General features: G+C 72.2%; 51 protein-coding genes, 1 tRNA gene and 1 rRNA gene (1 of these 53 running past the window's edge). 39 read left to right on the forward strand and 14 right to left on the reverse strand.

Annotated elements, in window-relative coordinates; translation table 11 throughout:
• Positions 1-82, forward strand: a 5S ribosomal RNA gene (gene rrf, locus J3P38_RS10985); the annotation flags it as partial.
• Between the two features lie 185 nt (positions 83-267).
• Positions 268-678, forward strand: a complete 411-nt coding sequence (locus tag J3P38_RS10990) for a single-stranded DNA-binding protein (protein WP_210503688.1) — start codon at positions 268-270, stop codon at positions 676-678.
• Here the strand turns inward: J3P38_RS10990 and J3P38_RS10995 are convergent.
• Entirely contained in the window at positions 650-1,765 is a 1,116-nt protein-coding gene (locus tag J3P38_RS10995; protein ID WP_210503689.1) for a DUF1015 family protein, read from the reverse strand. The genes J3P38_RS10990 and J3P38_RS10995 overlap by 29 nt on opposite strands.
• A 48-nt stretch (positions 1,766-1,813) precedes the next feature.
• Here J3P38_RS10995 and J3P38_RS11000 point away from each other — a divergent pair, with 48 nt between their 5' ends.
• The 8 genes from J3P38_RS11000 to J3P38_RS11035 are packed head-to-tail and all read left to right on the forward strand — an operon-like array spanning position 1,814 to position 10,515.
• Positions 1,814-2,833, forward strand: a complete 1,020-nt coding sequence (locus J3P38_RS11000) for an HAD-IIA family hydrolase (RefSeq protein WP_246856044.1) — start codon at positions 1,814-1,816, stop codon at positions 2,831-2,833.
• A 10-nt stretch (positions 2,834-2,843) separates the two neighbouring features.
• Entirely contained in the window at positions 2,844-3,146 is a 303-nt protein-coding gene (locus J3P38_RS11005; protein ID WP_210503690.1) for a hypothetical protein, read from the forward strand.
• Between the two features lie 6 nt (positions 3,147-3,152).
• Positions 3,153-3,992, forward strand: a complete 840-nt coding sequence (locus J3P38_RS11010; RefSeq protein ID WP_210503691.1) for a TlyA family RNA methyltransferase — start codon at positions 3,153-3,155, stop codon at positions 3,990-3,992.
• Complete coding sequence (locus tag J3P38_RS11015) at positions 3,989-4,939, forward strand: NAD kinase (RefSeq protein WP_210503692.1); 951 nt, start codon at positions 3,989-3,991, stop codon at positions 4,937-4,939. Before J3P38_RS11010 ends, J3P38_RS11015 begins: the two co-directional genes overlap by 4 nt.
• Entirely contained in the window at positions 4,932-6,704 is a 1,773-nt protein-coding gene (recN, locus tag J3P38_RS11020; protein WP_210503693.1) for a DNA repair protein RecN, read from the forward strand. Before J3P38_RS11015 ends, recN begins: the two co-directional genes overlap by 8 nt.
• Before the next feature lie 15 nt (positions 6,705-6,719).
• A complete protein-coding gene (gene steA / locus J3P38_RS11025; protein ID WP_210503694.1) occupies positions 6,720-7,919 on the forward strand; it encodes a putative cytokinetic ring protein SteA in 1,200 nt (399 codons plus the stop codon).
• Positions 7,916-8,809, forward strand: coding sequence for a copper transporter (locus tag J3P38_RS11030; RefSeq protein WP_210503695.1), 894 nt, complete (start codon positions 7,916-7,918; stop codon positions 8,807-8,809). Before steA ends, J3P38_RS11030 begins: the two co-directional genes overlap by 4 nt.
• Positions 8,810-8,820: 11 nt before the next feature.
• The gene (locus J3P38_RS11035) at positions 8,821-10,515 is read left to right on the forward strand and encodes a CTP synthase (RefSeq protein WP_210440851.1); all 1,695 of its coding nucleotides are present in this window, start codon (positions 8,821-8,823) and stop codon (positions 10,513-10,515) included.
• 33 nt (positions 10,516-10,548) lie between these two features.
• Here the strand turns inward: J3P38_RS11035 and pepN (J3P38_RS11040) are convergent, their stop codons facing one another.
• Positions 10,549-12,996 (reverse strand): aminopeptidase N, encoded by a 2,448-nt coding sequence (pepN, locus tag J3P38_RS11040; RefSeq protein WP_210503696.1) that lies wholly within the window; start codon positions 12,994-12,996, stop codon positions 10,549-10,551.
• Between the two features lie 44 nt (positions 12,997-13,040).
• Here pepN (J3P38_RS11040) and J3P38_RS11045 point away from each other — a divergent pair, with 44 nt between their 5' ends.
• The 15 genes from J3P38_RS11045 to der all read left to right on the forward strand — a co-directional run bounded on the left by J3P38_RS11045 (position 13,041) and on the right by der (position 28,033).
• Positions 13,041-13,661, forward strand: coding sequence for an NUDIX domain-containing protein (locus J3P38_RS11045; RefSeq protein ID WP_210503697.1), 621 nt, complete (start codon positions 13,041-13,043; stop codon positions 13,659-13,661).
• 78 nt (positions 13,662-13,739) lie between these two features.
• Complete coding sequence (gene ald / locus J3P38_RS11050; protein ID WP_210503698.1) at positions 13,740-14,855, forward strand: alanine dehydrogenase; 1,116 nt, start codon at positions 13,740-13,742, stop codon at positions 14,853-14,855.
• A gap of 7 nt (positions 14,856-14,862) precedes the next feature.
• Entirely contained in the window at positions 14,863-15,795 is a 933-nt protein-coding gene (xerD, locus tag J3P38_RS11055; RefSeq protein WP_210503699.1) for a site-specific tyrosine recombinase XerD, read from the forward strand.
• Between the two features lie 88 nt (positions 15,796-15,883).
• Positions 15,884-18,484, forward strand: a complete 2,601-nt coding sequence (locus J3P38_RS11060; RefSeq protein WP_210503700.1) for a DEAD/DEAH box helicase — start codon at positions 15,884-15,886, stop codon at positions 18,482-18,484.
• A 133-nt stretch (positions 18,485-18,617) separates the two neighbouring features.
• Complete coding sequence (locus J3P38_RS11065; protein ID WP_210503701.1) at positions 18,618-19,502, forward strand: hypothetical protein; 885 nt, start codon at positions 18,618-18,620, stop codon at positions 19,500-19,502.
• 339 nt (positions 19,503-19,841) lie between these two features.
• On the forward strand, positions 19,842-20,822 hold the full coding sequence (locus J3P38_RS11070; protein ID WP_210504018.1) for a ParA family protein: 981 nt from the start codon (positions 19,842-19,844) through the stop codon (positions 20,820-20,822).
• A complete protein-coding gene (locus J3P38_RS11075) occupies positions 20,807-21,223 on the forward strand; it encodes a hypothetical protein (RefSeq protein WP_210440858.1) in 417 nt (138 codons plus the stop codon). The genes J3P38_RS11070 and J3P38_RS11075 overlap by 16 nt, the downstream gene beginning before the upstream one ends.
• Entirely contained in the window at positions 21,220-22,128 is a 909-nt protein-coding gene (locus J3P38_RS11080; RefSeq protein WP_210503702.1) for a segregation/condensation protein A, read from the forward strand. The genes J3P38_RS11075 and J3P38_RS11080 overlap by 4 nt, the downstream gene beginning before the upstream one ends.
• The gene (gene scpB / locus J3P38_RS11085; protein WP_307807861.1) at positions 22,125-22,922 is read left to right on the forward strand and encodes an SMC-Scp complex subunit ScpB; all 798 of its coding nucleotides are present in this window, start codon (positions 22,125-22,127) and stop codon (positions 22,920-22,922) included. The genes J3P38_RS11080 and scpB overlap by 4 nt, the downstream gene beginning before the upstream one ends.
• Entirely contained in the window at positions 22,919-23,722 is an 804-nt protein-coding gene (locus J3P38_RS11090; RefSeq protein WP_210503703.1) for a pseudouridine synthase, read from the forward strand. The genes scpB and J3P38_RS11090 overlap by 4 nt, the downstream gene beginning before the upstream one ends.
• A gap of 26 nt (positions 23,723-23,748) precedes the next feature.
• Complete coding sequence (gene aroH, locus J3P38_RS11095; protein WP_210440861.1) at positions 23,749-24,126, forward strand: chorismate mutase; 378 nt, start codon at positions 23,749-23,751, stop codon at positions 24,124-24,126.
• Entirely contained in the window at positions 24,119-25,204 is a 1,086-nt protein-coding gene (locus tag J3P38_RS11100; RefSeq protein WP_210503704.1) for a prephenate dehydrogenase, read from the forward strand. The genes aroH and J3P38_RS11100 overlap by 8 nt, the downstream gene beginning before the upstream one ends.
• An 11-nt stretch (positions 25,205-25,215) precedes the next feature.
• On the forward strand, positions 25,216-25,893 hold the full coding sequence (gene cmk, locus J3P38_RS11105; protein ID WP_210503705.1) for a (d)CMP kinase: 678 nt from the start codon (positions 25,216-25,218) through the stop codon (positions 25,891-25,893).
• Positions 25,890-26,639 carry a lysophospholipid acyltransferase family protein gene (locus J3P38_RS11110; protein ID WP_210503706.1) on the forward strand — a complete coding sequence of 250 codons (750 nt, stop codon included), beginning with the start codon at positions 25,890-25,892 and terminating at the stop codon, positions 26,637-26,639. Before cmk ends, J3P38_RS11110 begins: the two co-directional genes overlap by 4 nt.
• 5 nt (positions 26,640-26,644) lie before the next feature.
• Positions 26,645-28,033: a ribosome biogenesis GTPase Der gene (gene der / locus J3P38_RS11115; RefSeq protein ID WP_210503707.1), complete on the forward strand. Its 1,389-nt coding sequence runs from the start codon at positions 26,645-26,647 to the stop codon at positions 28,031-28,033.
• An 18-nt stretch (positions 28,034-28,051) separates the two neighbouring features.
• Here der and J3P38_RS11120 read toward each other — a convergent pair whose 3' ends face one another.
• Positions 28,052-28,714, reverse strand: a complete 663-nt coding sequence (locus tag J3P38_RS11120) for a M23 family metallopeptidase (RefSeq protein ID WP_210503708.1) — start codon at positions 28,712-28,714, stop codon at positions 28,052-28,054.
• A gap of 219 nt (positions 28,715-28,933) precedes the next feature.
• Here J3P38_RS11120 and J3P38_RS11125 point away from each other — a divergent pair.
• Positions 28,934-29,007 (forward strand) — tRNA-Pro (locus J3P38_RS11125).
• A 125-nt stretch (positions 29,008-29,132) separates the two neighbouring features.
• Here the strand turns inward: J3P38_RS11125 and J3P38_RS11130 are convergent.
• Together J3P38_RS11130 and J3P38_RS11135 are read right to left on the reverse strand one after the other, a co-directional pair.
• The gene (locus J3P38_RS11130; RefSeq protein WP_210440867.1) at positions 29,133-30,026 is read right to left on the reverse strand and encodes a sulfotransferase family protein; all 894 of its coding nucleotides are present in this window, start codon (positions 30,024-30,026) and stop codon (positions 29,133-29,135) included.
• A 1-nt stretch (position 30,027) separates the two neighbouring features.
• Positions 30,028-31,302, reverse strand: coding sequence for a glycosyltransferase family 4 protein (locus J3P38_RS11135; RefSeq protein WP_210503709.1), 1,275 nt, complete (start codon positions 31,300-31,302; stop codon positions 30,028-30,030).
• 121 nt (positions 31,303-31,423) lie between these two features.
• Between J3P38_RS11135 and J3P38_RS11140 the strand changes: the two genes are divergently transcribed.
• The 3 genes from J3P38_RS11140 to J3P38_RS11150 are packed head-to-tail and all read left to right on the forward strand — an operon-like array spanning position 31,424 to position 35,370.
• A complete protein-coding gene (locus J3P38_RS11140) occupies positions 31,424-32,803 on the forward strand; it encodes a YveK family protein (RefSeq protein ID WP_210440869.1) in 1,380 nt (459 codons plus the stop codon).
• Positions 32,800-34,224 (forward strand): O-antigen ligase family protein, encoded by a 1,425-nt coding sequence (locus J3P38_RS18395; RefSeq protein WP_210440870.1) that lies wholly within the window; start codon positions 32,800-32,802, stop codon positions 34,222-34,224. The genes J3P38_RS11140 and J3P38_RS18395 overlap by 4 nt, the downstream gene beginning before the upstream one ends.
• Before the next feature lie 57 nt (positions 34,225-34,281).
• Positions 34,282-35,370 carry a glycoside hydrolase 5 family protein gene (locus J3P38_RS11150; RefSeq protein WP_210440871.1) on the forward strand — a complete coding sequence of 363 codons (1,089 nt, stop codon included), beginning with the start codon at positions 34,282-34,284 and terminating at the stop codon, positions 35,368-35,370.
• Positions 35,371-35,402: 32 nt separating this feature from the next.
• On the opposite strand, the gene J3P38_RS11155 is transcribed toward J3P38_RS11150, so the two are convergent.
• Positions 35,403-36,035: a hypothetical protein gene (locus J3P38_RS11155; RefSeq protein WP_210440872.1), complete on the reverse strand. Its 633-nt coding sequence runs from the start codon at positions 36,033-36,035 to the stop codon at positions 35,403-35,405.
• A 159-nt stretch (positions 36,036-36,194) separates the two neighbouring features.
• Here J3P38_RS11155 and J3P38_RS11160 point away from each other — a divergent pair, with 159 nt between their 5' ends.
• From J3P38_RS11160 to J3P38_RS11170, 3 genes are read left to right on the forward strand one after another with little or no spacing between them, the layout of a single operon-like run.
• Positions 36,195-37,715: a flippase gene (locus J3P38_RS11160; protein WP_210440873.1), complete on the forward strand. Its 1,521-nt coding sequence runs from the start codon at positions 36,195-36,197 to the stop codon at positions 37,713-37,715.
• The gene (locus J3P38_RS11165) at positions 37,712-38,638 is read left to right on the forward strand and encodes a polysaccharide deacetylase family protein (RefSeq protein WP_210503710.1); all 927 of its coding nucleotides are present in this window, start codon (positions 37,712-37,714) and stop codon (positions 38,636-38,638) included. The genes J3P38_RS11160 and J3P38_RS11165 overlap by 4 nt, the downstream gene beginning before the upstream one ends.
• A complete protein-coding gene (locus J3P38_RS11170; RefSeq protein WP_210503711.1) occupies positions 38,620-39,834 on the forward strand; it encodes a glycosyltransferase family 4 protein in 1,215 nt (404 codons plus the stop codon). The genes J3P38_RS11165 and J3P38_RS11170 overlap by 19 nt, the downstream gene beginning before the upstream one ends.
• On the opposite strand, the gene J3P38_RS11175 is transcribed toward J3P38_RS11170, so the two are convergent.
• The 3 genes from J3P38_RS11175 to J3P38_RS11185 are packed head-to-tail and all read right to left on the reverse strand — an operon-like array spanning position 39,816 to position 42,870.
• Positions 39,816-41,120 (reverse strand): carboxylate--amine ligase, encoded by a 1,305-nt coding sequence (locus J3P38_RS11175; RefSeq protein WP_210503712.1) that lies wholly within the window; start codon positions 41,118-41,120, stop codon positions 39,816-39,818. The two genes, J3P38_RS11170 and J3P38_RS11175, sit on opposite strands and share 19 nt — an antisense overlap.
• Positions 41,120-42,010 (reverse strand): sulfotransferase family protein, encoded by an 891-nt coding sequence (locus J3P38_RS11180; protein ID WP_210440877.1) that lies wholly within the window; start codon positions 42,008-42,010, stop codon positions 41,120-41,122. The genes J3P38_RS11175 and J3P38_RS11180 overlap by 1 nt, the downstream gene beginning before the upstream one ends.
• The gene (locus J3P38_RS11185; RefSeq protein WP_210440878.1) at positions 42,007-42,870 is read right to left on the reverse strand and encodes a sulfotransferase; all 864 of its coding nucleotides are present in this window, start codon (positions 42,868-42,870) and stop codon (positions 42,007-42,009) included. Before J3P38_RS11185 ends, J3P38_RS11180 begins: the two co-directional genes overlap by 4 nt.
• Before the next feature lie 191 nt (positions 42,871-43,061).
• On the opposite strand from J3P38_RS11185, the gene J3P38_RS11190 reads away from it, so the two are divergent.
• On the forward strand, positions 43,062-43,832 hold the full coding sequence (locus J3P38_RS11190; protein WP_210503713.1) for a sulfotransferase family protein: 771 nt from the start codon (positions 43,062-43,064) through the stop codon (positions 43,830-43,832).
• 108 nt (positions 43,833-43,940) lie between these two features.
• Complete coding sequence (locus J3P38_RS11195) at positions 43,941-44,888, forward strand: sulfotransferase (RefSeq protein ID WP_210503714.1); 948 nt, start codon at positions 43,941-43,943, stop codon at positions 44,886-44,888.
• A 16-nt stretch (positions 44,889-44,904) separates the two neighbouring features.
• On the opposite strand, the gene J3P38_RS11200 is transcribed toward J3P38_RS11195, so the two are convergent.
• On the reverse strand, positions 44,905-45,480 hold the full coding sequence (locus tag J3P38_RS11200) for an RNA polymerase sigma factor (protein WP_210503715.1): 576 nt from the start codon (positions 45,478-45,480) through the stop codon (positions 44,905-44,907).
• Between the two features lie 8 nt (positions 45,481-45,488).
• The gene (locus tag J3P38_RS11205; RefSeq protein WP_210503716.1) at positions 45,489-46,790 is read right to left on the reverse strand and encodes an FAD-dependent oxidoreductase; all 1,302 of its coding nucleotides are present in this window, start codon (positions 46,788-46,790) and stop codon (positions 45,489-45,491) included.
• Positions 46,791-47,481: 691 nt separating this feature from the next.
• On the opposite strand from J3P38_RS11205, the gene J3P38_RS11210 reads away from it, so the two are divergent.
• Entirely contained in the window at positions 47,482-47,874 is a 393-nt protein-coding gene (locus J3P38_RS11210; protein WP_210440883.1) for a DUF1622 domain-containing protein, read from the forward strand.
• A gap of 93 nt (positions 47,875-47,967) precedes the next feature.
• Here J3P38_RS11210 and J3P38_RS11215 read toward each other — a convergent pair whose 3' ends face one another.
• Positions 47,968-48,192: a hypothetical protein gene (locus J3P38_RS11215; protein ID WP_210503717.1), complete on the reverse strand. Its 225-nt coding sequence runs from the start codon at positions 48,190-48,192 to the stop codon at positions 47,968-47,970.
• Between the two features lie 279 nt (positions 48,193-48,471).
• On the opposite strand from J3P38_RS11215, the gene J3P38_RS11220 reads away from it, so the two are divergent.
• Together J3P38_RS11220 and pepN (J3P38_RS11225) are read left to right on the forward strand one after the other, a co-directional pair.
• Positions 48,472-50,025: a M20/M25/M40 family metallo-hydrolase gene (locus tag J3P38_RS11220; protein ID WP_246856045.1), complete on the forward strand. Its 1,554-nt coding sequence runs from the start codon at positions 48,472-48,474 to the stop codon at positions 50,023-50,025.
• 201 nt (positions 50,026-50,226) lie between these two features.
• Complete coding sequence (gene pepN / locus J3P38_RS11225; RefSeq protein ID WP_210503718.1) at positions 50,227-52,665, forward strand: aminopeptidase N; 2,439 nt, start codon at positions 50,227-50,229, stop codon at positions 52,663-52,665.
• A gap of 290 nt (positions 52,666-52,955) precedes the next feature.
• On the opposite strand, the gene J3P38_RS11230 is transcribed toward pepN (J3P38_RS11225), so the two are convergent.
• Positions 52,956-53,882, reverse strand: a complete 927-nt coding sequence (locus J3P38_RS11230; RefSeq protein ID WP_210503719.1) for a threonine/serine dehydratase — start codon at positions 53,880-53,882, stop codon at positions 52,956-52,958.
• Between the two features lie 46 nt (positions 53,883-53,928).
• A complete protein-coding gene (locus J3P38_RS11235) occupies positions 53,929-55,464 on the reverse strand; it encodes a sulfatase-like hydrolase/transferase (protein ID WP_210503720.1) in 1,536 nt (511 codons plus the stop codon).
• A gap of 246 nt (positions 55,465-55,710) precedes the next feature.
• On the opposite strand from J3P38_RS11235, the gene J3P38_RS11240 reads away from it, so the two are divergent.
• On the forward strand, positions 55,711-57,123 hold the full coding sequence (locus J3P38_RS11240) for a hemolysin family protein (RefSeq protein WP_210503721.1): 1,413 nt from the start codon (positions 55,711-55,713) through the stop codon (positions 57,121-57,123).
• A protein-coding gene (locus tag J3P38_RS11245; RefSeq protein ID WP_210440893.1) for a hemolysin family protein crosses the window boundary here: on the forward strand, positions 57,120-57,671 show its 5' portion. Its footprint extends 510 nt past the window's final position; the window shows 552 of its 1,062 coding nt (coding positions 1-552); its start codon is at positions 57,120-57,122; the stop codon falls past the right edge of the window. Before J3P38_RS11240 ends, J3P38_RS11245 begins: the two co-directional genes overlap by 4 nt.

Consider the following 57,671-nt stretch of genomic DNA (forward strand, 5'->3'; position numbering starts at 1 on the left):
CATACCGAACCCGGAAGTTAAGCCTTTCAGCGCCGATGGTACTGCAACCGAGAGGTTGTGGGAGAGTAGGACGCCGCCGGACATACATTGTGGAAGTGGGGTCACCTTCGGGTGGCCCCACTTCTGCGTTTCCCGCGACCAGCCGCTGGTGGCCCATGGCCATCAGCCGTCCACAGGGCACCGTCTGCCGGCGTCCTCCCCAGGCGCCGGGCCGTCGCGGGCGCGGCTGTCGCACCCGACGACGAGGGTCGTCGCAGGAGGTGCACTGTGACGAAGACACAGGACAGCAGAGACGACGATGCCGACGTCGTCGCCAACGAGGTACGACTGGTGGGCCGGATCAGCGGCGAGCCGACGACGGTCGAGCTGCCGAGCGGCGACACGCTCGTGACGTTCCGGATCTCGGTGCCGCGTGGCGCCGCGGCGAAGGGATCGGCGGACCCGCGCGCAAGCGGGCCGGCCAGTGGTTCCGCGGCACGCAGGGTGGACTCGGTGCCTTGCACCGCCTGGGCCGCCCGGCTGCGTCGCAGCATCGCCACCTGGCGCGCGGGGGACCTGGTGGAGGTGACCGGCGCCGTGCGCTGTCGCTTCTACCAGGCGGCCGGAGCGACTCGCTCCCGCGTCGAGGTCGAGGCGACCGCCGCGAGGATCATGCGTCGTTCATCGGCCGCATCATGACGCCCAGGCTGGGCTTGGGCTGGAAGGACGTGGCCTTCTCTGGCAGCAGCCCGCCGGACTCGACGAGTGCGCGCACCTGCTCGAAGTCGGGGCTGGGCAGGAGCACCGCCGGCGCGGTGGGCGACGCAGCCTCGAGCGCCTCCTCGACGCTGTGGTGGTGCTGGATGCGGGTGACCGGCACGGCGAGACCGGCCAGGACCCGGTGATGGAGCCAGGACACGGCGGCCTCGCGCTCCAGCTCGAGCGGTTCCACCGTGCGCCAGGTGTCGCCGTCGGTGATCACCAGGTGCGTGCTGTCGAGCGCGTTCAACGCCTCGTGGCGGTCCTGCGCCGCCACGACCGCGCCAGCCCCCTCCGCCGCCGACGTCAGCTCGTCGACGGAGGTGCCGGGCAGCGTGCGGTGGATCGCGCCGAGGAAGAGCGGTGTGTCGCGCTGGTCGACCAGCATGGCGAGACCGGCGTCCCAGGCGGTGCCCGGGTGCTGCTGCTGCAGGCGCAGGTAGGCGGCGTAGCGGTGGTGCCCGTCGGCGAGCAGGCAGCGGGTCTGGGCCAGCAGGTCGCAGACCGTGGCGATCAGCGCGTCGTCGCGGATCGCCCAGATGCGCTGCCGCTGACCGGTGCGGTCGAGGAAGCGCCAGTCCGGCGCCGTGCGAGCCACCTGCGCGACGATGTCGCGGAGGCCCTGCGGTCCGTCGTGCACGAGCAGGATCGGCGCCGGGTTCAGCTCCATCTGGAGCATGCGGTCGGCGAGCTCGCCGGCCTGCTCCGGGTGGATCGCCTCGTGCGGCCACACCGCTCGGTCAGCGAGGGTCTCCGCGCGCGCCGACACCCGCAGCGCGCCGACGAGACCACGCACCGTCAGCCCGCCGGACGTGTACTCGTGCAGGTAGAGGGCAGGCGCGCTGTCCGCGCTCGCGAGGCCGCGCTCGATCCACTGCGTCAGCCGCGCGGCGACGTCGCGGTAGGGTCGCGCAAGGGCCCGGGCGGAAGCCGGGTCACCCACGCGCGCCGGAGCGAGCATCAGCGCGCGGAACGGGAGGAGCTCCAGCGGCTTCGCCACGTAGGGCGGCACGACGGTGGAGTCCATCGGAGCATCGTAGGGGGACGCTCGTCACGGTCCGGGAAGGGGTGGAGCATGCTCGAGGAGTCCACGACCCCTCTCGTGCAGGCGCACGACCTGGTCATGTTCGACCTCGACGGGGTCGTCTACGTCGGCGGTCACGCCGTCGACGGCGTGGGTGAGCGCATCGACCGCATCCGGCGCACCGGCCGGCACGTCGCGTTCGTGACCAACAACGCCTCGCGCACCCCTGCCCAGGTGGCGCGAAAGCTCCGCGGCGTGGGCGTCGAGGCGACGGCGAGCGACGTGGTGACGTCGGCGCAGGCCGCCGCCCGTCTGCTCGCCGAGCAGCACGGCGCAGGCGCGAGGGTGCTCGTGCTCGGCGGCGAAGGGCTGCGCGTCGCGCTAGTCGACGCGGGCCTCGAACCGGTCACGGACGCCGACGGTGCTGTCGCGGTGGCGAGCGGCTACGGCCCCGACGTCCGGTGGCGCGACATCATGCGGGTGGCGACGCTCGTGCGCAACGGGTTGCCCTACGTGGCCAGCAACGCAGACTTCACGGTTCCGACGCCCGACGGCCTCGCGCCGGGCCACGGTGTGCTCGTCCGGGCGATCACCGGCTTCGCCGGCGTCGCGGCCACGGTCGCCGGCAAGCCGGAGCGGCCCCTCATGGAGGAGACGGTCCGGCGCGTCGGCGGCGAGCGGCCGATCATGGTCGGCGACCGCCTCGACACCGACATCCAGGGCGCGCACGCGGTCGGGATCCCGTCGCTGCTCGTGCTCACCGGAGTGACGTGGCTGGAGGAGCTCGCCGCGGCCGCTCCCGGGCTGAGGCCGACCCACCTGTCGCCGACGCTCGAGGGGCTCTTCGAGCCGCACCCGGTCCCCACGGTCGTCGACCGCGACGTCCGGCTCGGTGGGTGGAACGGAAGGGTCGAGACGGGCCGCCTCCACGTCACCGGTGACGGCGACGACGCCGACTGGTGGCGGGTCGCGGTGACCGCGTGCTGGCTGCACCTCGACGCCACCGGGACGCCGGCCGACGTCTCCGACACGACTCCGCCCGCACCGGTGCGGACGCTGGGCGCCGAGTAGGCTCGCCGCCATGGACGACCGCGACGAGTCGACGTACGCCGAGGGGGCGGGCCCTGTCGGTTCCGGGGGCGCTGCCGCCGCCGGTGCGGGCGCGGCCGACACCGTGGGCGGCTCCGGTCCCCGTCCGGTCGACCACGAGCCCACGGGCGTCGAGGCGGTGGACCGGGTGCTCGCCGAGGTCTCGTCCGTCGTGGACGCGCCGGTCGGCGACCACGTCGCGGTGTTCGAGCGGGCCCACGAGGAGCTGCGGCGCGCGCTCGACGCCCGCCCCGACGCGGCGCGCCCGGGGTCGGGCGCCGACCAGGACGCCTGAGCCGTCGTGCCGCCGAGACGACTGCGCCTGGACCAGGAGCTCGTCCGTCGTGGCCTCGCGCGCTCGCGCGAGCACGCCAGCGAGCTGGTGGCGGCCGGCAGGGTGAGCGTCTCGGGCGCACCGGCGACCAAGCCGGCGACCGGGGTCACGACCGATGTGGCCATCGTGGTGCGCGAGGACCCGACGACGGTGGACTACGTGTCGCGCGGCGGGCACAAGCTCGCCGGCGCCCTCGAGGCCTTCGCCGCCCACGGCCTGCGCGTCGAGGGCAAGCGCTGCCTCGATGCCGGCGCGTCGACGGGCGGGTTCACCGATGTGCTGCTGCGGGCCGGTGCGCGCGAGGTCGTCGCCGTCGACGTCGGCTACGGACAGCTCGCATGGTCGCTGCAGAGCGACGACCGGGTGCAGGTGCACGACCGGACCAACATCCGCGAGCTCACCCTCGACGTCGTGGGGGAGCCCGTGGACCTGGTGGTCGGCGACCTCTCGTTCATCTCCCTTGCCCTGGTGCTCGACCCCCTGCTGTCCTTGACCCGTCCCGACGGCGAGCTGGCGCTGATGGTGAAGCCGCAGTTCGAGGTCGGCAAGGACCGGGTCGGGAAGGGCGGTGTCGTGCGCGACCTGGGCCTGCGCGCCGAGGCCGTCACGACGGTGGCCGAGCTCGCCGCCCAGCGCGGGTGGGGCGCGGTGGCGGTGACGGTGAGCCCGCTCCCGGGACCCTCCGGCAACGTGGAGTTCTTCCTGCTGCTGCGCCGCGGCCCGGCGCACATCGGGGCGGCAGACGTGCGCGCCGAGGTCGAGCGCGCCGCCTCGCTGGGGGTGGCGGGTGAGAGGGTGGAGCAGTGACCACCCAGAGCCCCCCGCGGCGCGTCCTCGTGCTCGCGCACACCGGTCGGACGGACGCACGTGACGTCGCGCGGGCCTGCGTGCAGGCACTCACCACCCAAGGCATCGCCGTCCGGCTGCTCGAGGACGAGGCGGCCGACCTCGGCCTCGAGCCGTGCGACGGGCTCCTGGAGGTCACGCGGCACGACGACGCCCCCGGGGAGGGTTGCGAGCTGGTGCTGGTCATCGGCGGCGACGGGTCGATCCTGCGGGCCGCGGAGCTGACGCGCGAGACCAGCACCCCGTTGCTGGGCGTGAACCTGGGCCACGTCGGGTTCCTGGCCGAGGCCGAGCAGGACCACGTGGACTCCACGATCAGCTCGATCGTCGACCGCGACTACACCGCCGAGGACCGGCTGACCCTGGACGTGCGGGTGCTGGTCGGCAACGACGAGAAGTTCGCGACCTTCGCGCTCAACGAGGCGAGCGTGGAGAAGGCCGCCCGCGAGCGGATGCTCGAGGTGGTCGTGGAGGTCGACGGCCGTCCGCTCTCGAGGTGGGGCTGCGACGGCGTCGTGTGCGCGACCCCGACGGGCTCGACCGCCTACAACTTCAGTGCCGGCGGACCGGTCGTGTGGCCCGAGGTCGAGGCGCTGCTGATGGTGCCGCTGAGTGCGCACGCGCTGTTCGCGCGGCCGATGGTGGTGGCCCCGACCTCGGTGCTCGCCGTCGAGGTGCTGTCCAACACCGAGGGGTCCGGCGTGCTCTGGTGCGACGGCCGCCGTACGGTCGACCTCCCGCCCGGCGCGCGCATCGAGGTGCGCCGCGGGGCCCGTCCGGTGCGGCTCGCGCGCCTGCAGCAGGCGCCGTTCACCGACCGCCTGGTCGCGAAGTTCGACCTGCCGGTCGAGGGCTGGCGGGGCGCCGCCGAGCGCCGGCGCCGCGACGGAGGGGAGAGCGATGCTTGAGGAGCTGCGCATCAGCCAGCTCGGCGTCATCGAGTCGTCCACGCTGGAGCTCGGGCCCGGTCTCACGGTCATCACCGGCGAGACCGGCGCGGGCAAGACGATGGTCGTCACCGCGTTGGGCCTGTTGCTCGGCGGCCGGGCCGACTCGGGTGCCGTGCGCTCGGGCGCCCGGCAGGCGCGGGTCGAGGGCGTGGTGGCGACCGGCTCCCTCACCGGGTTCCGGGAGGCGGTCGAGCAGGTTGGGGGCGAGGTCGAGGACGGCGGCGTCGTGCTGGCGCGCAACGTGGCGGCGCAGGGCCGCTCGCGCGCGTGGGTCGGTGGGGCGTCGGTGCCGGTGACCACGCTGGCCGAGGTGGCCGAGCCGCTGGTGGCGGTGCACGGCCAGTCGGACCAGCACCGGCTGCTCAGGCCCGGGGCGCAGCGCGCCGCCCTGGACCGCTTCGGTGGCGCGGCGCTCGCCGAGACGGCGGCGGCCTACGGCCACCGGTGGGCCGAGCTGGCCGCGACCGAGCGCACGCTCGCCGAGGTCGTGGGCTCGGCGCGCGAGCGGGCGCGCGAGGCCGACCAGCTCAGGTTCGGGCTCGGCGAGGTCGAGGCGGTCGACCCGCGACCGGGCGAGGACGCCGAGCTCGCCGCGGAGGAGACCCGGCTCGGGTTCGCCGACACGCTCCGCACCGCCGCCGAGACCGCGCGCGAGGCCCTGTCGAGCGAGGACGGCTCGACCGACGCGCTGGGCACCACCAGTGCCGCCCGCCAGGCCCTCGACGGCGTGCGCGAGCACGACGCCGCGGCCGGCGAGCTCGCCGACCGGCTCGCCGAGCTCGGCCACCTGCTGGTCGACGTGGCCGGCGACGTGGCCTCCTACGCCGCCTCGCTGGAGACCGACCCGGCCCGCCTGGCGGCCGTGTCGGAGCGGCGGGCGGCGCTCACCGCGCTGACCCGGAAGTACGGCGAGACGATCGACGAGGTGCTGGCCTGGGCCGAGGAGGGCGCCAAGCGTCTGCTCGACCTCGAGGACACCGACGGCCGGATCAGCGAGCTCCAGGCGCGGCGCGACCGGCTGCGGGCCGAGCTGGGTGACCTGGCGTCGACCTTGTCGCGGCAGCGCGCCGCAGCCGCGGAGCGGCTCGGCGCAGCCGTCAGCGACGAGCTCACCTCGCTCGCGATGCCCCATGCCGTCGTCACGGTCGCGGTGACCCAGCAGGAGACCCCCGCCCCGGAGGTGCCGGCGGGTCCGCAGCTGCTCGTCGACGGCCGCTGGGTCCGGGCCAGCGCGCACGGCGTCGACGACGTGGAGCTCCTCCTCGCCGCCAACACGGGCGCCGACCCGCGGCCGCTGCACAAGGGCGCGTCGGGCGGCGAGCTCTCGCGGGTGATGCTCGCGCTCGAGGTGTCGCTGGCCGAGACCGGGTCGGTGCCGACGTTCGTGTTCGACGAGGTCGACGCCGGTGTCGGCGGCAGGGCGGCGATCGAGGTCGGCCGGCGGCTGGCCGCGCTGGCCCGTACCTCCCAGGTCCTGGTCGTGACCCATCTGCCGCAGGTCGCGGCGTACGCCGACCGCCACGTCGTGGTCCACAAGGCGAGCGACGGTTCGGTGACCACCTCCGGGCTGGTCGCCCTGTCCGAGGAGGACCGCGAGCGCGAGCTGTCGCGGATGCTCGCCGGCGTCGAGGACTCCGACAGCGCCCGGGCGCACGCCCGGGAGCTGCTCGACGCCGCCGCGCCCGAGCGGGCGTGCCTCCCCGAGGGGCGGGGTCGCGGCTGAGACCATGGCGCGGTCATGAAGTTCGCAGTCCGCTCCCGCCCAGCCCCCGGCCGCCCCGGCGTCCAGGGCCCCGCCCGGATCCACCGCCGCACGGCCAGCGTCCTCGGTCGTGTGCGCGCCGGTGACGTCGCGGTCCTCGACCACCTCGACATGGACCGCGACACCGCCCAGGCGCTCGTCGACGCCGGCGTCGTCGCGGTGGTCAACGCCGGCCCGATGATCTCGGGCCGGTACCCCAACCTGGGGCCACGACTCCTCGTCGACGCGGGTGTCGTCGTCGTCGACAGCGCCGGCCCCGAGATCTTCGACCGGGTCAAGGACGGCACCCGCCTCCGCATCGACGGGGGAGTGGTGCACGCGGGGGACACGCTGGTCGCGCCAGCCCGCGAGCTCACACCCGACCTGGTCCGCTCCGAGATGGACAAGGCGCGCTCCGGCCTCGCCGCCCAGCTCGAGAGCTTCACCCACAACAGCACCGAGTTCCTCCGGCGCGAGCAGGACCTGCTGCTGCACGGGCACGGGGTGCCGCAGACCGCCACCGAGATGGCCGGGCGACCGGTCGTCGTGGCGGTGCGCTCCCACGGCTGGGAGCAGGAGCTGCGCGGCATCAAGGCGTTCGTCCGCGAGCAGCGTCCGGTGCTCGTCGGCGTCGACCGGGGAGCCGACGCCCTCGCCGGCGCCGGGCACCGGCCCGACGTGGTCGTCGTGACCGGGGGCACCGACGACCTGCCGGCCGCGTCGGTGCTGCGCAAGGCACGCGACGTGGTCGTCCTCGTCGAGCGCGGCGCCCCCCGCAGCGCCACCGAGCAGTTCGAGCGGCTCGGCATCCGTCCCCTGCGCTTCGAGACCACCGCGACCACCGAGGACGCCGCCCTGCTGCTCGCCTCGGCGCGCGAGGCGTCCCTGATCGTCGGCGTCGGGATGCACGCGACCCTCCACGAGTTCCTCGACCGACGCCGCGCCGGCCTCGCCAGCACGTTCCTGACCCGCCTCAAGCTCGGCCCCGACCTCGTCGACGCCGCCGCCGTGCCGCGCCTGTACGACGGCGCGGTGCGCCCGCGCCACCTGGCCGGCGCGCTCGCGGCGGGCGTGCTCACCCTTGCGGCGGCCGTCAGCGTGACCCCGGCCGGCCAGCAGTGGGTCGACGAGGCCTCGCCGGCCGTCACCCGCACCACGTCCGACCTGATCGACAACGTCCGAGGAATCCTCCCGTGATCACCCTGCGCCACCACGTCCTGACCATCGTCGCCGTCTTCCTCGCGCTGGCCGCCGGGATCGTGCTCGGCGGCGGTCCGCTCTCCGACGTCGGAGCGACGGTCGCGACCTCCCGGAGCGACACCGACGCTCCGCCCGCCGAGGACCGCTCGGGCACCGACTACACCGAGAGCTTCGTCTCCACCCTCGGCCCGTCGGTCGTCGCGGACCGGCTCGCCGAGCGCTCCGTCGCCCTCGTGACGGTCCCCGGCGCCGACGAGCAGGTCGTCACGGCGCTCGCCGGGCAGGTCGAGGCCGCAGGCGGGACCGTCAGCGCTCGCTACGACCTCACCGAGGACATCGTGGACCCCGGCCAGAAGTCGCTGGTCGACACGCTCGGCAGCCAGCTGCTCACCCAGCAGGCCGACGGCGACGTCGCCCCCGACGCGTCGACGTACGACCGGGTCGGGCAGCTGCTCGGCCTCGCGATCGCCACGAAGGAGCCCGAGGGCCAGGAGGTCAACGGCAAGGCCCGCGCCGTGCTCGACGCGGTCACCGGCGCCGGCCTGGTCGAGGGGCCCGACGAGGTCCCGCAGCGCTCGCCGCTCGTGCTGGTGGTCCTCGGGACGGACGCCGGTGACGAGGGGTCCGACGCGATCCTCGCCGGACTCGCCCAGGGTCTGGGCGCCCAGGCCCTCGGGGTGGTCGTCGCCGGGACGACCCAGGACGGCCGGTCCGGGCAGCTGACCCGCTTCCGGGCCGACCCGGCCACCGCGGGGGTGGCCACCCTCGACGGCGTCGACACCGTGGCCGGCCGGATCGCCACGACGCTCCTCCTGCAGCGCTCGCTCAGCACCCAGGGCGGCGCCTTCGGTGCGGCGGGTGCCGACGGACCCGTCCCCCTCGGGTAGGATCGAAGTCCGTGAAGAGCCGTACGCCGACCAAGCACGTATTCGTGACCGGGGGCGTCGCCTCCTCCCTCGGCAAGGGGCTCACCGCCTCCAGCCTGGGCAACCTGCTGAAGGCGCGCGGACTGCGCGTGACCATGCAGAAGCTGGATCCCTACCTCAACGTGGATCCCGGCACGATGAACCCGTTCCAGCACGGCGAGGTCTTCGTGACCAACGACGGCGCGGAGACCGACCTCGACATCGGTCACTACGAGCGGTTCCTCGACACCGACCTCAACCAGGTCGCCAACGTCACCACCGGTCAGGTGTACTCCCGGGTGATCGCCAAGGAGCGGCGGGGCGACTACCTCGGGGACACCGTGCAGGTGATCCCGCACATCACCAACGAGATCAAGGACCGCATCCTCGCGATGGGCGGGCCCGACATCGACGTGGTGATCACCGAGGTCGGCGGGACGGTCGGCGACATCGAGTCGCTGCCGTTCCTCGAGGCGGCGCGGCAGACCCGCCACGAGATCGGCCGGGACAACTGCTTCTTCATCCACGTCTCGCTGGTGCCCTACATCGGCCCGTCCGGTGAGCTGAAGACCAAGCCCACGCAGCACTCCGTCGCCGCGCTCCGCTCGATCGGCATCCAGCCCGACGCGATCGTGTGCCGTGCGGACCGCGAGCTGCCCGAGGGCATCAAGCGCAAGATCGCGCTGATGTGCGACGTCGACGACGAGGCGGTCGTCACCGCCGCGGACGCCCCGTCGATCTACGACATCCCCAAGGTGCTGCACCGCGAGGGCCTCGACGCCTACGTGGTGCGCCGCCTCGACCTGCCGTTCCGCGACGTCGACTGGACCGACTGGGACGACCTGCTCCGCCGCGTGCACCACCCCACCGAGGACGTCACGGTCGCGCTGGTCGGCAAGTACATCGACCTGCCCGACGCCTACCTCTCCGTCAGCGAGGCGCTGCGCGCGGGCGGCTTCGCCCACGACGCCAAGGTCCACATCCGCTGGGTCGCCTCCGACGAGTGCCAGACCGAGGCGGGCGCGGCCAGGCACCTCTCGGACGTCGACGCGGTGCTGGTGCCCGGCGGCTTCGGGGTGCGCGGCATCGAGGGCAAGCTCGGCGCCCTGCACTACACCCGCACGCACGGCATCCCGACGCTCGGGCTGTGCCTGGGGCTGCAGTGCATGGTGATCGAGTACGCCCGCAACGTCGCCGGGCTGACGAAGGCGGGGTCGACCGAGTTCGACCCCGACACCGTCGAGCCGGTCATCGCCACGATCGAGGAGCAGAAGAAGTACGTCGAGGGCGCGGGCGACCTGGGCGGCACGATGCGGCTGGGCCTGCAGAAGGCCGACCTCGCCGAGGGCAGCGTGGTGCGGGCGACGTACGGCGCGGCCACCATCGAGGAACGGCACCGCCACCGCTACGAGTTCAACGACGCCTACCGCGAGACGCTCGCCCGGGCGGGCCTGGTGTTCTCCGGCGTCAACCCCGAGCTGGGGCTGGTGGAGTTCGTCGAGCTGCCGGCCGACGTGCACCCCTACTACGTCGCCACGCAGGCCCACCCCGAGCTCCGCTCGCGCCCGACCCGACCGCACCCGCTGTTCGCCGGTCTCGTCGGTGCCGCCATCGAGCGGCAGCGCTCCGAGCGCTTCCCTCTCGACGAGTCGGGGCTGCGCCGCCGCGACGACGCCGCCGAGGACTGACGTCCCCGGCTTAGGACCTGGGTCGGAGCCGGGTCAGAGCCGGCGCGCCCTGAGGATGCGGCCGAGCACGAACGAGTTCGACCGCAGCTGGTTGCGCGCGTAGGCCATGAGCCGGGTGTCCTCGGCGGCTGCCTCGGCGGCGGCGAGGAAGTCCTCGTCGCCGGCACCGAGCGGGTACATCGCCCGGATGGTCAGGCCCTGGTTGAGCAGGCCGCCCTTGAGCGTGTGCAGCTCCTCGAGGTAGCGGTGCGCGAACGGCGCGAGCAGCTCGGCCTGGCGCGGGCGCCAGAACGTCGAGCCGAGCACGAGCGTCTCGCGGCTGGCGGGCACGGCGTAGTCGACGAAGAACGCCCGCCACACCTCCTCCTTGGCCTCCACGCTCGGGTGCGCCGCGAGGACCGCCAGGCGGCGCATGCCGGCGTCGGGATCGGGGTCGGACTCGAGCAGCCGAGCCACCGCGTCCTCGTCGTAGTCACCGAGCTCGGAGCGCCGCACGGCCATCCGCCACGCGAGGTCGAGGTCGGTCGCCTGCTCCGCAGCGGCCTCGAGCACCGACCAGTGCGCCTCGGTGGACGCCGACGCGGCGAGCGTGCGCAGCGCGGCCTGCTTGGCGTCGGTCAGCTCCACGAGCCCGACGACGGCGTCAGCCAGGGTGCTGAGCAGGCCGGGGGACTCCGGGGCGGGCGCCCAGCGGTCCGCGACCTGCAGGGCCTGCGCGAGGAACGGCTCGACGAGCGCGGGGCTGGTCTCGGTGGACAGCGCACGGGTGAGCGAGGCGGCGACGTCGCGCGGCGCCACGTCGCCGAGCAGCAGGAGCTGCCCCGCCGTGGCCGCGACGAGCGCCCGGTCGAGCGGGTCCGCCAGCTGCTGCACCCGCTCGAGCATCGCGGTCAGCGACGCGGGATCGGGCTTCACCGCGGCGAAGGTGTGGTCGCCGGCGTTCACCAGGCGAAGCCCCCCGGCGGGCAGGTCGACCGGGGTCCGCCGGCCCGCGACCTCGTGCGACGTGCGGCCCACGGGGACGAGGTCCTCGCCGGAGGTGTCGAACACGGCGACGTCGAGCCGGTGCGGGCGCGGCTCCTGGTCGTCGGCGGGCTCCACCACGAGCTCGTCGCCCACCAGCGAGATGACGTCGGTGCCCGCCTCGTCGAGCCACGCCCTCGTCCACGCGGACAGGTCGCGGCCGGCCGCGCGGGAGTAGCAGTCCATGAGGTCGTCGAGCCGGGTGTTGGCGTAGGCGTAGCGGCTGAAGTAGTCACGCAGGCCCTCCACGAAGGCCTCCTCGCCGATGTAGGCGACGAGCTGGTGCAGGACGCTCTGGCCCTTGACGTAGGTGATCGCGTCGAAGTTGGACATCGCGGCCGACACGTCCGGGACGTCGCTGCGGATGGGGTGCCGCGCCGGGCTCATGTCCATCTCGTACGCGGTGCGCTTGGACGCGGCGAGGAACGTCGCCCACTGCTCGGTGAACTCGGTCGCGCGGGCCATGCCCCAGTTGGCCGCCCACGACGCGAAGGCCTCGTTGAGCCAGAGGTCGTCCCACCACTGCATCGTCACCAGGTCGCCGAACCACATGTGGGCCATCTCGTGCAGGACGAACTCGGCGCGCACCGCACGCTGGGCGTGCGTCGGGGGAGTGCGGAACAGCTGGCCGTCGCCGTAGGTCACGCACCCCCAGTTCTCCATCGCACCGCCGAGGTTGGGCACGAAGACCTGGTCGTAGCGCTCCTGGGGGAACGGGAAGCCGAAGCGCTCCCCGAAGAAGGCCAGGCCCTGCCGGGTCAGCGTCACGAGCTCGTCGACGTCGCGTTCCAGCACGGGCGCGAGCGACTGGCGGCAGTAGAACCCGAGGTCGTGGCCGTCGTGCCGTCGGCGCACCTCGTGGAAGGGACCGGCGTTGACCACGACGACGTACGTCGACAGGCGGGGGGTGTCGGGGAAGGTCCACACCCGCGCGTCGGCCGCGTCGGCGTCCTCGACCGACTCCGGCGCGCCGTTGGAGGTCACCAGCCACGACGAGGGGGCGGTGACGACGAAGCGGTGCGGCGCCTTGAGGTCGGGCTGGTCGAAGCACGCCCACACGCGCCGTGCCTCGTCGGGCTCGAGGCTGGTCCACACGTAGACCAGCTTGTCGGTGGGGTCGACCGTGCGGAGGATGCCCTCACCGGTGCCGGTGTTGGTGGTGCTGGCCTCGACGACCAGGACGTTGTCGGCCGACAGCGGGGGCAGCGGCAGGCGGCCGTCGGCGGCCGCGGAGACGTCGACCGGCTGACCATTGAGCGTCGCGCTCCTGACGTCCATGGCGACGTCGACGAAGGTCGTGGCGCCGGGCTCGGAGCAGGTGAAGGCGATCGTGCTCACCGACGACCACACCTCGTCCTCGAGCAGGCCGGTCATGTCGACGGCGATGTCGTAGCGCTGGACCTCGAGGAGCGAGGACCGCGCGGCGGCTTCGGACTTGGTGAGGGTCGACAACGTCATAGGGGCGACCGTACTCATCGTGTCCATTCGCTAGCGTTCGAGGCATGCCCGATGCGCACGAGGACCGCCCCGCCGCACCGATCGCCGACCGGCCGATGTCGTGGCCGGTCGTGTCCAGCCGCGACCTGCACCGCGACGACTGGGTCGTCGCCCTCCGGGAGGACCGGATCACCCGCCCCGGGCACTCCGAGCAGTTCACCCGGCTCAGCCTCGAGCACCCCGGCGCCGTCGTCGTCCTGGCGGTCGACGAGGAGGAGCGGGTGGTCTGCCTGCGGCAGTACCGCCACACCACCCAGCACGAGTTCGTCGAGCTCCCCGCCGGGCTGCGCGACGCCGGGGACGAGCCGGCCGTGGAGACGGCGAAGCGCGAGCTGCGCGAGGAGGTCGAGCTCGAGGCCGCGCACTGGCGGCCGCTGCTGAGCACGTACGCCAGTGCCGGGATCACCGACGAGGTCCACGAGATCTTCCTCGCCCGTGGCCTCACCCACGCGCCGCGCGGGGACTTCGAGATGCGCCACGAGGAGGCCGAGATGGAGCACTTCTGGGTGCCCATGGCCGACCTGCTCGACGCCGTGCTGGAGGGCCGGGTGCGGCAGGGTCCGCTGGTGCAGGCGGTGCTCGCCTACGAGGTGCACCGGCAGCGCGGCACCCTGGAGGCGGGGTAGGCGCCGCCGGGAGTAGTCTCGCTCCCGCTGTGAGGCGAGCCACACCGTGGTGGCCCCCTGACCCCTGAGGAGCAAGGCATGAAGGTCGGCGTACCCAAGGAAGTCAAGAACCGCGAGTACCGCGTGGCCCTGACCCCCATCGGCGTGCACGAGCTGGTCCAGCACGGTCACGAGGTGTTCGTGCAGGCGACGGCGGGCGCCGGCTCGCTCATCCCCGACGAGGAGTACGTCGCCGCGGGCGCCACGATGCTCGACACGGCCGACGACGTGTGGGGCACCGCCGACATGGTGCTGAAGGTCAAGGAGCCGATCGCCGAGGAGTACGACCGGATGCGGGAGGGCCAGACCCTCTTCACCTACCTCCACCTCGCCGCCGACAAGCCGCTGACCGAGGAGCTGATGGCGCGCAAGGTCACCGCCATCGCGTACGAGACCGTGCAGCTGCCCTCGGGCGGGCTGCCGCTGCTCTACCCGATGTCGGAGGTCGCCGGCTGCCTCGCGCCCCAGGTCGGCGCCCACGCCCTGCTCAAGGCCAACGGCGGCCGCGGCGTGCTGATGGGCGGCGTCGGCGGGGTCGCCAACGCCAAGGTCGTCATCATCGGAGCCGGTGTGTCGGGCCAGAACGCCGCCAACATCGCCCTCGGCATGGGCGCCGACGTGACCCTGCTCGACACCGACCTCGACAAGCTGCGCATGTCGTTCTGGCGCTACAACAACCGGGTGCACGGCCTGGCGTCGTCGAAGCTCGCCATCGAGCAGCAGGTCATGGAGGCCGACATGGTGATCGGCGCGGTGCTGATCCCGGGCGCGGCCGCGCCGAAGCTGGTCAGCAACGACCTCGTGTCGCGGATGAAGCCGGGCTCGGTGCTCGTCGACATCGCGATCGACCAGGGCGGCTGCTTCGAGGACTCCCACGCCACCACCCACGACGACCCGACCTACGAGGTCCACGACTCGGTGTTCTACTGCGTGGCCAACATGCCCGGGGCGGTGCCCAACACCTCGACGTACGCGCTCACGAACGCGACGCTGCCCTATGCCGTGGCGCTGGCCGACAAGGGCTGGGAGCAGGCGCTGCGCGACGACAGGAGCCTCGCGCTCGGCCTCAACACCCACGCGGGACAGCTGACCAACGCTCCCGTCGGCGAGGCGGTCGGCATCGAGTCGGTGGGCCTCGACACCGTCCTGGGCTGAGCGCCGGATGACCTCGGGGGTGGCGCTGGGCCGGGCCGTGCGCACGTACCTCGACCACCTCGCGGTCGAGCGCGGCCTCGCTGCCAACACGCTCAGCTCCTACACCCGTGACCTCGGCCGCTACGCCGAGTTCCTGGCCTCCCAGGGGATCGACGACCTCGACGCGGTCAGCGAGGCGACGGTGGCGGCCTTCCTCGTGAGCCTGCGAGAGGGCGGCGAGGCACACCCGCCGCTGAGCGCGACGTCGGCCGCGCGGACGGTCGTGGCCGTACGAGGCTTCCACAAGTTCGCCGTGTCCGACGGCCTCGCCGCGGCCGACCCGGCTGCCGCGGTGAAGCCGCCGACGCCGGCCAAGCGGCTTCCCAAGGCCCTGCCGCTCGCGGACGTCGAGGCGATCCTCGACGCGGCCGGGGCCCCGGACACGCCGCTCGCGCTGCGCGACCGGGCGCTGCTGGAGCTGCTCTACGGCACGGGCGCACGGATCTCCGAGGCGGTCGGCCTCGACGTCGACGACCTCGACCCGGTCGACGGCACCGTCCTGCTGAGCGGCAAGGGCGGCAAGGAGCGGCTCGTCCCGGTCGGCGGGTACGCCCGCGAGGCCGTGGCGGCGTACCTGACCCGCGCCCGCCCCGACCTCGTCGGGACCGGCCGCGGGGGGCCGGCGATGTTCCTCAACTCGCGCGGCGGCCGGCTCTCGCGGCAGAGCGCCTGGGCGGTGCTGGTGAAGGCCGCCGAGCGGGCCGGCGTGACGGCGTCGGTGTCGCCCCACACGCTGCGCCACTCCTTCGCCACGCACCTCCTCGACGGTGGCGCGGACGTGCGCGTGGTGCAGGAGCTGCTCGGCCACGCGTCGGTCACCACGACGCAGGTCTACACGCTGGTCACCGTCGACAACCTGCGGGAGGTCTTCGCGACGGCCCACCCGCGGGCGCAGGGGTGACCACCGCCCGGGCCCGCGGTCGTGGTCGTCGAGCCGGCGGTTGCGCGCCGCCTCCGCGCCTGGGACCGGCGGGTGGTTGGATCGACGCATGCCGGCTGCAGCGCGCCTCGACACGAGGGTCCCCACAGGCGCCGACCCGGACGCGGTGTACGACGCCTTCACCGGCTGGGTGAGCGACCAGGGGCTCGACCTCTACCCGCACCAGGACGAGGCCGTGATCGAGCTGCTCGGCGGCAACCACGTGGTCCTGGCGACGCCGACCGGGTCCGGCAAGTCGCTGGTCGCCATCGGGGCGCACGTGGCCGCGATGGCCCGCGACGAGGTCAGCTTCTACACCGCCCCCATCAAGGCGCTGGTGAGCGAGAAGTTCTTCGCGCTCATCGAGGTCTTCGGGGCCGACAACGTCGGGATGCTCACCGGTGACGCCGCGGTCAACCCGGACGCCCCGATCATCTGCTGCACCGCGGAGGTGCTCGCCAACATCGCGCTGCGCGAGGGCCGCTCGGCCGACGTGGGGCTCGTCGTGATGGACGAGTTCCACTTCTACTCCGAGGGCGACCGCGGGTGGGCCTGGCAGGTGCCGCTGCTCGAGCTCGTGGACGCGCAGTTCCTGCTGATGTCGGCCACCCTGGGTGACGTCTCGTTCTTCATTGAGGACCTGTTGCGGCGCACGGGGCGGGACACCGCTGTCGTCGACGACGCCGAGCGCCCCGTGCCGTTGAGCTTCCGCTGGTCGATGGAGCCGCTGGACGACACCCTCGAGGAGCTCGTCGTCACGGGTCAGGACCCGGTCTACGTCGTGCACTTCACGCAGGCGGCCGCGGTCGAGCACGCCACCAACCTCCTGCGGCACCCGCCTGCCAAGGTCGACAAGGACGCGATCGCCGAGCGGATCGGTGCGTTCCGCTTCGGTGCCGGCTTCGGCAAGACCCTGTCGCGGCTGGTGCGCAACGGGATCGGCGTCCACCACGCGGGCATGCTGCCGAAGTACCGCCGGCTGGTCGAGACGCTCGCCCAGGCCGGGCTGCTGCGGATCATCTGCGGCACCGACACGCTGGGGGTCGGCATCAACGTGCCGATCCGCACGGTGCTCTTCACCGGCCTCGCGAAGTTCGACGGGAACAGGCAGCGGGTGCTGCGGACGCGGGAGTTCCAGCAGATCGCCGGCCGGGCCGGGCGTGCCGGCTACGACACCGCGGGGTACGTCGTGGTCCAGGCGCCGGAGCACGTCATCGAGAACGAGCAGGCCAAGGCCAAGGCGGCGGCGCGTGTCGCGGCCGGGAGGAAGAAGTCCAAGGCGCAGCTCAAGAAGGCGCCCGAGGGCACGGTCGTGTGGACCGAGCAGACCTTCGACAAGCTGGTCGCCGGTGTGCCGGAGCGGTTGACGAGCCGGATGAAGGTGGACAACGCGATGCTGGTCAACGTCGTCTCCCGCGAGGAGGACGCGTTCGCGGTGATGCGCCGGCTGACCACCGACAACCACGAGGACCCCCGCGGCCGCGCGCGCCTGGCCCGTCGCGCGCTGCGGCTCGCGCGGTCCCTCGTCCGCACCGGCATCATCACCCGCCTCGACGAGCCCGACGAGCACGGCCGGCGCTATGTGCTGACCCTCGACCTGCCCGAGGACTTCGCGCTCAACCAGCCGCTGGCGCACTTCGCGCTGGCCGCCTTCGACGTGCTCGACCCGGAGTCCGAGACGTACGGCCTCGACGTGGTCTCGGTGGTGGAGGCCGTCCTCGAGGCGCCGCGCCAGATCCTGATGGCCCAGCAGCACGCCGCCCGCGGCGCGGCGATCGCCGAGATGAAGGCCGACGGCCTCGAGTACGACGAACGGATGGCGCTGCTGGAGGAGATCACCTGGCCGCAGCCGCTGCGCGAGCTCCTCGAGGCCCTCTACGCCACCTACCGCGAGACCCACCCGTGGCTTCCCGACGACGCCCTCGGGCCGAAGTCGGTCGTGCGCGAGATGTGGGAGGACGGCATGGGGTTCACCGACTTCGTCGGTCGCTACCAGCTGGCCCGCTCCGAGGGACTCGTGCTGCGCTACCTCACCGACGCCTACCGCACCCTGAGGCAGACGGTGCCGGAGGCGCACCGCTCACCCGAGGTCGACGACGTGATCGAGTGGCTGGGCGAGACCGTGCGGCAGACCGACTCCTCGCTGCTGGACGAGTGGGAGGCGTTGTCGGACCCCGACCACGCACCCAGTGCGGTCGCGCACCACGAGCCGCCGCCCCCGCCGCGGCCCCTCTCCCGGCAGGAGCGGCCCTTCCGCGTCATGCTCCGCAACGCGATGTGGGCGCGCGTCGAGGCCGTCGCACGCGACGACCTCGACGGGCTGGTCCGTCTCGAGCGCGCCGCTGCCGACCGCACCGACCCGCCTCGCCGGGTCGTCGTCGGCCGCTCCGTGTGGGACGCCGCCCTGGAGGACTACTACGCCGAGCACGACACGGTCCTGACCGACGCCGACGCCCGCGGCCCCGACCTGCTGGTCGTGGGGGAGGAGCGGACCGGCGAGGCCGTCGGCGCCGAGGACGGCACGACGGCGCGGCTGCGCGACGTACGCCAGACCCTCCACGACCCCGAGGGGCACCACGACTGGGTCATCGAGGCCGTCGTCGACTGCGACGCGACCGACGAGGCCGGCGAGCTCGTGCTCGCGACGGTCGCCATGAGACGTCTCGGCTGATCGCCACGCCGGGCGCCCCAGCCCTCTCTCCGCGCCGGTCCTCGGAGGTCCGACGTCCCCGATTTTGGGGGAGCGGAGGGCGGAACTGGGACGTAGCGTGCGAGGAGACGACCGCTCTCCGGGGGTGACAGGCATGCGCGACGAGCAGGACGACCGCCAGCACGACGAGCAGGACGAGGTCTACGAGCACGACGAAGCGCGCGACCCCGACGAGGCCTACGACGGCGCCGGTGCGGACCCAGCCGGAGCGACGTCGTCCGACGAGTGGCGCGACGGCGACACGGCAGAGGACGGCTGGACTACTCCAGCCGGCGGCACGAGCCGCGGGGCACTCGTCGCTGCGGGTCTCGTCGGCGTGGCCACCACCGTGGCCCTGGTGCTGATCTGGAGCGCCCTCACCGGAGGAAGCGACGACCCGGCGCCGACCGCGGACGCCGAGTCCGTGTCGGCGGAGGTCCAGGGAGAGGCTGAGGCGACCGATCCGACCGTCCGCACCGTCGCTACCCGGCTCTCGCGCTGCGTCAGTGCCGAGCAGTCGCTTCGCAACCCCCTCGAGGCGGCCCAGCCCGCGCTCGACCAGTGGGCCGTGCACGTCGGGGCGATGAACAAGCTGGTGCTCGGCGAGATCACCCTGCAGCAGGCTACGGAGTTCTGGGAGAGGACGCGGCTCGGCGCCCAACGACGCGTGCGAGCGTTCGACGCCGCCGTGGCAGAGGCGCGCCAAGAAGGCGTCGACTGCCCGACTCCCGGACTGCTGGCCCCCGGCGCCGAGGAGCTCCCGGGGTGTGCGCGGGACGTGCAGGCGGCGATGGACGCCCTCACCGCGGCCCAGGTGTCGGTCGGCACGTGGAGGGAGCACATCCACCACATGGACATGCTGCGCCTGGGCCAGCTGACCCCGGAGGAGGCCACCAGCATGTGGCTGGACAGTTGGGAGCGGGGAGTGCGGGACCTCGACGCCTACGAGGCGGCCGTCGCGCGGGCGCTGCGGCTCGACGGGTGCACCCGGGTCAGCTGACCGACTGCACCCCGCGGCGGCCCTCGGGGCCAGTCGTCTCGCGCGCGCACGTACCCGGCGCCGCCGCAGTGCGGTGTTCGCCGCTGCGCTGCGCTGCGCGTGCGGCGCTGCGCCCAGGTCCGGCCGGCCGTCGGGGCGGGACGAGAGGTGTGCGCCCACTCGGCCGCGCGCCCTGGAGCTGGCGCGAAATCGGTCGCGGAACTGTCGACGTGTCGACAAAGCCGGCGGCCCTCGGCATGGTCCAATCGGTGCCTGGAATCGATGCGTGCGCGAGCGCGAAGGAGCTGACACATGAGCGGTGCGGGACTCCCCGGTCCGGACGGCGGCAGCGCCCACGAGATGCCACCCCTCGTGCGACCACCGCAGCCGGATCCAGCCGCCCAGCCCCGCCCGACGCCTCGAGACGAGCACACCGTGACCCAGCCGATCCCCTTCGAACGCCCCCTCGAGAGCCCGTCCGCCGGCCCTGCCGCCGACGTCGCGCTCGGCCCGACCGGGCGGCCGATGCCGGTCTTCCCCGAGCCGGGCCCGGTGGCCGAGCACGGACGCGCGCGGGTGATCGCGATGTGCAACCAGAAGGGCGGCGTGGGCAAGACCACGACCACCATCAACCTCGGTGCCTCGCTGGCCGAGTTCGGACGGAGGGTGCTGCTCGTCGACTTCGACCCGCAGGGGTCGCTGTCGGTCGGCCTCGGCCTGAACCCGCACGATATGGACCTGACCATCTACAACCTGCTCATGGACCGCGAGGTCACCCTCGACGACGTCGTGGTGCCGTCCGGGATCCCGGGCATGGACCTGCTGCCCTCCAACATCGACCTCTCGGCCGCCGAGGTGCAGCTGGTGCACGAGGTGGCCCGCGAGCAGACCCTCCAGCGGGTGCTGGCGCCGGCGCTGGACCGGTACGACGTCGTCCTCATCGACTGCCAGCCCTCGCTGGGCCTGCTCACGGTCAACGCGCTGACCGCCTCCGACGGGGTCATCGTCCCGCTGGAGTGCGAGTACTTCGCCCTGCGTGGCGTGGCGCTGCTCAAGACGACCATCGACAAGGTCCGCGAGCGGCTCAACCCGAAGCTCGAGATCGACGGCGTGCTCGGGACGATGTTCGACGGACGGACGCTCCACAGCCGTGAGGTCATGGAGCGCCTCGTGTCCGCCTGGGGCGACAAGGTGTTCCACACCGTCATCCGCCGGACGGTCAAGTTCTCCGACGCGACGGTCGCGGGCGAGCCGATCACGTCGTACGCCTCGTCCTCGACCGGCGCCGAGGCGTACCGCCAGCTCGCCAAGGAGGTGTTGACCCGATGGCCCGCCGAGTGAGCATGCCGGCCGCGGACGACCTGTTCCGGCCAACCGTCGACCCGACCGACGCCGGCGGCGGCAGCGACGCCTCGGGCGCGGCCGGTGCGGCCGGCGCGAGCGAGGCCGGGTCGTCGGCCGGCGGGCAGCGATCGCGGCGGGTGCGCGCGGTCGCCGACGCCGCTGAGCCTGCCGGGCCCCGCAGGCCGAGCGGCCGGGTCCGCCACGACGAGAAGATGACGGTCTACGTCACCTCCGACGAGCTCCTCGACATCGAGCACGCCCGGCTGACCCTGCGTCGCTCGCACGGCCTGGCCGTCGACCGGGGCAGGCTGGTGCGCGAGGCGCTGGCCCTCGTGCTGGCCGACCTGGAGACCCGCGGCGCGGACAGCGCGCTGGTGCAGCGGCTGCTCGACGAGTGAGCCCCGCACCCCGACTCGTCACCGGTCCCGCCGACGCCCCGCTCGAACCGGGCAGCGACGCTCCGGCGTTCGCCGTGCGCCTGGACAACTTCGAGGGACCGTTCGACCTGCTGCTCGGGCTCATCGCCAAGCACAAGCTCGACATCACCGAGGTGGCGCTGTCGCAGGTCACCGACGAGTTCATCGCGCACGTGAAGAACCTCGGCAACGCCTGGGACCTCGAGCAGACCACGTCGTTCCTCGTCGTCGCAGCGACGCTGCTCGACCTCAAGGCCGCCCGCCTGCTGCCCCAGGGCGACGTCGAGGACGAGGAGGACCTCGCACTGCTGGAGGCGCGCGACCTGCTGTTCGCCCGGCTCCTGCAGTACCGGGCCTTCAAGCAGGTGGCCTCGGTGCTGGAGGAGCGGCTCGCGGCGGAGTCGCGGCGCCACGCCCGCGCGGTCGGTCTCGAGGAGCGCTTCGCCTCGCTCCTGCCGGAGGTGCTGATCGGCATCGGCCTCGAGCAGTTCGCGCAGCTGGCGGCGAAGGCGATGGAGCCCAAGCCGATGCTCGAGGTGTCGCTGCAGCACATCCACGCCGCCAGGGTCAGCGTCCGCGAGCAGGCCCAGCTCGTGGTCGACCGGCTGCGCCGCGGCGGCACGATGACGTTCCGCGCCCTGTGTGGGGACTCACCCGACCGGCTCACCACGGTCGCGCGCTTCCTCTCGCTGCTCGAGCTCTTCCGCGAAGGTGCCGTGTCCTTCGACCAGGTGACCCCGCTGGGGGAGCTGACGGTGCGCTGGACCGGCGCCGAGGAGGGCGACGTCGAGATCACCGACGAGTTCGACGGCGCGGCGCCGGAGGACGAAGATGGACAGGCACGTACGCCGCCGGCGACCGCCGGCGAGCCCGAGGAGGACCAGTGACCGAGCAGCCCGACCCGTCCCGCGAGGCCGAGGTCGACGCACCGCTGGCGCACGAGGACGCCGACCAGCACATCGACACCCTGGCCGTCGCCGTGGTCGAGCTGCGTCCTGCCCTCGAGGCGATCCTCATGGTCTCCGACGAGCCCCTCAGCACCGTCCGGCTGGCCTCGGTCGTGGGGCACCCGGTGGACGAGGTCGCGGCAGCGCTGGAGGCGCTCGCCGCGGAGTACACCGCGCAGGGCCGCGGGTTCGACCTGCGTGCGGTGGCCGGGGGCTGGCGCTTCTACTCCCGCCCCGAGCTCGCCGGGGTCGTGGAGGCCTTCGTCCTCGACGGCCAGCAGGCCCGCCTCACCCAGGCGGCGCTCGAGACGCTGTCCGTCGTCGCCTACAAGCAGCCCGTCTCCCGGGCGCGGGTGTCCGCGATCCGCGGCGTGAACGTCGACGGCGTCATGCGCACGCTGCTGAGCCGCGGGCTGGTGGAGGAGGCCGGCCAGGACGAGCAGAGCGGGGCGAACCTGTACCGGACGACGTCGTACTTCCTCGAGCGCATCGGGATCACCTCCCTCGAGGAGCTGCCCGAGCTGGCGCCGTACCTCCCCGACATGGACGACCTCGAGGACGAGCTCGCGAGCGTCGCGGCCCTCGACGCGCCCGCAGCCACCGAGCCGGTGCCCGGGCGCGCCCGCGCCGAAGCTCCGTCGTCGTCCCCGGCGGCGCCGACCCGGGACGGACACCACCCGTCCCCGCACAGCGGTGCCGGCACCGAGCCCGACGGCGGGACGGAGATCGCATGAGGCCCCACGACGCACCCGACAACGACCAGCCGGCCTCGCAGCGTCCGGACACCGACGATGACGGGCTCATCCGCCTGCAGAAGCTCCTCGCCCAGTCCGGCGTCGCGAGCCGCCGCAAGTGCGAGGAGCTGATGCTCGACGGCCTCGTCGAGGTGGACGGCGAGGTCGTCACCCGGCTCGGCACCAAGGTCGACCCGCGCACCGCCGTGATCCGGGTCGACGGCAAGCGGCTGCCGCCGATCAGCGACAAGGTCTACCTCGTGCTCAACAAGCCGCGCGGGGTGGTCTCGACGATGTCGGACCCCGAGGGGCGGCGCACGCTGGGCGACCTGGTCGCCGACCGGCCCGAGCGGCTCTTCCACGTCGGTCGCCTCGACACCGACACCGAGGGCCTCATCATCCTCACCAACGACGGCGACTTCGCCCAGCACCTCGCTCACCCCTCGCACGAGGTGGACAAGACGTACGTCGCCGAGGTCGAGGGCGAGGTGCACGTGCGCACCGTCCGCCAGCTCCTCGCCGGCGTCACGCTCGACGACGGTCCGGTCACGGTGACCCACGCGCGCGTCGTCGGGGGCGACCCGCGCCGCGAGGGCAGCCAGCGCTCCATCGTCGAGCTCACCATCCACGAGGGGCGCAACCGGATCGTGCGACGTCTGCTGGCCCACGTGGGGCACCCGGTCCGTCGGCTGACCCGCACGCAGATCGGTCCGATCACCCTCGCCCGGCTGCGCTCGGGGGAGATGCGCGAGCTCACGGTCGCCGAGCTCGGCGAGCTGATGGACAGCGCGCGGCTCTGAGCCGGCGAGCCCGTAGGCTCGTGGCCGTGGCAGTGAGGGCAGTGCGCGGGGCGACCCAGCTCGAGGTGGACACCCGCGAGCACATGTTGGACCGGGTGGCGGAGCTGGTCACCGACGTGATGGAGGCCAACGGCCTCGAGGTCGACGACTTCATCTCGATCATCTTCACCGCGACCAGCGACCTGACCAGCGAGTTCCCCGCGTACGCTGCGCGCCAGCTCGGCTTCTCCGACGTCCCTCTGGTCTGCGCCCGCGAGCTGGAGATCGAGGGGTCCATGCCGCGCGTCGTGCGGTTGATGGCGCACGTCGAGACCGACCTCGCGCGCTCGGACATCACCCACGCCTACCTCCACGGCGCCGCCAACCTGCGCCGGGACCTCGCGCGGACGACCAGCCATGACTGAGGATGACCTGCCCGCGCTCGTCGGGCCGGTCGAGGTCGTCGGCGCCGGCCTGATCGGCACGTCGATCGCGCTGGTCTGCAGCCGCCTCGGCATGGAGGTCGTGCTGCGCGACACCTCCGCCGAGAACGTGCGCACCGCCCACGGGCTCGGTGCCGGCCGGGCGGTGGCGTCGACCGACCGGCCGCAGCTCGTCGTCGTGGCCGTGCCGCCCGCGGCCGTGGCCGACGCCGTCGTCGACGCGCTCGGCCGCACCGACGCGGTCGTCACCGACGTCGGCAGCGTCAAGGCGGCCCCGCTCGCGGCGGTGTCCGCCCGGGTCGGCCCGACGGAGCTCGTCCGGTACGTCGGGTCCCACCCCATGGCGGGCAGCGAGCGCTCCGGCCCGCTGGCTGCCAGCGCCGCGCTGTTCGACGGGCGTCCGTGGGCGATCACCCCGCACCCGTCGTCGTCGCCCGACGCGGTGGGGCTGGTCGAGGCGCTCGTGCTCGAGTGCGGCGCCGCGCCGCTGCGGATGGACCCCGCCGAGCACGACCGGGCGGTGGCCCGCACCTCCCACCTGCCGCACCTCGCCGCGGTGCTGGTCGCCGGTCGCCTCGCAGCGGCACCGGCCGAGCACCTCGCGTTGTCGGGGCAGGGCGTGCGCGACGTCACGCGCGTGGCCGCCAGCGACCCGGCGCTGTGGCAGCAGATCCTGGGTGCCAACAGCGAGGCCGTGCTCGACCTGCTGGGCGAGGTGCGCTCGGACCTCGACGCCCTGATGGCGGCTGTGGCCGCGGGCGCGGGGACCGGCCTCGTCGAGATCCTCACCCGGGGCAACGCCGGCACCGCGGCGATCCCTGGCAAGCACGGCGGCCCCGCCCGGCCGACCCGGTCGGTCTTCGTGGCCGTCCCGGACCACCCCGGGGAGCTGGCGCGCCTCTTCGGCGACGCCGGCGAGATCGGCGTCAACATCGAGGACGTGCGCATCGACCACGACCCGGCACGTCCGGTGGGCCTGACCGAGCTGGTCGTCGAGCGGGGGAGCGCGGAGCGGCTGCTGGCGGCGCTGGAGTCCCGCGGGTGGACGACCCACCGGTAATCTTCTCGCCCGTGACCCACGCCGACACCCCGTCCCTCGTCATCGCCGTCGACGGCACGTCCGGCTCCGGCAAGTCGAGCACCTCGCGAGGGGTCGCCGAGCGCCTCGGCCTGCGCTACCTCGACACCGGCGCCATGTTCCGGGCGCTCACCTGGTGGCTGCTGCGCGAGGGCGTCGACGTCCGCGACGAGGCGGCGGTCGCCGCCGTCGCGCACCGGCCGGCGATCGAGTCCGGCACCGACCCGCTCGCCCCGACCATCACCGTGGACGGCGAGGACGTGTCGGTGGCCATCCGCGGGGAGGACGTGACGGCAGCCGTGAGCCCCGTGAGCGTCGTCCCCGAGGTGCGGGCCCGCCTGCTCGCCCTCCAGCGCGAGGTCATCGGTGACGGCGGCATCGTCGTCGAGGGTCGCGACATCGGCTCGGTGGTGTGGCCCCAGGCCGAGGTGAAGGTGTACCTGAGCGCCGACCCCGACGCGCGCGCCCAGCGGCGTACGGCCGAGCAGGGCGGCACCGACGTCGCCAGCACGCAGCAGTCGCTCCTCGAGCGCGACCGGATCGACTCCGGCCGGGCGACGGCGCCGCTGACGGTGGCCGAGGGCGCCGTGCACGTCGACAGCACCCACCTGACGCTCGCGGAGGTCATCGACCGCATCGTCGGCCTCGCGTCGGAGGCTGGCCGGGCGTGACGCGTGCGGAGCTCCCGGCGAGCGCCGACGCGCACCCGCCGACCCGCCCGCTCCGCGCGGTCCGGCCCGTGGGCGCCTGGCTGGTCCGCCGGCTCTGGCGGGTGCAGGTGCACCACGCGGAACGGTTGCCGGCGACGGGCGGGGTGATCCTGGCCGCCAACCACCTCGGCGTCGTGGACGGCCCCCTCCTCGCGGTCGTCGCGCCGCGAGCGGTGCACGCGCTGACCAAGGCGGAGATGTTCGCCGGACCGCTCGCCGGCCTCCTGCGGCGCACGGGGCAGATCCCGCTGGACCGGTTCCACCCCGACCCGGGTGCGGTCCGCTCGTCGCTGCGCGTGCTCCGCGACGGGGGAGTGCTGGGCATCTTCCCCGAGGGCAGGCGCGGCGACGGCGAGCTGCACCGGTTCCACCACGGTGCGGCCTACCTGGCCCTGGTCACCGGCGCGCCGGTCGTGCCGGTGACGCTGGTCGGCACCCGCCCGCCGGGCGGGGGTCTCGGCGCGCTCCCGCCTCGCGGCGCGCAGATCGACGTGGTCGTCGGTGAGCCGTGGCGGACGACACAGCAGCCCTGGCCGCGCACGCGGGAACACGTCGCCGCCACCTCGGTGTTGCTCAAGGGGCACATGCTGTCCGAGCTGGCCCGAGCGCTGGCCGACACGCGCCGATCCTTGCCCGGGCCCCTTCCTGCGGGACAATCCCAGGACGACCCCGACACCGGGCTCGTCGAGCCTTCCAGAGAGCTGTGAGCACCATGACTGAGCACGACGCCGCACGCGTCGAGTCGCCGTCCGCCGGCGGTCCCGCCGGCGCCGAGGACCCGACCGGCCCGACCCCCGTCCTGGCGGTCGTCGGCCGGCCCAACGTCGGCAAGTCCACGCTGGTCAACCGGATCATCGGACGCCGCGAGGCGGTCGTCGAGGACCGGCCCGGCGTCACCCGCGACCGCGTCTCCTACGACGCCAACTGGAACGGCCGGGCCTTCACCGTCGTCGACACCGGCGGCTGGGACCCCGACGCCCGCGGACTCGCCGAGCGCATCGCCGCCCAGGCCGAGGTCGCCGTCTCGCTCGCCGACGCGGTGCTGTTCGTGGTGGACGCGACCGTCGGGATCACCGACTCCGACGAGGCGGTCGTCCGCATCCTGCGCAAGTCCGGCAAGCCGGTCGTCCTGGCCGCCAACAAGGTCGACGACCAGCGCACCGAGGCCGAGGCCCACGGCTTGTGGAACCTCGGGCTCGGGGAGCCGTTCGCGGTGTCCGCGCTGCACGGCCGGGGCTCCGGCGACATGCTCGACGCGATCCTCGAGGCCCTGCCCGAGACGCCTGCGGAGAGCTTCGACGAGGTCGGGGGACCGCGCCGCATCGCGATCGTGGGCAAGCCCAACGTGGGCAAGTCGTCCCTGCTGAACATGCTGGCCAAGGAGGACCGGGTCGTCGTCGACAACGCAGCCGGCACCACCGTGGACCCGGTCGACGAGCTGATCACCCTCGGCGACCGCACCTGGCGCTTCATCGACACCGCGGGGATCCGCAAGCGGGTCAACCAGGCGTCGGGCCACGAGTACTACGCCTCGCTGCGGACCACCACCGCGATCGACCGGGCCGAGGTCGCCGTCCTGGTGCTCGACGCCAGCCAGACCGTCTCCGAGCAGGACATGCGGATCATCCAGACCATCCGCGACGCCGGCCGCGCGATGGTCATCGCCTTCAACAAGTGGGACCTCGTCGACGAGGAGCGCCGCTACTACCTCGAGCGCGAGATCGAGCGTGACCTCGTGCAGGTGCGGTGGGCGCCGCGCATCAACTTCACCGCCCGGACCGGCTGGCACGTGGACCGGCTGGTGCCGGCCATCGACAAGGCCCTCGAAGGCTGGGAGACCCGCGTCGGCACCGGTGCGCTGAACACCTTCCTCGGCCGCCTCGTCTCGGAGCACCCGCACCCCGTGCGCAGCGGCAAGCAGCCCAAGATCCTGTTCGCCACCCAGCCGTCGACGGCTCCGCCGACCTTCGTGCTGTTCACGACCGGCAAGCTCGACGCCGCCTACGAGCGCTTCATCGAGCGGAGGCTGCGCGAGGAGTTCGGCTTCGTCGGCACCCCGATCGTCATCCAGCAGAAGCCGCGCGAGAAGCGCAAGCGCTGACCGTCGCGGCCCGCCGCGTCAGGGCGTGAGCCCCTCGGCCCGCAGCCAGTCGGCCGGGTCGACGGGGCTGCCGCCCGCGGGTCGTACCTCGAGGTGCAGGTGCGGCCCGGTGGAGTTGCCGCTCGAGCCGACGCTGCCGATCACGTCGGCGACCGCGACGGACTGGCCGGTCGTGACGGTGGCGTCGCTCTGGTGGCAGTACCAGATCTCGGTGCCGTCGGGGAGCGTGACGATCGTCCGCAGCCCGTACGGCCCGGCGTCGGCCACCTCGGTGACCACGCCGGCGGCCACCGCGACGATCGGCTCGCCCGCCGCCGCGCCGAAGTCCTGGCCCCCGTGCTCGGCCTCCCACAGCGGGCCGGTCAGGCCGAAGCCCGCCGACAGCCGGTACGACGCCAGGGGCAGCACCGTGCGCGCCCGGTCGGGGTCACCGGTGTAGCCGTAGGTGGCGAGGACGGCCTGCCGCCCGACGAGCGCCCGGTCGTGTGCGTCGGCGCGGCGGTTGAGCGCGAGGAGCGTGCGCTGCCGCTCACTCAGCTGCAGCGCGAGCCGGACGGCCTCCGCGGTCCGCGCGTCCTCACGTACGGCGACCTCGGGCGCGGCGTCGGCGCGCGGCGCGGTCGCTCCGAGCCCGGCAGCAGCCGCGATGACGGCCGCCACCAGGCCCGCTCGGTGCGGCATCGGTGACACGTCCACCCCCACAGGTCGATGACCCATCGTGGGGCGGTGGGCGGTTGCGGCGGCGGCGAACGGCTGCAAATGGCCCGCTCGGACTACCGCGACCGGCCCGTCGGGACCCGCCGACCGGCGGCATCGCGTCCGCGGGCGGGTCGATTCCGTGCCCGTGCCGGGCCTGCGGTAGTGTTCCCCTCGCTCCGCGGGCCTCGTGCCGGGGGCACTCGGGCTGTGGCGCAGCTTGGTAGCGCACTTGACTGGGGGTCAAGGGGTCGCAGGTTCAAATCCTGTCAGCCCGACCGAGAGAACGCCCCTGACCTGCGGAAGGCGGGTCAGGGGCTTCTCGTTCCCGGCCCTTGTGTCGTCGCGGCGGGCTCGTGGCAGCAGAGCGGACGATGAGCCGTTCGCGCCTGAGGTCGCTTGCCTACTCGTATCCGTACCGGGCGAGAAGCGGCTGCTGCAGCTGGGTGACGCGCGACACCACGCCGTCGTCCATCGCGGAGAGCCAGGTCTTGTTGCGGTCCGGGAACTGCAACCTGTCCAGCTCGTCCCGCCAGACCGAGCTGACTGGCAGGTCACCGAAGTCGGCAACGCGTCCGAGGACGGCCAGCGGGTCGGCCATCATGTCCTCGTACCGCAGTTCCATGCGTTGCTCGCTCGGCACATGGGAGAGACCGTCCTCTACTGCGCGAACCTCTTCCACCCAGTGCCGGGCGCACAACGTCCAGGGATCCCCGCCGTGCTCGGCCCACGCTCGCGGCGTCGTCCGTTGCCACCACACCTCGGAGTCGAGCCACCAGTCCACACGTGACAAGGAGTGGGCAACCGCCCTGCCGTCGCGCACCAGGTACACGAACTTGGCCGACTCAAAGGCACTGGCGAGCAGCGGGATGCGCAAGTTGTGCGCGATCCGCTTGCTGATGAGCACCCGCCCACCCGCTGCGGTGCTGACCACGTGGAACGTGCGCCGCAGTCGGTCCAGGTCCGGGGTACTGCCTGGCAGACAGCCGCCGGGTACAGCGTCGATCCCGCAGCGGGTGAAGACTGGCTCTCCCTCCACCGGCGCGGGAAACGCGCGACGCACCGCCGACCTCGGGCTGCCGTACACGTAGGCGTTCGTGCCGTCCCCGAACCACGCCTCCCGGCGCATCGTCGGCAGGATCGGCGGAATGCGGTTGAGCACACCGAGTGCAGGCAGGGCGGGGAAGCGACGAACCCAGTTCGACAGGTACGCCACGTCCGGGTGGAGGCACAGTGCCTTGTAGAGCAGTGACGTGCCTGACCGAGGTGGTCCCACGATGAAGAGGGTCTCGACCACGTCATCCGCCCACACTCAGGTGAACAGCACGGCGCGAGGTCGCCGGCTCACGGACGAGCTCGAGGTAGATCTCGCGCATCTGTCGGGCGGCCGTGTCCCAGCAGTAGTCGGCGAGCACGCGTTCGCGAAGCCGCGCCGCGGCCGCACGCTCCGCCTGGCCGCCCGCCAGCACCCGCAGGAGTGCTGCGGCCAAGGCCTCCTCGTCCCCAGTGCGGAACAGCCGGTAACCCGCCTGCTCGCCGGCGATCTCCCGGTTCGGCGCGATGTCGCTGGCGACGACGGGCAGGCCATAGGAGACCGCCTCGAGCAGGGTGAGCGCCATGCCCTCGAGGTTCGAGGGGAGGACGAAGGCTGCGGCGTTCGAGTACAGCTCCGCCAGCCGGTCGCCGTAGACATACCCGGAAAGCACCACCCGCTGGTCCCGCCGGGCGAGTCGGTGGAGCGAGGCGACGTAGTCGTCGGTGAACGAGGAGCCTCCGGCGATCACGAGCCGCAGGCCGCCCGGGACACGTCGGTACGCGCGGATCAGGAGATCCGCGGCCTTCTCCGGCACGAGCCGTCCGACGAAGAGCAGGTATCCTCCGGGCCGGAGCCCGTACTGCGCCAGAGCAGCACCCGACGGGCAGGGTGACCGGGGTACGACGCCGTTCGGCACGTACACGGCCTCCCTGCCGAACTCGTGCGCGTAGTGCTCGACGAGCGCGTGTGACACCGCGACGGTCACGTCCGGCACGCGTGCGCTCATCCAGTGCGCGGCGCCCAGAGCAGCACGTGCCGCCCCGCTCCACTTCGACCGTTCGTTGTCCAGCCCATGCACCGTCAGCACGACCCCCGCGCGAGACAGCATCCGCGGTGCCGGCGCGAGGAGGCCCGGCCCGAGAGCGTGGTAGTGCACGATGTCGGCGTGCATGTGCATCGCCGCGGCAGTCGATGCCGCGCTGTGCGTGATGGCGTCCAGGTGCTTGGTCCCGAGCGCAGCCACAGGACGCAGGTGCATGCCACGGTAGGTCCCGTCCGTGGCAACGCCGTCGACCCCGCCTCCATGCCCGTCGCCCCAACGTCCCGTGTAGCTGGAGCGGCAGTAGACGGTGACGTCGTCACCCAGGTCGGCGAGGCGGGCACCGATCTCCTCGACATGTCGCTCCACGCCGCCATGCGTCGCGGGGAGGCCCTTCTGTCCGATCATCGCTATCCGCAGCGGACGTTCCCCGTCACTCGTCGGCCGGCGACGCCGCTGCAGAGCCGGGAAGCTGCCGTTGCGCGGGTTGACAATCATCAGACCTCCTCTCGCCGGATAGGAGCAGGCCGAACTCCGCTCAGATACGGCGTATCTGACCGCCGTTTCGCGGCCTCTTCTCCTTGAGGGACACGTGTGCGAGCCTTGAAGAGGGAGAATTGTGGAGATCGTCGACTACCTGCGGATCGCGAGGCGCAATCTGTGGGTCCTGGCGGGAGTTCCGCTCCTGGCGTCAGAGCTCGCCCTCGCCTACGTCCTGGTGACCCCTCGGCCGTCCGTCGCCGCCGTCCACGTGTCGGCGCCGTCGTTGATGGGCAGCCAGTACGGCACGTACCCAGCGCAGGGGGCAAGCCAGTTCGCAGGCAACTTCGTCGCGCTGGCGTCCTCACCCGAGGTGCAGGACGCCGTGGCGGAGGAGACGGACGTGAGCGTGGGGGACCTACAGGACGGGCTGAGCATGGAGCAGGTGGGCTCCAGCTCCGTGGTCGCGCTCACCTACACCAACAGTGACTCGTCCACGACAGGTCTGGTTGCGGCCGCAGTGGCGAGGCAGACGCTGACGGCCATGTTCGGCAGCCAGGTCCCATCCGCCCAAGCTGCCGTCGACGCGGCCAAGGACTCGGTGCACGACGCGAACGCCGCCCTCGCCGCGTTCGCCGGGAAGCACGGCAACCTGCCCCTCTCCGAGCAGTACGAGACGCTGACGGCGCAGATCACGGCGCTCGAGAACGACGAGGCGCGATACGCGGCCGAGGGTCTGGCCGGAAGCGCGGACGTGCTCTCCCAGAAGCTCACCAAGCTCAGGAGCAGGGCTGCCCAGCTGGCGCCCCTCACCACCGAGCAGGCGGACCTGCTCGCCCAGCAGCAGGCCGCCATGGGCGCTCTCACGACGAGCCAGCAGGTGCTGGCGCAGGCTCAGGCGCAGCTCGCAGCCGCCGACCCGAACCAGGTGCAGGCGCCGGCTGTCAAGAAGATCCCGCTTGGTCGTCTCATCGTGATGACCGTGCTTCCCGCTGCCGCGGTCGGCGTCTTCCTGGCCATCGCGCTCGTCGCCCTCCTCGAGCTGATCGCCCAGCGGCGTGCCGCGACAACTCGCAACCGCCTGCAGCTGCGCCACGAGTCCCCGGTCGGGGCGCCGGCGGCGGCCGCGGCTGGTGGGCGGACGCCGCGTGGGGACGTGAAGCGCAGGTCTCGTGTCAGTGCGCCCGCGTCGGAGGCGGCCGGCAGGCCGGCGCCGCGTGAGGAGGTGAAGCGCGGGTCTCCGGCGAAGGCGCCGGCGACGGCCGCGGCTGGTGAGCCGGCGCCGCGGGAGGAGGTGAAGCGCGGGTCTCCGGCGAAGGCGCCCGCGACGGCCGCGGCTGGCGCGCCGGCGCCGCGGGAGGACGTGGAGCGCGAGTTCCCGGCGAAGGCGCCCGCGACCGCCGCGGCCGGCGCGCCGACACCGCGTGAGGACGTGAAGCGCAGGCCCACGCCCAAGACGGTCGGGGTGAGCTCGGCTCGCAGGCCGATGCCGCCGGATCGTCCGAGAGCAGCGAAGTGAGCGACACGACACTGCCGCTGAGCGGGGGTCGCGTTTCGGTGACGGTCGCCACCACGGCCGCAGCCGTGTGTTGCGGCATCGCCGCGGCACTCACTGCTGTTGGCATCGCAGGTCGATCGACGCTCCTCGCGTTGGTGCCCGTCGTCGTCTGCGCGGGGATCATCATCGGCGCGATAGCGCTCGCCCGGTTCGCGGTGTTCGTGCTGCTGATGCTCCTGATCCGCGCCAGCATCGACGCGTTCCAACTCTCGCCGGGCGCCGGCTCGCGGCTGTTGACCCCGTCGACGATCGTGGGGGTCTTCTTCATCGCCGCGGCCGCACTGTGGCTCGTCGTGGCCTACAGGCAACGGGGCGGGTTGCCGGGTTCGCGACTGCGTACAGCGCTGGTGGCGCTGGTGTGCGTGAGCCTCGTCAGCGTCCCAGGTGCCGTGAATCCGCAGATGAGCCTGACCAGCGTCATGCGGCTGCTTGCCATCGTGCTGATGTTCGCCGTGCTCGAGCAGCTCATGGTCGATCCGAGGATGATGCGTCGCGCTCTGGTGGTCGTCTTCTGCTCAGCGATCTTCCCGATCGCCTACACGGTCGCCGGTCATGTGACCGGCAACCCGCCCGTCGAGGTCAAGGGAGACGTCACGAGACTCGTCGGTACGTTCGCGCAGTCGAACGCGTTCGGCGCCTACCTGATGCTGCTGATCATCATGGGCGTCGCCGTCTTCTCGCACACACCGGGCCGGATCCGAGCCGGGCTGTCGCTGCTGCTCGCCGCGTGCGCGGTCTGCCTCGTCCTCACCTACACCCTCGCCGCGCTGCTGGGCGTGCTCTTCGGGCTCATCGTGGTGGGGATCAGGCAGAGCAGACGGCTGCTGCTCTGGGTGGGGACGGTCCTCGGGCTCGCCGTCATGATCGTACCCACGCTGTCCGACCGGCTGGGCGCCGTCGCGGCTTCGTCGACGTACGCCGCGCAGGGGTCGGCCCACGCCGGCAACTCGCTGGCGTGGCGACTGTCGTACTGGTCGGAGATCGCCCATCTCGCGGACAGGAACCCGGCTACCGGCGTCGGGTACGGCATGACGTCGCACCTCACCCAGGAGGGCAAGCAGCCGCACAACGACTACCTGCGCGCCTACGTCGAGACCGGAGTGCTCGGTCTGCTGGTGTACCTCGCCGTCATCGTCCTGCTGATCCGCCTCGGGTTGGGCGCCGTGCGGAAGGCGCCGCCAGGCACGTTGGACCGTGCGATCGCGGTCGGCTACCTCGGCTGTGCGGTGGCCCTGGCCCTCACCAGCGTGGCCTCCAACAAGATCAACGGTGTCGCCCAGCTGTGGTACTTCGTCACGTTCGCCGCCGCGGCGAGTGCGGTGCTCCGCCGAGGGCCCAGCGCACCGACGCCGGAGCACGAGGCGACCGCACGGGAGGTCTAGGTGCGGGGAAGGACGAGGAGCGAGCGCGAGTCGGCGTACGGACCGGCCCATGAGGCGATGTCGGCAGCCGCCCGTCGAGGCCTGCTGGAAGCGCTCGCGGTCGTGCTCTGGCTGGCGTTGATCTCCGGCTGCACCGCGGCCCGGGAACCCGCGGGCGCGCCCACCCGCTCGGACGGGACGCTGAAGCCGATGGGAGCCGGGCTCTACTTCACCGGGGAGCCGCAACCGGGCTTCGACGCGATCGATCACTCAGTGGTCGGCGGCGCCTGGGCCGACTTCGAGCCCCTGCCGGGGGAGTTCTCCGGGCCCGGATGGGACCGCGTCGATGCCGCACTGCGCGAGCGGCCCGACCATGCGTTCCGGCTGCGCATCCTCGCGGGCCGGATGGCGCCGGAGTGGGCCACGGAGCTCGGCGGCGGCTGCGTCGAAATCGAGGCGCCCAGCAGCCAGATCGCCGCGTGCGTCCCCCGCTTCTGGACCGACGAGTTCCTGGCGGCGTACGAGCGACTGATGGCGGAGGTGGCCCGCCGGTACGACGACGATCCCCGGATCCTGGACGTCGTCAACTCGGCCTGCACGACGACATGGGCCGAGCCGTTCATCAGGAGCGGCCACAACCCGGCCGCCAACAAGGCACTCTGGGACGCAGGGCTCAACCCGGAGAGCGATCAGGCGTGCTTGGAGCGGAGCGTGGAGATCATGGACGCGGCGTTCACCTCGACCAGGATCTCCCTTGCCACGCATGGGGTGTGGCAACTGGTGGTCGGTCCGGACGGCGCTCCATCGGGGATGCAACCGTCGTGGGCGAAGCAGCGTGCTCTGCTCGAGCAGCTGCGATCGCGCTACGGCGCCAAGCTCGTGCTCCAGAACAACGGCCTGGGCGGCGACGAAGGCTGTTCGGACGGTGGACCGCTCGCCGGGACCAGCCCGATGTGGTGCTGGATGGCCTCGCTGCCTCCGCCGAAGGGCTTTCAGACCGAGGGCGGGCTCAAACTCCGAGCGCGCGGGTTCGTGGTCCACGACGCCGTGCGGCGTGCAGTCGACATGGGCGCGTGCTTCGTCGAGCACGACGAGTTCGGCGACGACCCGGCGGCCGCGGCAGAGTTCGACCTCCAGCTCAAGGCGAACTGCCCCGAGCCACCGTGAGCGCGGGCGCGTAGGAGGCCCGGGACGCGGGCCTAGGGCGTGGTGTACACCTTCACGTCGTCGACGTAGGCGGTGGTGTCCCAGGCCCGCACTCCGATTCGACCGTGGGTGTACGTCGAGTCGTGGACGCTGCCGAGCGTCGTGTAGGTCGCGCCGCCGTCGGTGGAGATGGCTGCTGTGAGCAGGCTGCCCTGCATGTCGAGCCTCAGCCGATACTGCTGGTTCGCCACCCACGGGTACTGGCCGAACGCGAGGTCGACCCAACCGCCGCCGGCGCCATCCCTGCGGTGGATGAACCACCCGTGGGTCCTCCGGTACTGCTTGAGCTGGAGCATGTAGAAGTGGTTGTTGTCCACGGCACGGCCGATGATCGCGATGCCACCATCGATGCCCGTGACCTCGACGGTGGCCTCGACGCTGTAGTCAGCCCAGTTCCCGGCACCTGCGGGGTTCGCGAAGGTCTTCGGATACGCGGCGCTGTCGCTCACGCAGAAGGCGAGGTCCTGCCCGGGCGGCTGGCACACCTGCCAGGGGCCGGTCCGTGCGGTCCAGCCGTTCGCGTTGCCGTCCTGGAAGTCGTCGCTGAAGGCCAACGTGGCCGCCTGGGCCGCCGGCGCCGTTGCCAGCGCTCCCGCCAGGAACAGGCAGAGGCTGGCTGCCCCCACCACTCGCCGTCGATTACGCCGCCGCGTCCGGGCGGCCTGCCTGCTGAAGGTAGATGAGGTCCGCATACAGGGAGAGAGGCGCAGGACCGGCCCGGTGATACTGCGACGGGTTCACAGTCTCCCAGTATCAGCGTACGGCGCGCGGCGCTCTCTCGTTGCATGGACCGCGTCGCGCTCGGAGGGCAGATCATGCCCATGGCCAGGGGAGCGAGCCTGAACCTCGCCGGCGCCATCTGCACCAAGGTGGTGCTCGTCGCGATCATCGCGGTCCTGTCGTGGCAGCTGGGTGCTGCCTCGCTCGGCAGGTACGCCCAGGCGTACGCGCTCCTCACGGTGCTCGTCGCGGTGGCCGGGCTGCCCTTCAGCGCCGGAGCCAGCCGGTTCGTGGCCATGCACCTGACCAACAGCGACGACGGGGCGGTGCGCGGCACGGCGCGGTTGGCGGTGGGTGGGACCCTGGTGTGCTCCGTGCTGCTCGCCGCACCGCTGTTCGCCTTCGCCGACGTCGTGGCCCACCATGTCTTCCACGACGCCGGTCTCGTCACGCCGCTGCGCCTCGTGGCGGTGGCACTGCCCGCGGCTGCGCTGACCGAGGCTGCGCTCGTGATCACCGTCGGGTTCCGCCGGATGCGCGCGCGGGCGGCGATCAAGCTGGTGCTCGAGCCGGTCCTGCGGCTGGGCCTGACGACGGGCCTGGTACTGGTCGGCGTCGGGTTGAACGGCGCGATGGTGGCGCTCGTCGCGAGCAGCACCGTGGCGGCACTCCTCGCGCTCCGGGCGCTACGCCGTCACCTGCGACCCCTGACCGGGGTGCCACGTTACGAGCCGCGTGCCCTCATCGCCTTCTCGGCCGTGAGCGGCACCGCCTGGCTCGCCACCACCGGCCTGGTGTGGGCGGACACGCTCATCCTCGGTGCGCTGAGCAGCAGCGCCGACGTGGGGGTCTACACCGTCGCCACCAAGATCGTCGTGCTCGCGACCTTCGCGATGCCGGCCGTCACGCAGGCGTTCAGCCCTCGCATCACCGACCTGTACGAGCGCGGCCTCGACGCGGAGCTCCGGCACGCCTACTACGTGGTGACGGGCTGGAACCTGGTGCTCTCGCTGCCGGCGTTCGCCTTGCTGCTCGCGTTCCCCGCCGAGCTGCTGTCGTTGTTCGGTCCGGGGTTCTCCTCCACCACGGCGGTCACCGTGACGATGGTCCTCGTCGTCGGACAGATCGTCCACGTGGCCACCGGCCCGGGCGGGATGATGCTCACGATGTCGGGCCGACCGGCGTGGAACCTCGTCGACAACAGCGTGACCCTCGCGCTCAACGTCGCGCTCAACCTCGTCCTCATCCCGCTCTACGGGATCCTCGGCGCGGCAGTCGCGTGGGCGGTCTCCTTGACGGTGGGCAACGCCGCGCGACTCGTGCAGGTGTGGCTGCTCATGCGGATGGGCCCGTTCGCGCCGGCGCAGCTGCGGACCGTGCTGGCCACTGCTGTCGCCGGCAGTACCGCGTTGGTCGCGACACATCCGTTCTCCGGTGCCGCCCGACTCGTGATCGGTGCCGCGACGCTCGGTGCGACGTACGCGCTCGCCATTGCCGTCCTGCACCGCCGCACCGAGGACCGGCTGGTCGTCCGGATGCTGACGAACAGGACGCTGGCCGTGCTGAGGCCCAGGGGACAGGCATGAGCAGCCGCCTGCTCGTCCTGACCTGGCACAACGTGCACCCGACGTGGTGCTTCCCCGCGTCACCCGGTGCAGGGGCGCAGGGGCTCGCCCGCCAGCTGGCCTTCTGTCGTCGGGCGGCCAACGTCGTGCCGCTGGAGCGAGCTGCGCACGCTCTCGCTGCCGGTAGACCGCTGCCTCGGCGCGCTGTCGCGCTCACCTTCGACGACGGGTACCGGGACAGCTTGGACGTCGCAGTCCCGATGCTGCGGCAGCTCGGGCTGCCTGCGACCTTCTTCCTCGTACCGGGCCTGCTGGACGGCACCACGTCGTCCTGGTGGGAGGTCGTCGCGTGGGTGTGCCGCTGCGCTCGTGCGACCTCGTTCGAGTTCGAGGGCGCAGTGCTGCCCCTGAGGACGGAGGCGGAGCGCAGGCGCGCGTCCGGCACTGTCGCGGAGCTGCTCAAGAAGCGCAGCTCTGCAGCGCGCAGTGCGGCGATCGAGGAGCTCCGGGAGAGGTGCCGTCCCGCGGGCTCACCTCCTGGACACGACATGTTCCTCGACTGGACCGGCGCAGCAGAGCTCGCGCGGATGGGCTTCGAGATCGGCTCGCACAGCTCGGCGCACGACATCCTGTCCAGGGAGGACGGGGCAGCCCAGCGCGCCGACCTCGTCCGGTCCCGTCGCGACCTCGAGGACAACCTGCAGGTGCCGGTACGCCATCTCGCCTACCCCAACGGCAAGGGCGCCGACTACGACGACGACACGATCGCCGCCGCGCGCGACGCGGGCTTCGAGGGCGCGTGGACGACGCACGGAGGGCGGAACGCACCGGAGACGCCGACGTTCGAGCTGCGGAGGTACGTCGTGGAGCCGCAGCGGGGGCCAGCGGCGTTCGGGCTGCTCGGCAAGCAGTGGTGGGAGTCGAGATGCGCATCCTCCACGTGAACAAGTTCCTGTACCGCCGGGGCGGCGCCGAGGCCTACCTGTTCGACCTGGCCGAGATGCAAGAACGCGCCGGACACGAAGTGACGTTCTTCGGCATGGCGCATCCGCAGAACCCGTCGTTGCCGTACGCGGCTCACTTCCCGTCCCAGATCGACCTCGAACCGCCGCCACGAGGCATCGCGGCACGCACGAGGGTCGCGGGGCGGATGCTGTACTCGTCGGCGAGCCGGAGCGGCATGCGTCGCGTGATCCGTGAGTTCTCCCCGGACATCGTGCACCTCCACAACATCTACCACCAGCTCTCGCCGTCGGTTCTCGGCCCGATCGCCGAGGCCGGTGTTCCGGCCGTGATGACGCTGCACGACTACAAGCTCGCCTGCCCGTCGTACCTGCTGCTCGACCACGGGCACGTCTGCGACGCCTGCGTCGGTGGATCGTTGCTCAGCCCGGTGAGGCGCCGGTGCAAGGACGGATCCCTCGCGGCAAGCACGCTGCTGGCGGTCGAGTCGGTCACGCACCGGGCGACCGGCGCCTACGCGTCGATACCGGCCTTCATCTGCCCGAGCCGGTTCTGCGCGGATGTGATGACCCGCGCCGGCGTCTTCCCCGATCGGTTGTCCGTCGTCGGCAACTTCATCGACTCAGCCAGCGTGAAACCAGCGGACCAGCCGGGACGCGACCTCATCTACGTCGGCCGGCTGAGCCACGAGAAGGGGGTCGACACGCTCCTCGACGCGGTCGGTCGACTGCCCGGGACCGTCCTGCACGTGTTGGGCACGGGGCCCACGCTGGCGGCGTTGCAGCGACAAGCCGACGCGGTTGCGCCGGGCCGGGTGCGGTTCCACGGCCATCTGCCGAAGCCGGCCGTGCTCGACCTCCTGATCCGGAGCGCAGTCGCGGTACTGCCTTCGCGTTGCCACGAGAACCAGCCCATCGCGGTGCTCGAAGCATTCGCGTGCGGCGTACCGGTGGTCGCGACCGCTCTCGGCGGCCTGCCGGAGCTCGTCGGGGACGGCGAGCGCGGCACAGTCGTCCCCAACCGACCGGACGCGTTCGCCGACGCCCTGGAGGCGCTGCTCAGCGATCCAGACATGGCCTTCGCGATGGGACGGCGGGCGCGCGCGTACGTCGAGAGCGAGCACGCACCGGATGAGCATCTGCGCCGTCTGGAGGACATCTACTCCGCGGTCAGCTGATGCGGGGCGAACGGCTGACGCGCGCGGCCGTACCTGGCAAGCATCCGCCGCCCGGCACGGCCGCCGACGCGCCGGCACATCAGCCCGAACGGACGTAGGTCGTCCCAGGCGAACCAGGCCAGCTCGTCGACGTCTCGCACGGAGCTCAGCCACCGACGGGGATCCAGCTCGCCGCGGCGCCAGTAGTCGAACGAGGCGGGCACGTCGTAGTTCTCCACGAGGAACACCCGGCCGTCGATCTGATCAACGGGGGGCACCGGCCGACCGGTCAGGTCCAGGTGCGCAGCGACCGCGACGTCCACGCCCGCGGAGTCACGGAACACTCGGGACTGCGCTCCCAGACGCGGGTTGAAGTCCAACAGCTTGTAGCGGTTGTCACGAGGGTCCAGGCGGATGTCGATGTCGAGGATTCCGCGGTAGGACAGGCGCGCCAGCAGGTCCCGGACCTCGGCCACGAGCTCGGGGTTCGTCGCGGCACGGCCCAAGGCCGTGGGGCCGGCATGGGCAGGGTAGGACCGTTCCTTGACGCCGGTGAAGGCAGGCCGACACCGCGAGGCGCCGTCGCAGTAGCCGTGGAAGAACCAGTCGTGACCAGCGCCGCCCGGGATGTGCTCCTGCACCAGCATGCCGTCCTCGGCGCTCACGTGGGTGAAGACCGCGGCGAGCTCGGGTCCCGAGCAGACGATCGTCGTCCGCCGGACCGGTCCGCGGTCCGGGCTATGCCAGGGCACACGCACCTTGACGAGGAGTGGGAACCCCACCCGAGCGGCGAACTCCTCAGCCTCCTCGACCGACCGGACCAGCTCCGTCGCGACACAGGGCACGTCCAGGTCCCGGCAGAGCGAGAAGAGCGTGTACTTGTCGATGACTCGCCGCGGCAGATCCGGCGGCTGGTCAGGGAAGAGGAAGTAGGGGCGCAGTCCTGCACCCTCCTCCGCGAGGAAGACCGCGCTCAGGTCGTCAGTGGGGACGAGTACGGAAGGCCGCCCGATCCGCTCCGCCAGCCGCATCAGTCCCTCGCGCACCTGGTCCGTGTCGTCCACGTTGGGCTGCCACACCCAGCGGCCACGTACGTACCGGGACGCGAGGGGCGGTGTGCCGGCGCTCCGGTCCACCGCGTACACCGGCACGCCGAGCCGGCCGAGGCTTCGTGCGGCGCCGAGGCCCCCATGGTCGAACGGGTTGTCGCCGAGCTTGAGCACGACCGCCGGCGTCGCGGTGTCGACGTCCGGCACCGGGCCGCGGGCTGCCCTCCCCGACCGAGCCGGCACCAGGAAGGCGGACACTAGCGGTATCCCCAGTAGTCCAGCTCCCGCGACAAGCACGACTCCATGGCCGCCACCGAGGCCGGGTCGAGATCCCGCCTGAACGCCTCCACCCGACCGGGTTCGAACGTCGTGGCAGCGAGGGCCGCGCGGAACCGGGGGTGCTCGGGGAGTCCGGCGAACTCCGTCATCTTCTTGAACTGTGTCCCGGGATCGGCGAGCAGGTCCTCGAACCGCACGTCCAGCCATCGGTCGGCGGGAACGAGGCCACGCGCCGCCTCGAAAGCGTCCATGACCGTCTTCCAGCTCAGCGCCGCCAGCACGGGGAAGGACCGGCCCGACTCTTCCCACACGGCGGTGTACGACGGAGCGAGGGCACCGAAGTTGAGCCCCGCCGGCCCCTGCCAACCACTCCACCACGAGGTCTTGAGGCCCGATGCGGCGACGGCGCGAGGATCGCGGACGATGTGGATGAAGCGCGCGCCCGGAAGGGCTGCGCTGATGAACCCGCTGCGGGGCCATCCGGTGAACTTGTGGATGAACAAGGGCTTGCGCTGTGCCTCCCGCCGAGCGGTGAACAGGTCGCGGAAGCGCCCGGCGAGCCAGGGCTCGGCATCGCCGGCTAGGAGGTCGCGACACGAGCTCACCAGCGCGGGTGAGACCCGCCGCTGCAGGAGCCGGTAACCTTCCGACGGCGCATAGCGGATCCGGCCCTTCTGGGTGAGTGCTTGTGGGACGCGCCGGTAGAGCTCGTTGTTGTGGCGACCGACACGCGCCGGCAGCTGTGGGAAGCGATCCTCGATGTTGGAGATGAATCCGACGTCCGGGTGGCGCGCCAGCAGCTCCTGCACCAGGCTGGACCCCGATCGGCCGTTGCTCAGCAGGAACACATAGCTCGGTGTCGTCGTCACAGGTCCGCCTCCTCGGGATCTCGCCACGCCGGCGCCAGAGCCGCTTGGTCGAGCCGGGCTCGCATGGCGACGCACATTGCCCTGGCCGCCGGGTCGATGTGCGCGGGCCGGTGCACCGGGTGGCGACGCTCGACGTGGGAGAACAGCTCGTCCCGCCAGGGCAGGCCGAGAAACGCACAGAGCTCCCGGCCCACGCGATCCGGCTCATCCACGAGGTGGTCGTAGCCGAGCAGGAAGACATCGCGGCGCCGGTCCAGACCGAGGTCGAAGTAGAGCGAGTTGCGCGCGTACCAGAGGAGCGCTGCCGCGGTCTCGCGTGTCAACGTCTCGGCTCGGAACTCGCGCAAGCGGGTCAGCGTCTCGGGTCCGAGCCGTCGACCCTGCCAGATCTCCTCGCCGTCGCCGGCGATGATCTGTCGGACCGCTTCCAGACCAGAGTCGCCGAACTTGGCGATGCTCGAACGCGTTCGGTCGTCGACGTCGCGGAATATCCAGATCGCCTTGCCGGCGCGGACCCCGGAAAGCCCCAACAGTTCCGCGGTGCGGTGCGAGTCACACAGCGGCTTGAAGAGCACGTAGGGGTGACGGCTGCGTCGGATCGTCTCGATCACCGCCTGGTCGGACCGCAGCTGGTAGCGGCGGAACACCCGCCGGTCGCTCTCGTTGTGCACCTCGATCTCAGGTGCGCGGTCGAGACCCCGAAGCACCATGTTGGTGCCGGATCGCTGCAGACCGACCACGTAGACGGGGGTGGCGGAACCCGGCGCAACGCCGTGCCGGCGACGCCACCGGTGCTTGGCGTGGGCGACGCGTGCACGGTCGACGGGGTGCAATCGCTCTTCCTCGACCAGCGCGCCCACTCCCTGGGTCCGTGCCCAGGACAGTCGCCTCCGTAGCCGCAGCGCGAGGTACGCCACAGCCGACGGCTCGCCAACCGAACTCGGCATCGTTCCTCCTCCGCGTCGCGCCGTCACCCAACAGACCGAGCACACCCTGGTTCTGATACCGGTATCTCCGAGCCTCGACCGTGCTCGTATCGGGCATGGGCGACATGAGCAGCGCACCAATCTTCATCGTCGGTTGTCACCGGTCGGGCACGACTCTGCTCCGACTCATCCTCGACTCACACCCTCACATCAGCTGCGGACCCGAGACCCGGTTCCTGACCGAGTTCGCCGACCGCATCACCGGGGAGCGGCACTGGCAGCACTTCGAGCACTACGGGTTCTCCCGGGAGTACTGGCTGCAGCTGGTCGCCGCGATGTTCGACCGCTTCCAGTCCGACTACGCGGCACGCCGCGGCAAGACCCGGTGGGCTGACAAGACCCCGCGGTACGCGCTGTCCGTTCCGCTGATCGCAGAGATGTACCCGGACTGCCAGATCGTCCACCTCATCAGGGACGGCCGCGACGTGGTGGCCTCGCACCGGACCAGCTGGGGCTACCTCTCCGGGATCAAGGCGACCGCGAAGTGGCCGTACTACATCCGGATGGCACGCGAAGCCGGACGCCAGCTGTCACCGGACAGGTACCACGAGCTGCGCTACGAGGACTTGGTACTCGACACGAGGGCCACCGTCGGCCGGCTCCTGGAGTTCCTCGGAGAGCCGTGGGACGACGCTGTCCTACGCCACGACGAGCAGGAGCACGACGTACAGGCGTGCTACTACGAGCGGTCCGCCAGCCGGCGAGCCGCGTCCTCGAACGGCGGCGCGGTCTATCGCGCGAGGGTCGCAGCTGCGGGCCGCGACCTCGACCCGGTGCTACGAGCGATCACGACGCTGACCGCCCGCCGGACGTTGCGGGAGCTGGGATACCGGTGATGGTTCGAATCTGCGGCTCGCCCGGCGGCTCGCTACAAACGTCGAGCGCCGGCTCGTGGGAATGAGTGTCGACCCGGCATGTGCCCCATGCCGGCCGAGGAGGTCACGATGAACGACGACGTGCGGGTGCTCTACCTCGCCGGCTCCGGTCGCACCGGCAGCACCATCGTCGCCAACATCCTGGGTCAGGTCGACGGCTACTTCGCTGTCGGTGAGCTCTGGAACATCTGGCGTCGCGGCATCATGGAGGCGCGGCGGTGCGGCTGCGGCGAGCCGGTCGTCTCCTGCCCGGTGTGGAGCAGCATCCTCGAGAGCGCCTTCGGACGGCGTCTCGAGCGTCACGAAGCGGAGCAGCTCGACGCGCTCACGCACCTGTACCTGCGGACCAGGTGGGTACGGGCGCTGCGGGACGCGCGCAGGAACCCGTCGCCCGAGGGCGACGCGTACCGTGGCGCGCTCGCCGCGTTGTACGGCGCGATCCGCGACGTCACCGGTTGCCGCGTGATCGTGGACTCGTCCAAGTCTCCCGTCTACGGGGCGCTCCTAGCGACGCTGCCGGGCGTCGAGCTGCACGCGGTGCACCTGCTCCGCGATCCACGGGCGACCGCCTTCTCGAGCACCCGCGTTCGTACGCTTCCCGACTTCGGTGACGCCAGACTGATGCGCCGCGAGCGTCCGTACGTGGCGGCCCGCCGGTGGACGAAGAACCACACGCTCTGCGGCCTGTTGCTGCCAGCCCACGCAGCCTCGTTCACGCGGGTGCGCTACGAGGACTTCATGGCTCGTCCCGGTGACGAGATCGCCCGCCTGGTCGCAACGACGGGCGTGCACGCGGCCCTGCCGTTCACCGACGAGCGTACGGTTCGCCTGGCCGCCACCCACTCGGTGTCCGGCAACCCCGGACGGTTCACGGTCGGCGACGTGTCGCTACGTCCGGACGACGAGTGGCGCACCGCGATGCGGCTGTCGGACCGTGCCACGGTCACGGCGTTGACCTGGCCGCTGTTGTTGCGGCACCGCTACCCGCTCCCGGGGGGACGCCCGCACACGGTGTGATCGCTCCCGAGCCGCGTCAGGCGTCGAGCAGCACTCGCAGCCGATCGAGGCAGCGACCACGTGTCGGTCCTATGCTGCCGATGGGCAGGCACAGCCTCTCGGCGATCTCCGAGTACGGCAGGGGCGGGTCTGCCATCAACAGGTACATCAGGTCCTGCCAGTGCGCGGGCAGCTGTCCGATGGCCGCTCGGACGTCGCGGACGCGCTCGCCCGCGAGGAGCTGCTCGTCCACCGCCGGCTGAGGAGCCTCCTTCGCCTCGAAGACGTCCCCGCCATGGGTCAGGACGACCTTCTTGCGGAAGGCGACCTGGCGGAGGCACTCCCTCCGCGCAGTGGTAGTCAGCCAGGCGCCCACGCGGCTTGGATCGTCGAGGCGGTCGATGTGCTCGTAGAGTCGCAACCAGGTGGTCTGGGTGACGTCCGCACGGTCGCTCTCGGCGAGGTTGAAGCCACGAGTCACTCGCCACACCAAACCGACGTAGCGTTCGACGAGCTGCTCCCACGCGGCTCGGTCACCCTCCGATGCCCGGACCACCAGGTCCGCCACCTCGGAGTGCTCGGGGTGGTGCGCGAGCCTCCGCGAAGTTGTCATGGTTCCTCCTAGCTGGTGCGCAAAGAGTCACTGCGGGTCGTCGGCGGGCGTGCGGCCGGTGTCGCGTGTGTGCGCCGGGAGCGCGCCGCGAGCTGTCGCGTCACGGTGCGAGCCGTGAACCGCGCACCGAGCACGAACCGCGCCACTGGCCCGAAGCTGGCAGCCGCCGCGGCGCCGACGAAGTAGAGGTTCGGCACCGAGGCCTCGAAGTGGCGAGTGAGCGCAGGGAATGCCCCCTCGCTCCGGAGCGACGCGCGGAGATCCGCGTCGAGGAACGGGATCCGATCGAGGTCGACGCGGTAGCCGGTCGCCGAGATCACCTGGTCGGCCCGGATCTCCCGACGCTCGCCGTCGACAGCGAGCTCCAGCGAGACCTGTGAGCCCTCGACGCGGGCCGATCGCGTCTCGTGCCCGTAGAGGATCTGCACCTTTCCTTCTATTCGGTCACGCAGCCACCACGCGCCCGAAGGGCCGAAGGACGACGTGGCGAGGTGCAGGCGCGTGCGGTTGGGGAGCGCGTGGAACGCGAGCGGACCGTGCTCGGCCATCCAGCAACGCATCCCGGTACACAGTCCGCCCACGGGCCGGCGTAGCTGCTGCCAGGTCGGCCGGTCGAGTGGATGAGGCAGGGGATTCCACGTCACCGAGCCGCCTCGCGCCACAATGCGCACGTGGGCGCCGTGCTCGTGCATCAGCGCCGCGTTCTCGAGCGCGGACTGGCCGGCGCCGATCACGACGACCTCGCGTCCGGCGAACGTCGAAGGTTGAAGCTGCTCACCGGCGACGCCGGACGTCCCGATCCCGCCCCGCACCGAGGACGAGTGCGCACAGAGCTCGGACGGCAGCCCGGTGAGCGCCGCGGGCACGTGCCGGAAGTGTGTCAGCCCGACTGCGACCACCACCTGACGGGCAGCCACGCTGTCGCCGTCGGCAAGATCCAGCACGAAGCCACGTCCCGCGCGCGACAGCTGGAGGACATGCGTGTCCTCGACGCACACCTTCGTCTGCTCGACGAACCACTCGCCGTACTCGCAGTACACCTCCAGGGGGACCGGCACACCCCACCCGCCGACGTCGTACCCGTGGTCACCGCAGAAGCGAGCCAGCGAAAACGCGTCATGGGGGTCCGAGAGGTTGGACGCGAATCCCTCCGAGCGCAGCCACATCCCCTCGGGCATGTGGTGGCGCCACGTGTGCATGGGAGTACCGAAGAGCCGGTAGCCGATGCCGCGGTCGGCGAGGTGGGAGGCGACGGACAGGCCGTACGGCCCTGCGCCGATGATGACGACGTCGGCCGAGTCAGAGGTCATGGGAGCGAGCTCCTCGCGCCCGTCGTCGTCCGCGCCTCGCTTGAGCGGGTTGGATCACGATGCATTCGTCGCCCCCCGGATGTGGACGAAGTGGGTGTCCGTGAGGAGGCTGCCCTCACGCACTCAGGCAACGTCTCAGACTCGCAACGGCCAGGACCGGGTCCGTCGGCGAGATCCCCAATACTCGGGAGTCGCGCTGGGGCGTCGGCCAGCTTCCACGGAGTGTCGAACGCGGACGGACCAGCGGGAAGGTCCGCGGGCGCCGCGGGCGGGCGCGGACGCCGCGGGACGCTGCCGAGCTCCTGCGGGAACTCTGGCTGCGCCCTGACGGCGCGCGTCCCTGTGGGAGTACCACCCATCCTCATGCACGCCACGTCGACGACCTGGACCGACAGGCGAGACGCCGCACCAACCTCCCGGTGGACGACATCCTCAGGGTGCGCGACGGCATCTCGCTGTCCTGGTCGGACGCCATCGCCGCCAGGCTCCGGGCGATGGACGCGAGCGCGAGTGCCTGCACCGAGTCCCAGCTGCCGGGCTCCAGCGTCGCGGCTACCTCGTTCGCGTGGTCAGCGCGGGGGTGGGCAGCTCGCACCGAGCAGCTCCCCGTGCCGCGGCGTACCCATCTCTGCATGCCGGGGGAACAAGCCGTGGTGGGGGCCGCGACGCGAACAGGTGCAAGGCTGGAGCCATGATCGATGTCACTTTCGACGAGCTCATGGAACTGGTGGTGCACGGCTTCGAGATCGGTGGCGTCACGGTCCTGGTGCTCGGCGCCCTCGGCGCCTTCGCGCACGCGGTGATGGTCGCGCGGCGGACCGGTCTTCGCGATGCCTATGAGACGGCACGACGGAGCGTGGGCCGCGCAATCCTGCTCGGGCTCGAGCTGCTCATCATCGCGGACATCGTCCTGACCATCACGGTCGATCCCACCTTGGAGAGCGCGTTGGCACTGGGACTCATCGTGCTGGTGAGGACGTTCCTCAGCTTCTCCCTCGAGGTCGAGCTCGAGGGCACGTTGCCGTGGCGTCGAGGTTCGGGCGGGACGGGCACCCCGGCGCACCAGCGCGACACCCCGGCTTGACCGGCCACCCGGTCGGACCGCCGCTCCTCCGAGACGGGATACCGTGGGCGCCGGAGGACCCGCCCGGAAGCGGTTGCCGGGGCCGCTCAGCCCCTAGAGGACCGCGCCGCGGGGCGCGACCTCCACGGTGGAGACACTCCGTGCGAACAGCACCACGAGCCGATCGCCGTGACGGCAGCGGAGCACGCCTGACTCGTTCGAGAGCGTGCTGACGACGTGGTCGATGAGCTCCTCCTCGCTCCCCGCACCAGGGTCGTCGTACGAGACATCCATGCTGTCACCGCTGACGAGCCGGACCCGAAGCACAAGCCCCTCCATACCTCGCACAGTAGACGCGCGCGACGGCCACCCGCCATCGATCTGCGCCACGAGAGGCACGGCGCACGTCGGTCAGCACCGCCATCTAGACCGGTACGACCCGGCTGAACTCGTTCGAGCCAGCACCCCTAGTCATCGGAGGACCGACATGACACGTTGGACGTCTGCGGGTGACAACCCGGGCGCCCGCGGACCCACGAACGAGCGACAAAGGAGTCCTCGATGGTCATGGTCAGCAAGCGTTCTGGACGATCTCTGGGCGTTGCGACAGCCGCCCTGATGATGGCATCTGCAGGTGCGGTGGTGCCGCTCACGGCCTCGTCCTCGGCCGCAGCACCCAACGACAAGGCGTGCGACAGCCGCAACAACAACACGTACTCGAAGCTTCTCGGATGCATCTCGGCCGAGGGGGTGACCAAGCACCTCGAGGCCTTCCAGGCCATCGCCGACGCCAACGGCGGTACCCGCGCCACCGACACGCCCGGCTACCAGGCCAGCGTCGACTACGTCGTCGGGGTGCTCGAGAAGTCGGGTTGGTCGGCCGAGGTCGTGCCGTTCACCTACAACGCCACCGACACGGTCCTCCAGCAGATCTCGCCGACCTCGGTGGCGCACCCCCACACCGGTGCCACCGGCACGGGCGAGGGCGACGTCACCGCTGCCGTGGTGCCGGTCGACGTCAAGCTGACCGGCGACCGGTTGAACACCAGCGGCTGCCAGGCGACGGACTTCGCCGGCTTCCCGGCCGGCTCCATCGCGCTCCTGCAGCGGGGCGGATGCAACTTCTCCGTCAAGGCGATCAACGCCGAAGCCGCGGGCGCGGCCGGGGCGATCATCTTCAACCAGGGCGACACCATCGGCGCCGGCGACCGGTTCGGCCTGTTCAACCCCACGTTGGGCGGCAGCGACGTCGTCGACATCCCAGTGGTCGGCACGACCTTCGCCGCCGGCCAGTCCCTCGCCCAGGCCGGTTCCACGGCACGGGTCGCGGTCGAGTTCCGCCCGGTGACCGACTACAACGTCATCGGCGAGCTGGAGGGCGAGGTCGACGACAACGTCGTCATGGCCGGAGCCCACCTCGACTCGGTGCCTGCGGGCCCCGGCATCAACGACAACGGCAGCGGCTCGTCCGGGCTGCTCGACCTGGTGGAGGCGATGGGCAACTCCAAGCCCCACAACACCGTGCGGTTCGCATGGTGGGGTGCCGAGGAGATCGGCCTGCTCGGGTCCACCGCCTGGGTCGCGCAGCGCACCCAGGCCGAGAAGGACGAGATCGCGCTCTACCTCAACTTCGACATGATCGGCTCGCCGAACTACTACTTCGGCATCTACGACGCCAACGAGTCGAGCTTCGTGGCGCCCGTGCCCGTGCCGGAAGGGTCGGAGCACATCGAGCGCACCTTCGAGTCCTTCTACACCCTGCGCAGCGAGCCGTACGACGACTCGGCGTTCAGCGGCCGGAGCGACTACCAGGCCTTCATCAACAACGGCATCCCGTCCGGTGGTCTCTTCACGGGAGCGGAGGTCGTCAAGACCCCGCAGCAGCAGGCGATCTGGGGCGGTGTCGCCGGCGAGTCCTTCGACCAGTGCTACCACCTGGCCTGCGACACCATCGACAACGTCAACCAGGAGGCGCTGGACGTCAACTCCGACGCCGTCGCGTTCGCCGTGCTCACCTACGCGTACTCGACCGAGGGCGTGAACGGCGTCGAGGGACGAAAGGTGCCGGGCACGTTCACCATCCCGGCCCCTGCCGGCCCGGAGCACACCTTCGCCGGGCCTCTCGGCGGCGACGACGAGCACGACCACGACCACGACCACGTGGCCAGCTGAGCGCAGCGAAGGTCCAGCACGCAGCAGCACCGTTCGGCCGGGGAGGGCGACCACGTCGCCCACCCCGGCCGATCCTCGCGTCACCGCCCTCGCAGCGGGCGGACCCGCGACCCCTCGCTCCGGCGTGCACCTGGCCCTAGGCTGCGTACGTCGCTCCCAGGGCGTCGTCCCGCACCACCGACCTCGAGTGGAGGCCACCTCGTGCCCGTCCGCAGTCTTCGGCAGGAGGAAGCCGTCGAGCGTGCGGCCCTGCTGTCGGTCACCTCCTACGACATCGACATCGACCTCACCGACCTGGTCGACGGTTCCGCGTTCCGGGCCGTCAGCAGGGTGCGCTTCACGGGCGCCGCCGGCGCGTCGACGTTCGTCGACTGCTGTGCGGAGGTGGAGTCGGCCACGCTCAACGGCGCGGCGCTGCCGGCGGCGCAGGAGGGGCGGATCGCCCTGTCCGGCCTCGCCGAGGACAACGAGCTGGTGGTGGCCACGGTGCAGCGCGACACCACGCACGGGCGGGGGGTCCACCGCGCCGTCGACCCCGGCGACGACAACGTCTACCTGTGGACCACCTTCGAGCCCGACGAGGCGCGCTTCGCGTGGGCCTGCTTCGACCAGCCCGACCTGAAGGCGCCCCACGCCTTCACGGTCACGGCCCCCGCGGCCTGGACCGTGGTGAGCAACTCGGGCGACCCGGTGGTCGAGGACCTCGAGGGGGCGCGCCGCTGGACGTTCGCGCCGACGCCGCCGCTGTCCACCTACAACCCGGTCGTCGTGGCCGGCCCGTTCGTCGAGGTGCGCCGAGAGGCCGGCGGCTACGACCTCGGCCTCCACGCCCGCCGGACCCTGGCGTCCGCGCTCGAGCGCGACGCCGAGCAGCTGTTCACGATCACCGCGCAGGGCCTCGCCTTCTTCGGCGAGCGCTTCGACATGCCGTTCCCCCAGCGCACGTACGACCAGGTGTTCCTCCCCGAGTTCGGCGGGGCGATGGAGAACTACGGCTGCGTCACCTGGTCCGACACCATCCTGCGACGACACGAGCCGACGACCGGCGAGTGGCAGATGTTCACCAACGTGCTGCTGCACGAGATGGCGCACATGTGGTTCGGCAACATCGTCACCATGCGCTGGTGGGACGACCTCTGGCTCAACGAGGCGTTCGCGGAGTTCGCCTGCATGTGGGCAGCCGAGCGGGCCACTGCCTACGGCGACACCGCCGCGAACAACCTCGTGGGCGACAAGCTGAACGCCTACCTCGCCGACCAGGGCCCCAGCTCGCACCCCATCCGCCAGCCGGTGCCGAGCGTGGCGCACGCCGAGTCGATCTTCGACTCCATCACCTACCCCAAGGGCGCGGCAGTGCTCAAGCAGCTCATGCACTTCGTCGGCGAGGACACCTTCTGCCGCGGCATGAGCGCCTACTTCGCCGAGCACGCGTGGGGCAACACGACCCTCGACGACCTCGTCGGCGCCCTCGAGCAGGCCAGCGGCCGCGACCTCCACCCGTGGCGCACCGCCTGGCTGGAGACCGCCGGGGTCGACCGGCTGGGCATCGAGCGCACCGAGGCCGGTCTCGTGCTCACCGCGGCTGGCGCTCACGGTGCCCCGCACCCGCAGGTGGTCGGGGTGGGCGCGTACCGCCGTGCCGGCGGCGCGCTCGAGGAGGTGGGCTCCACCCGGGTGGAGGTGGCGGGCGAGCGGACCGCCGTCGAGGGCCTCCCGGAGGCCGACCTCTACCTGGTGAACCACGACGACGCCACCTTCGCCACCACCCGCCCCGATGCCGCGGGGCGCGAGCTGCTGGTCGGTCGCCCCTCGGGGCTGCCCACCACGCTGGCCCGCGCCGTGGCGATGGCGACCGTGTGGGACATGCTGACCAACGCCGAGGCGACGGCCGCCGAGGCGGTGGGCGCGCTGACCGACGCGCTGTCGGTGGAGACGGTGGAGACGGTCGTCGAGCCGTTCCTCGAGCTGTCCGTCACCGCCGCGCAGCGGTGGGCTCCCGAGCCGGAGCGGTCGCGGTTGGAGGCGCAGGTGGGCGCCGCGGCACGACGGCTGGTGGCCACCGGGGTGGCACGGCACGCGGCGCTGCGCACGCTGGCCCGGACGGCGGCCGGCAAGGAGGACGTCGCCGCTGTCCGCGAGGAGTCCGGCGACGACGTCGACCTGCAGTGGTACGTCCTGCAGCGCCGGGCGGAGCTGGGGGAGGTGGACGCCGAGGCCGTGCGGGCCTTGCAGGAACGCGACCCCGACCCCGACGCCTGGGTGCGTGCGCTGTGCGTACGAGCGAGCTCATCCTCAGCCGAGGCGAAGCAGGAGGCGTGGACCGCGGTGGTCGAGCGCACCGTGCCCATCCAGAACGCGCGGACGGTGTCGGAGGCCTTCTGGCGACCCGGCCAGGACGAGGTGCTGGCTCCGTACGCCCAGCGCTACATCGACGCGCTGCCCTCCTTGCACGCGGGCGGGATGATCCCGGGCCTGGCGCTCTCGTACAGCCTCTTCCCGGTGTTCGCCGTCGACGAGGCGTGGGTGGCGCACGTCCGCGAGGTCGCGGCGGCCCACGCCGCCCCCGTGGTGGTCGGCGCACTGACCGAGCGCTCCGAAGAGGTGCTGCGGATGGTGCGCACCCGCTCGCTGAACCGGTAGGGCTCTGGTTCCCGGCCGAACCGGCTCCCGACGTGACCTGGAAACTTCCGCAGACCCCGTAACACGGGCGGCGCCACCGACGCTGAGGTAGTGAGCGGCCGCGTTCCGCTGGGCCACTCGTCGCGCACCCGTGCCCCGACCTCCCGCCGGAGCACGGATCCCCCCAGGTGCGACGGGACGGCTCGAACAACGCGCAGGACAGCGGCGCGGCCCTCCGGGGTCGCGCCGCTGCTGCGTGCGGCCCGTGCAAGGCGCCCTCCCGGGGCGGCCGGCGGGCCGTCGCCGAAGCGCTAGCCGAGCGTGGCCGGGTCGGTGTTGGCCCCGCAGACGACGACCGCCACCCGCTCCCCGTCCGCCGGCACGTACGCCCCGGACAGCAGCGCCGCGTACGCCGTCGCGGCGCCGTGCTCGGACGCGACCCGGTACTCGTCCCACAGCTCCTGCCGCGCCGCCACGATCGCGTCCTCGCCGACCAGCACGGACACCGGAGGCTCGGCGCGGGCGGCGGCGAGCGCGAGCTCGCCGACCCGACGGGCGCCCAGCGAGTCCGCCGCGACGCCCGACACCTCCACGTCGACCGGCCGGTCCACGGCCAGCGCGCTGTGGAGGGTCGGGCACAGCCGCGGCTCGACCGCCACGACCCGCGCCCGGCCGCGCACCGCGGCGGCGATGCCGGCGTACAGCCCGCCGCCGCCGACCGCCACGACGACCGTGTCGACCCCCGGCTCGTCCTCGAGGACCTCCTCGCCCACCGTGCCTGCGCCGGCCGCCACCTCGAGCTGGTCGTACGCGTGGGCGAACGCGGCTCCCTCCGCCGCTGCATGTGCCACGGCCGCCGCGTAGGCCTCGGCGTACTCGCGGCCGGCCCTGCGGACCTCCGCGCCGTAGCGCTCGATCCGCGCCACCTTGACCTGCGGCGCCGACTCCGGGACGAACACGGTGGCCCGCACCCCGAGCTCGCGGGCGGCGAACGCCTGCGCGAGGCCGGCGTTGCCGCCCGAGGCGACGACGATGCCGGCGTCGCCCAGCTCGCCGCGCTCGAGGGCTGCGAGCTGCCGGTTGAAGGCGCCGCGGGTCTTGAACACGCCGCAGTGCTGCAGGTGCTCGCACTTGAGCCAGACGCCGCCGCGGCCGCCGGGCGGGAGCAGGGGAGTGCGCCGTACCCGGCCGGCGATCCGGTCGCGGGCGGCCAGCACGTCGTCGCGGGTGATCGTCACCGCGCCAGTATCGGCGACCGTGGCGCTCCGACCGGCGGGTGGTCCGTCACCGGACCCGTGGAACCTCGCCCGCGCCGGCGCGCCGGACGCCGTCCGGATCGGCGGGTTCGGGGAGAGGGCCGAACTCCTGGTTGCAGGTCCAGCCGGCGCAGGTCACGAGCTCGCGCCGACGCAGCTCGAGCGCGGCGACGACCGCGGCGTAGGCGGGGTCGTCCACGCGGTTGACCATCTCGTCCGGGTCGAGCAGCCGGTCGTAGAGGAAGGCGTCGACGCCGTCCGTGCCGTAGAGGTAGCGCTCGGTGCGCACGCCGCGGTGCGACCAGCCGTCGCCGAGTGTCCGGCCCGTCTGGATGAGGGTGGTGTCGCGGAACGCCTGCTCCTCGCCGAGGAGGGTGGGCGCGAGGGAGCTCCCGTCCACCTGCCACTGGGGCGTGACGCCGGTGAGCCCGGCGAAGGTCGCCGGCAGGTCCACGAGGGTCACCGGGAGGTCCGAGGTCGTCCCGGCAGCGATCCCGGGCCCCCGCACCAGCAGCGGCACCTGGAGTGCCTCGTCGGTCAGCACGTCCTTGCCGACGAAGCGGTGCTCACCGAGCGAGTAGCCGTTGTCGGAGCTGAAGACGACGTAGGTCTCGTCGAGCACGCCCTCCTGCGACAGGGTCGCCACGAGGGAGCCGACCGCGCGGTCCACGGCCTGCAGCGACTGCAGCCGCGCGGTGTTCTCCGCGCGGACCGCGGCGCGCGAGACGGGGGAGAGGCGGCGGAGGTAGGCGGGCTGGTCGCTGACGTCGGCCTCGTCGAAGGCCGGGGCGTCGAAGGAGGACGGCCGCTGGTCGACGAAGAGGTCCTCGTCCTGCGGCATGGCCGGCGGCAGGCCGCGTCCGCCCTCGGGCGTGATGCGGTAGTGCGGGGCCAGGTGCCAGGCGTACACCACGAACGGGTCGTCGCTGCGGGCGAAGTCGCGGACGGCCTCGTTGGTGTGGTCCTCGATCACGCGGGTCACGTGGCTGCCGGTGTGGTGCTCGGGCCGGCCGTCGCCGGTCATGGAGAAGTTCACGTAGTCGTAGACGCCCTCGGTCAACGCGTCCCAGCGCGACCAGCCGGCGGGACGTACGTCGTTGGGCCCGTAGCCGTTGAGGAACTTGCCGACGAAGGCGGTGCGGTAGCCCTCGTCGCGCCACCAGGTGCTGGCCTCCTGCGCCGGGTCGAGCGCCTCGAAGCCGCCGTGCACGCCTCGGTTGTGCTGGACGCCGTTGTTCTGGGCGTACTGGCCCGTGGCGAGCTGCGCGCGAGCGGGGCAGCACAGCGGGTGCGGTGAGATCGCGTCGGTGAGCTCCATGCCCTGGTCGGCGAGCAGCCGGCGCGTGATCGGCATGTGGTCGAGGTCGTCGTCACGCATGTCGTCGGTCAGGACGAACACCAGGTTCGGGCGGTCGACGCCCGGGGCGGGTGACTGCGTGCCCTGCGCGAGGCTCACCGGCCCGACGCGGTCGGCGTCGGTCCCCCCGGTGGTGGTGACGGTCGCCAGGGTGGCGACGAGTACGACGAGGAGGGCAGCCGTGATCGACTGTGCCCACCCTCGCATCTACGTCATTCCTCGCCGGGACCCCCGAGGGTCCTTGTCGCCCGCCCGTGTGGGGGCAACAGTAGGACGGGCCGGCGTCGCTCCCCAAAGCGACACGACGACTGTGGCGGAACGCATCCGAGTCGTTACCCTGTGGTCTCCTGGCGCCCGCCGGCGTCGACCCACCGAGCAGAAGGAACCCCCAGCACCAGTCATGGACGACGGTCAAAGTCCCCGCACGGCCGCGCTCGACCCAGGGCGCGCGTCGTGACCCCGCTCCTGCTCCTCCTCGTCTCGCTGGCCCTGGTGGCCGCCTGCGGCCTCTTCGTCGCCGCTGAGTTCGCGTTCGTCACCGTCGACCGGCCGAGCGTCGAGCGCGCCGCCGCCGACGGCGACGAGGGCGCCCGTGGCGTCCAGCTGGCCCTCCGGTCGCTGTCGACCCAGCTCTCCGGTGCCCAGGTCGGCATCACCGTGACCAACCTGGCCATCGGCTTCCTGGCCGAGCCGGCCATCGCCCAGCTCATCGACGGTCCCCTGGCGGCCGCGGGCGTGCCCCACGGAGCCGTGACGCCCCTGTCGCTGGCGCTCGGGCTCGCCATCGGCACCGTCGTGACGATGATCTTCGGCGAGATGGTCCCGAAGAACATCGCCATCTCGCGCCCGCTCGAGACCGCACGCACGACGCAGGGCTTCATGCGCGCCTTCACCGCCCTCACCCGGGGGCCGATCCACGCGCTCAACGGCTCGGCCAACGCGATCGTGCGCCGTCTCGGCATCGAGCCGCAGGAGGAGCTGCGCTCGGCACGCAGCTCCCAGGAGCTGTCCTCGCTCGTGCAGCGCTCCGCCGACCAGGGCACGCTGGACGCCGACACCGCCGAGCTGGTCGAGCGCTCGGTGGAGTTCGGCAGCCGCACGGCCGGCGAGATCATGACGCCGCGGGTGCGCAGCACGACGGTGGAGGACGGCGACCGCGTCTCGTCCGTCATCGAGCTGGCCCGCCAGACCGGGCACTCGCGCTTCCCCGTGCTCGACGCCGAGGACGTGGTCGTCGGCACCGTGCACGTCAAGCACGCCGTCGCCGTACCGGTCCACGAGCGCGCGACGACCCGCATCCGGCACGTGATGGTCAAGCCGGTCGTGGTGCCCGACAGCCTGCGGCTCGACCCGCTCCTCGCCCTGCTGCGGCAGGACGGCTTCCAGATGGCGATCGTGCTCGACGAGTACGGCGGTCACGCGGGCATCGTGACGCTGGAGGACGTGGTCGAGGAGATCGTCGGCGACATCTCCGACGAGCACGATCGTCTGGGGTCCCGCATACGCCAGCGGCGCGACGGCAGCTGGACCCTGTCCGGCCTGCTCCGGCCCGACGAGGTGGAGGACGCGACCGGGATCGAGCTGCCCGACCACGAGGACTACGACACGGTCGCCGGCCTGGTGATGCGCGAGCTCGGCAAGATCCCGGAGCCCGGTGATCGCATCGAGGTGCCGGTGCCCGACCGCGCGGACCCGCACGAGCTGCGGGAGCGGCTCGTGACGCTGACGGTGGAGCGGATGGACGGACTGCGCATCGACCGTCTCGACCTGCGGCTCGTCGCCCCGACGGCGGGGGAGCGCCCAGGCGCGAGCGCGGAGGACACTGCGCCGAGCGGGACGTCCGCGACGAGGGGAGCCGCGCGATGAACGGCGACCTGTTCGGTGTCGGCCTGGCCGTCGTGCTGCTCGGCCTCAACGCCTTCTTCGTGGGAGCGGAGTTCGCGCTCCTCGCCGCCCGCCGCAGCCAGATCGAGCCGCGCGCGCAGGAGGGCTCCCGCGCCGCCCGGACGACCCTGCGGGCGATGGAGAACGTCTCCCTCGTCATGGCCGGCGCCCAGCTCGGCATCACGGTCTGCTCGCTGGGACTCGGCGCCATCGGCGAGCCGGCCGTGGCCCACCTGCTCGAGCCGCTCTTCCACGCCGCCCACCTGCCGGAGGACCTGCTGCACCCGGTGTCGTTCGTCGTGGCGATGTCGATCGTGGTGTACCTCCACGTCGTGCTGGGCGAGATGGTGCCGAAGAACATCGCGCTCGCGGGCGCCGACCGGGCAGCCCTGGTGCTGAGCCCCCCGATGATGGTCGTCGTCACGGTGCTCCGCCCCGTCATCGCCGGGCTCAACCTCGCCGCCAACGGCGTGCTCCGGCTGCTGCGGATCGAGCCCAAGGACGAGGTGCACTCGAGCTTCACCCGCGAG

The organism is Nocardioides xinjiangensis (assembly GCF_017916455.1).
GTDB classification, from domain to species: domain Bacteria; phylum Actinomycetota; class Actinomycetes; order Propionibacteriales; family Nocardioidaceae; genus Nocardioides; species Nocardioides xinjiangensis.

Bases quoted from the DNA above. Each gene is read 5' to 3' on its own strand.
- pepN (WP_210503696.1), bottom strand. From the start codon at position 12,996: ATGACGTTGTCGACCCTCACCAAGTCCGAAGCCGCCGCGCGGTCCTCG.
- J3P38_RS11200 (WP_210503715.1), bottom strand. From the start codon at position 45,480: ATGACAACTTCGCGGAGGCTCGCGCACCACCCCGAGCACTCCGAGGTG.
- J3P38_RS11170 (WP_210503711.1), top strand. From the start codon at position 38,620: ATGCGCATCCTCCACGTGAACAAGTTCCTGTACCGCCGGGGCGGCGCC.
- J3P38_RS11220 (WP_246856045.1), top strand. From the start codon at position 48,472: ATGATGGCATCTGCAGGTGCGGTGGTGCCGCTCACGGCCTCGTCCTCG.
- J3P38_RS11195 (WP_210503714.1), top strand. From the start codon at position 43,941: ATGAACGACGACGTGCGGGTGCTCTACCTCGCCGGCTCCGGTCGCACC.
- J3P38_RS11190 (WP_210503713.1), top strand. From the start codon at position 43,062: ATGAGCAGCGCACCAATCTTCATCGTCGGTTGTCACCGGTCGGGCACG.
- recN (WP_210503693.1), top strand. From the start codon at position 4,932: ATGCTTGAGGAGCTGCGCATCAGCCAGCTCGGCGTCATCGAGTCGTCC.
- J3P38_RS10995 (WP_210503689.1), bottom strand. From the start codon at position 1,765: ATGGACTCCACCGTCGTGCCGCCCTACGTGGCGAAGCCGCTGGAGCTC.
- J3P38_RS11150 (WP_210440871.1), top strand. From the start codon at position 34,282: ATGTCGGCAGCCGCCCGTCGAGGCCTGCTGGAAGCGCTCGCGGTCGTG.
- xerD (WP_210503699.1), top strand. From the start codon at position 14,863: ATGACCTCGGGGGTGGCGCTGGGCCGGGCCGTGCGCACGTACCTCGAC.
- J3P38_RS11160 (WP_210440873.1), top strand. From the start codon at position 36,195: ATGGACCGCGTCGCGCTCGGAGGGCAGATCATGCCCATGGCCAGGGGA.
- J3P38_RS11090 (WP_210503703.1), top strand. From the start codon at position 22,919: ATGAGGCCCCACGACGCACCCGACAACGACCAGCCGGCCTCGCAGCGT.
- J3P38_RS11100 (WP_210503704.1), top strand. From the start codon at position 24,119: ATGACTGAGGATGACCTGCCCGCGCTCGTCGGGCCGGTCGAGGTCGTC.
- J3P38_RS11075 (WP_210440858.1), top strand. From the start codon at position 20,807: ATGGCCCGCCGAGTGAGCATGCCGGCCGCGGACGACCTGTTCCGGCCA.
- J3P38_RS11120 (WP_210503708.1), bottom strand. From the start codon at position 28,714: ATGCCGCACCGAGCGGGCCTGGTGGCGGCCGTCATCGCGGCTGCTGCC.
- J3P38_RS11235 (WP_210503720.1), bottom strand. From the start codon at position 55,464: ATGCGAGGGTGGGCACAGTCGATCACGGCTGCCCTCCTCGTCGTACTC.
- J3P38_RS11045 (WP_210503697.1), top strand. From the start codon at position 13,041: ATGCCCGATGCGCACGAGGACCGCCCCGCCGCACCGATCGCCGACCGG.
- J3P38_RS11000 (WP_246856044.1), top strand. From the start codon at position 1,814: ATGCTCGAGGAGTCCACGACCCCTCTCGTGCAGGCGCACGACCTGGTC.
- der (WP_210503707.1), top strand. From the start codon at position 26,645: ATGACTGAGCACGACGCCGCACGCGTCGAGTCGCCGTCCGCCGGCGGT.
- J3P38_RS11060 (WP_210503700.1), top strand. From the start codon at position 15,884: ATGCCGGCTGCAGCGCGCCTCGACACGAGGGTCCCCACAGGCGCCGAC.
- steA (WP_210503694.1), top strand. From the start codon at position 6,720: ATGAAGTTCGCAGTCCGCTCCCGCCCAGCCCCCGGCCGCCCCGGCGTC.
- J3P38_RS11005 (WP_210503690.1), top strand. From the start codon at position 2,844: ATGGACGACCGCGACGAGTCGACGTACGCCGAGGGGGCGGGCCCTGTC.
- J3P38_RS11215 (WP_210503717.1), bottom strand. From the start codon at position 48,192: ATGGAGGGGCTTGTGCTTCGGGTCCGGCTCGTCAGCGGTGACAGCATG.
- J3P38_RS11165 (WP_210503710.1), top strand. From the start codon at position 37,712: ATGAGCAGCCGCCTGCTCGTCCTGACCTGGCACAACGTGCACCCGACG.
- J3P38_RS11070 (WP_210504018.1), top strand. From the start codon at position 19,842: ATGCCACCCCTCGTGCGACCACCGCAGCCGGATCCAGCCGCCCAGCCC.
- J3P38_RS11065 (WP_210503701.1), top strand. From the start codon at position 18,618: ATGCGCGACGAGCAGGACGACCGCCAGCACGACGAGCAGGACGAGGTC.
- ald (WP_210503698.1), top strand. From the start codon at position 13,740: ATGAAGGTCGGCGTACCCAAGGAAGTCAAGAACCGCGAGTACCGCGTG.
- J3P38_RS11135 (WP_210503709.1), bottom strand. From the start codon at position 31,302: ATGATTGTCAACCCGCGCAACGGCAGCTTCCCGGCTCTGCAGCGGCGT.
- J3P38_RS11210 (WP_210440883.1), top strand. From the start codon at position 47,482: ATGATCGATGTCACTTTCGACGAGCTCATGGAACTGGTGGTGCACGGC.
- J3P38_RS11205 (WP_210503716.1), bottom strand. From the start codon at position 46,790: ATGACCTCTGACTCGGCCGACGTCGTCATCATCGGCGCAGGGCCGTAC.